Source organism: Bradyrhizobium sp. MV1.5, assembly GCF_055807615.1.
The window spans coordinates 55,850-113,520 of the sequence record NZ_JBVVPL010000017.1 but is presented as its reverse complement, the minus strand read 5'-3'; the positions used below and the strand labels follow the sequence as shown (position 1 = coordinate 113,520).

At 64.6% G+C, this 57,671-nt stretch carries 43 protein-coding genes (1 of these 43 cut by a window edge); 19 read left to right on the top strand and 24 right to left on the bottom strand.

Annotation, left to right across the window (positions count from 1 at the left end):
- Positions 1-136 carry the end of a gluconokinase gene (locus tag AC0L2J_RS18150; protein ID WP_473392696.1) on the top strand. 395 nt of this gene lie to the left of the window's left edge, so the window shows 136 of its 531 coding nt (coding positions 396-531); the start codon falls outside the window, past its left edge; it ends in the stop codon at positions 134-136.
- A 35-nt stretch (positions 137-171) separates the two neighbouring features.
- Complete coding sequence (locus AC0L2J_RS18145) at positions 172-984, top strand: HAD family hydrolase (protein WP_473392692.1); 813 nt, start codon at positions 172-174, stop codon at positions 982-984.
- Positions 985-1,203: 219 nt separating this feature from the next.
- Here AC0L2J_RS18145 and AC0L2J_RS18140 read toward each other — a convergent pair whose 3' ends face one another.
- Both AC0L2J_RS18140 and malQ read right to left on the bottom strand, forming a co-directional pair.
- Positions 1,204-3,006, bottom strand: coding sequence for a glycoside hydrolase family 15 protein (locus AC0L2J_RS18140; protein WP_473392689.1), 1,803 nt, complete (start codon positions 3,004-3,006; stop codon positions 1,204-1,206).
- Between the two features lie 42 nt (positions 3,007-3,048).
- A complete protein-coding gene (malQ, locus tag AC0L2J_RS18135) occupies positions 3,049-5,010 on the bottom strand; it encodes a 4-alpha-glucanotransferase (protein ID WP_007613808.1) in 1,962 nt (653 codons plus the stop codon).
- 204 nt (positions 5,011-5,214) lie between these two features.
- Between malQ and AC0L2J_RS18130 the strand changes: the two genes are divergently transcribed.
- From AC0L2J_RS18130 to treY, 6 genes are read left to right on the top strand one after another with little or no spacing between them, the layout of a single operon-like run.
- A complete protein-coding gene (locus AC0L2J_RS18130) occupies positions 5,215-7,161 on the top strand; it encodes a maltotransferase domain-containing protein (protein WP_473392682.1) in 1,947 nt (648 codons plus the stop codon).
- A gap of 11 nt (positions 7,162-7,172) precedes the next feature.
- Positions 7,173-10,466 carry a maltose alpha-D-glucosyltransferase gene (treS, locus tag AC0L2J_RS18125; protein WP_473392679.1) on the top strand — a complete coding sequence of 1,098 codons (3,294 nt, stop codon included), beginning with the start codon at positions 7,173-7,175 and terminating at the stop codon, positions 10,464-10,466.
- Positions 10,459-12,597: a 1,4-alpha-glucan branching protein GlgB gene (glgB, locus tag AC0L2J_RS18120; RefSeq protein WP_063995113.1), complete on the top strand. Its 2,139-nt coding sequence runs from the start codon at positions 10,459-10,461 to the stop codon at positions 12,595-12,597. Before treS ends, glgB begins: the two co-directional genes overlap by 8 nt.
- Before the next feature lie 3 nt (positions 12,598-12,600).
- On the top strand, positions 12,601-14,679 hold the full coding sequence (gene glgX / locus AC0L2J_RS18115; protein WP_473392677.1) for a glycogen debranching protein GlgX: 2,079 nt from the start codon (positions 12,601-12,603) through the stop codon (positions 14,677-14,679).
- Positions 14,676-16,430, top strand: coding sequence for a malto-oligosyltrehalose trehalohydrolase (treZ, locus tag AC0L2J_RS18110; RefSeq protein WP_473392674.1), 1,755 nt, complete (start codon positions 14,676-14,678; stop codon positions 16,428-16,430). The genes glgX and treZ overlap by 4 nt, the downstream gene beginning before the upstream one ends.
- A 1-nt stretch (position 16,431) precedes the next feature.
- A complete protein-coding gene (gene treY / locus AC0L2J_RS18105) occupies positions 16,432-19,218 on the top strand; it encodes a malto-oligosyltrehalose synthase (protein WP_473392670.1) in 2,787 nt (928 codons plus the stop codon).
- A gap of 3 nt (positions 19,219-19,221) precedes the next feature.
- Here the strand turns inward: treY and AC0L2J_RS18100 are convergent, their stop codons facing one another.
- Complete coding sequence (locus AC0L2J_RS18100) at positions 19,222-19,539, bottom strand: polyhydroxyalkanoic acid system family protein (RefSeq protein ID WP_473392666.1); 318 nt, start codon at positions 19,537-19,539, stop codon at positions 19,222-19,224.
- 185 nt (positions 19,540-19,724) lie between these two features.
- Here AC0L2J_RS18100 and AC0L2J_RS18095 point away from each other — a divergent pair, with 185 nt between their 5' ends.
- On the top strand, positions 19,725-19,889 hold the full coding sequence (locus AC0L2J_RS18095) for a DUF3309 family protein (protein WP_007595743.1): 165 nt from the start codon (positions 19,725-19,727) through the stop codon (positions 19,887-19,889).
- An 83-nt stretch (positions 19,890-19,972) separates the two neighbouring features.
- Here AC0L2J_RS18095 and ligD read toward each other — a convergent pair whose 3' ends face one another.
- Positions 19,973-22,666 (bottom strand): DNA ligase D, encoded by a 2,694-nt coding sequence (gene ligD / locus AC0L2J_RS18090; RefSeq protein WP_473392729.1) that lies wholly within the window; start codon positions 22,664-22,666, stop codon positions 19,973-19,975.
- A 118-nt stretch (positions 22,667-22,784) separates the two neighbouring features.
- On the opposite strand from ligD, the gene ku reads away from it, so the two are divergent.
- Positions 22,785-23,669 (top strand): non-homologous end joining protein Ku, encoded by an 885-nt coding sequence (gene ku, locus AC0L2J_RS18085; RefSeq protein WP_473392662.1) that lies wholly within the window; start codon positions 22,785-22,787, stop codon positions 23,667-23,669.
- 141 nt (positions 23,670-23,810) lie between these two features.
- On the opposite strand, the gene AC0L2J_RS18080 is transcribed toward ku, so the two are convergent.
- From AC0L2J_RS18080 to AC0L2J_RS18055, 6 genes are all read right to left on the bottom strand, one after another.
- On the bottom strand, positions 23,811-24,500 hold the full coding sequence (locus AC0L2J_RS18080) for a response regulator (RefSeq protein ID WP_473392659.1): 690 nt from the start codon (positions 24,498-24,500) through the stop codon (positions 23,811-23,813).
- On the bottom strand, positions 24,497-27,220 hold the full coding sequence (locus tag AC0L2J_RS18075) for a DUF4118 domain-containing protein (RefSeq protein WP_473392654.1): 2,724 nt from the start codon (positions 27,218-27,220) through the stop codon (positions 24,497-24,499). Before AC0L2J_RS18075 ends, AC0L2J_RS18080 begins: the two co-directional genes overlap by 4 nt.
- A 37-nt stretch (positions 27,221-27,257) precedes the next feature.
- Positions 27,258-27,860, bottom strand: a complete 603-nt coding sequence (locus tag AC0L2J_RS18070; RefSeq protein WP_473392651.1) for a K(+)-transporting ATPase subunit C — start codon at positions 27,858-27,860, stop codon at positions 27,258-27,260.
- A 110-nt stretch (positions 27,861-27,970) separates the two neighbouring features.
- The gene (gene kdpB / locus AC0L2J_RS18065) at positions 27,971-30,085 is read right to left on the bottom strand and encodes a potassium-transporting ATPase subunit KdpB (RefSeq protein WP_473392648.1); all 2,115 of its coding nucleotides are present in this window, start codon (positions 30,083-30,085) and stop codon (positions 27,971-27,973) included.
- Between the two features lie 65 nt (positions 30,086-30,150).
- Complete coding sequence (gene kdpA / locus AC0L2J_RS18060; RefSeq protein WP_473392644.1) at positions 30,151-31,854, bottom strand: potassium-transporting ATPase subunit KdpA; 1,704 nt, start codon at positions 31,852-31,854, stop codon at positions 30,151-30,153.
- A 111-nt stretch (positions 31,855-31,965) separates the two neighbouring features.
- The gene (locus AC0L2J_RS18055; protein ID WP_018454042.1) at positions 31,966-32,055 is read right to left on the bottom strand and encodes a K(+)-transporting ATPase subunit F; all 90 of its coding nucleotides are present in this window, start codon (positions 32,053-32,055) and stop codon (positions 31,966-31,968) included.
- 418 nt (positions 32,056-32,473) lie between these two features.
- On the opposite strand from AC0L2J_RS18055, the gene AC0L2J_RS18050 reads away from it, so the two are divergent.
- The 3 genes from AC0L2J_RS18050 to AC0L2J_RS18040 all read left to right on the top strand — a co-directional run bounded on the left by AC0L2J_RS18050 (position 32,474) and on the right by AC0L2J_RS18040 (position 35,424).
- Complete coding sequence (locus tag AC0L2J_RS18050; protein ID WP_063995101.1) at positions 32,474-32,941, top strand: hypothetical protein; 468 nt, start codon at positions 32,474-32,476, stop codon at positions 32,939-32,941.
- A gap of 227 nt (positions 32,942-33,168) precedes the next feature.
- Complete coding sequence (upp, locus tag AC0L2J_RS18045) at positions 33,169-33,804, top strand: uracil phosphoribosyltransferase (protein ID WP_018454040.1); 636 nt, start codon at positions 33,169-33,171, stop codon at positions 33,802-33,804.
- Between the two features lie 33 nt (positions 33,805-33,837).
- Positions 33,838-35,424, top strand: coding sequence for an AMP-binding protein (locus tag AC0L2J_RS18040; RefSeq protein ID WP_473392638.1), 1,587 nt, complete (start codon positions 33,838-33,840; stop codon positions 35,422-35,424).
- Positions 35,425-35,480: 56 nt separating this feature from the next.
- Here AC0L2J_RS18040 and AC0L2J_RS18035 read toward each other — a convergent pair whose 3' ends face one another.
- Complete coding sequence (locus AC0L2J_RS18035) at positions 35,481-36,647, bottom strand: acyl-CoA dehydrogenase family protein (RefSeq protein WP_063995098.1); 1,167 nt, start codon at positions 36,645-36,647, stop codon at positions 35,481-35,483.
- A gap of 178 nt (positions 36,648-36,825) precedes the next feature.
- On the opposite strand from AC0L2J_RS18035, the gene AC0L2J_RS18030 reads away from it, so the two are divergent.
- Both AC0L2J_RS18030 and AC0L2J_RS18025 read left to right on the top strand, forming a co-directional pair.
- Positions 36,826-37,329, top strand: a complete 504-nt coding sequence (locus AC0L2J_RS18030; RefSeq protein WP_473247834.1) for a MaoC family dehydratase — start codon at positions 36,826-36,828, stop codon at positions 37,327-37,329.
- Positions 37,329-38,180 (top strand): HpcH/HpaI aldolase/citrate lyase family protein, encoded by an 852-nt coding sequence (locus tag AC0L2J_RS18025; RefSeq protein WP_473392634.1) that lies wholly within the window; start codon positions 37,329-37,331, stop codon positions 38,178-38,180. The genes AC0L2J_RS18030 and AC0L2J_RS18025 overlap by 1 nt, the downstream gene beginning before the upstream one ends.
- Positions 38,181-38,294: 114 nt before the next feature.
- Here the strand turns inward: AC0L2J_RS18025 and AC0L2J_RS18020 are convergent, their stop codons facing one another.
- Positions 38,295-39,092, bottom strand: a complete 798-nt coding sequence (locus AC0L2J_RS18020; RefSeq protein ID WP_473392630.1) for a fumarylacetoacetate hydrolase family protein — start codon at positions 39,090-39,092, stop codon at positions 38,295-38,297.
- 201 nt (positions 39,093-39,293) lie between these two features.
- On the opposite strand from AC0L2J_RS18020, the gene AC0L2J_RS18015 reads away from it, so the two are divergent.
- The gene (locus AC0L2J_RS18015; RefSeq protein ID WP_007613849.1) at positions 39,294-40,193 is read left to right on the top strand and encodes a LysR substrate-binding domain-containing protein; all 900 of its coding nucleotides are present in this window, start codon (positions 39,294-39,296) and stop codon (positions 40,191-40,193) included.
- A 3-nt stretch (positions 40,194-40,196) separates the two neighbouring features.
- On the opposite strand, the gene AC0L2J_RS18010 is transcribed toward AC0L2J_RS18015, so the two are convergent.
- The 9 genes from AC0L2J_RS18010 to AC0L2J_RS17970 form a co-directional block, all read right to left on the bottom strand.
- The gene (locus AC0L2J_RS18010) at positions 40,197-41,684 is read right to left on the bottom strand and encodes an amidase (RefSeq protein WP_473392627.1); all 1,488 of its coding nucleotides are present in this window, start codon (positions 41,682-41,684) and stop codon (positions 40,197-40,199) included.
- A 17-nt stretch (positions 41,685-41,701) separates the two neighbouring features.
- A complete protein-coding gene (locus tag AC0L2J_RS18005; RefSeq protein WP_473392623.1) occupies positions 41,702-42,499 on the bottom strand; it encodes an FAD binding domain-containing protein in 798 nt (265 codons plus the stop codon).
- Positions 42,500-42,510: 11 nt separating this feature from the next.
- Positions 42,511-44,898, bottom strand: coding sequence for a xanthine dehydrogenase family protein molybdopterin-binding subunit (locus tag AC0L2J_RS18000; protein ID WP_473392619.1), 2,388 nt, complete (start codon positions 44,896-44,898; stop codon positions 42,511-42,513).
- Positions 44,899-44,900: 2 nt separating this feature from the next.
- A complete protein-coding gene (locus tag AC0L2J_RS17995) occupies positions 44,901-45,392 on the bottom strand; it encodes a (2Fe-2S)-binding protein (RefSeq protein ID WP_179950098.1) in 492 nt (163 codons plus the stop codon).
- 21 nt (positions 45,393-45,413) lie between these two features.
- Positions 45,414-46,520 (bottom strand): ABC transporter ATP-binding protein, encoded by a 1,107-nt coding sequence (locus tag AC0L2J_RS17990; RefSeq protein ID WP_473392615.1) that lies wholly within the window; start codon positions 46,518-46,520, stop codon positions 45,414-45,416.
- Positions 46,521-46,528: 8 nt separating this feature from the next.
- Positions 46,529-47,449, bottom strand: coding sequence for an ABC transporter permease (locus AC0L2J_RS17985; protein ID WP_473392612.1), 921 nt, complete (start codon positions 47,447-47,449; stop codon positions 46,529-46,531).
- Complete coding sequence (locus AC0L2J_RS17980) at positions 47,446-48,363, bottom strand: ABC transporter permease (protein ID WP_473247841.1); 918 nt, start codon at positions 48,361-48,363, stop codon at positions 47,446-47,448. The genes AC0L2J_RS17985 and AC0L2J_RS17980 overlap by 4 nt, the downstream gene beginning before the upstream one ends.
- 55 nt (positions 48,364-48,418) lie before the next feature.
- On the bottom strand, positions 48,419-49,768 hold the full coding sequence (locus AC0L2J_RS17975) for an ABC transporter substrate-binding protein (protein ID WP_007613860.1): 1,350 nt from the start codon (positions 49,766-49,768) through the stop codon (positions 48,419-48,421).
- 263 nt (positions 49,769-50,031) lie between these two features.
- Positions 50,032-51,333, bottom strand: a complete 1,302-nt coding sequence (locus AC0L2J_RS17970; RefSeq protein ID WP_007613862.1) for an MFS transporter — start codon at positions 51,331-51,333, stop codon at positions 50,032-50,034.
- A gap of 347 nt (positions 51,334-51,680) precedes the next feature.
- Between AC0L2J_RS17970 and AC0L2J_RS17965 the strand changes: the two genes are divergently transcribed.
- From AC0L2J_RS17965 to AC0L2J_RS17955, 3 genes are read left to right on the top strand one after another with little or no spacing between them, the layout of a single operon-like run.
- The gene (locus AC0L2J_RS17965) at positions 51,681-52,895 is read left to right on the top strand and encodes an ABC transporter substrate-binding protein (RefSeq protein WP_473392605.1); all 1,215 of its coding nucleotides are present in this window, start codon (positions 51,681-51,683) and stop codon (positions 52,893-52,895) included.
- Between the two features lie 7 nt (positions 52,896-52,902).
- Positions 52,903-54,636, top strand: a complete 1,734-nt coding sequence (locus tag AC0L2J_RS17960) for an FAD-dependent oxidoreductase (protein WP_473392602.1) — start codon at positions 52,903-52,905, stop codon at positions 54,634-54,636.
- Between the two features lie 18 nt (positions 54,637-54,654).
- On the top strand, positions 54,655-55,449 hold the full coding sequence (locus tag AC0L2J_RS17955; protein ID WP_473392598.1) for an IclR family transcriptional regulator: 795 nt from the start codon (positions 54,655-54,657) through the stop codon (positions 55,447-55,449).
- Positions 55,450-55,592: 143 nt separating this feature from the next.
- Here AC0L2J_RS17955 and AC0L2J_RS17950 read toward each other — a convergent pair whose 3' ends face one another.
- The 3 genes from AC0L2J_RS17950 to AC0L2J_RS17940 are packed head-to-tail and all read right to left on the bottom strand — an operon-like array spanning position 55,593 to position 57,563.
- Positions 55,593-56,375, bottom strand: coding sequence for an SDR family NAD(P)-dependent oxidoreductase (locus AC0L2J_RS17950; protein ID WP_007613873.1), 783 nt, complete (start codon positions 56,373-56,375; stop codon positions 55,593-55,595).
- Between the two features lie 58 nt (positions 56,376-56,433).
- Positions 56,434-57,024 carry a thiamine pyrophosphate-dependent enzyme gene (locus tag AC0L2J_RS17945; protein WP_473392593.1) on the bottom strand — a complete coding sequence of 197 codons (591 nt, stop codon included), beginning with the start codon at positions 57,022-57,024 and terminating at the stop codon, positions 56,434-56,436.
- Entirely contained in the window at positions 57,024-57,563 is a 540-nt protein-coding gene (locus tag AC0L2J_RS17940) for a thiamine pyrophosphate-binding protein (RefSeq protein ID WP_007613884.1), read from the bottom strand. The genes AC0L2J_RS17945 and AC0L2J_RS17940 overlap by 1 nt, the downstream gene beginning before the upstream one ends.
- Between the last annotated feature and the right edge of the window lie 108 nt (positions 57,564-57,671).

Genomic DNA, 57,671 nt, shown 5'->3' with positions numbered 1-57,671 from the left:
GCTGACGAGCCAGTTCAACACGCTGCAGCCGCCGGAGGCCGGCGAGCACGTGATCACCGTCTCGATCGACGAGTCCGTGGAAGCGATCGTGGACGGCGCGGTGCGGCAGTTGAAACTGGGCGGCGCGAAACGCTGAGGCCAAACACCCAAGAAACACCCAAGGGGGCCGTCATGACAAAAATCTCGCTCGTCGTCTCCGACGTCGACGGCACGCTGCTGACAAAGGACAAGACGCTGACCGACCGCGCGAGATCCGCGGTACAGCGTCTGCACCGGGCCGGCATCGGCTTCACGATTACGTCGAGCCGCCCCGCGATCGGCATGCGCTTCCTGATCGAGCCGCTGGCGCTCTGGCTGCCGGTCGGCCCGTTCAATGGCTCCTCGATCGTCGACCCCGAGATGAATCCGGTCGAACAGCATTTGATTCCGCCAGGCGCGGCCGAACGTAGCTTGCAAATCCTCCGCGAGTTCGGCGCCGACATCTGGCTGTTCACCGCCGACAAATGGCTGATCGACAAGCCTGATGGCCAATACGTGGCACATGAGCAGCACACGATCCGCTCCGATCCGACCATCGTCACGGACTTCTCGCCGTACCTTGCGAGCGCCTGCAAGATCGTCGGAGCCAGCGCCGATGCAGCCGGCCTCGAAGCTTGCGAGAAGGCGATGCAGAAAGCGCTCGGCACCGAGGCCACCGCAGTGCGTTCGCAAACCTATTACCTCGACATCACCCCGCCTGGCTTCGACAAGGGCACATTCGTGCAAGCCATGGCCAAGCGGGTCGGCATTTCCACCGACGCGGTCGCCACCATCGGCGACATGCAGAACGACCTCGCGATGTTTCGCGTCAGCGGCGTCTCGATCGCGATGGGCAATGCGGCCGACAACGTCAAGGACCAGGCCACCCACGTCACCGCGTCCAACGAGCAGGACGGTTTTGCCGAGGCGATGGAGATGATCTTGAAGCGGAACGGGAGTGGTTGAGGCCCGACGGGACGAGACTCGACTGGCGCCGCAATGGAAGTGCGTTCCCTCCCCCCTTGTGGGGGAGGGTTAGGGAGAGGGAGAGGGGTAGCCCAGGAAAAGGTGCCGTTGTTGGTGAAGCACCAGGGGCGGGGGCGCTACCGATAAAATACCCGTGTGACACCCCCCTCCCTGCCCCTCCCCACAAGGGGGGAGGGAACGGAGAGAGCGCCGCCAACCTCACTTCGACCGCTGCATCGCCGGCTTCTCGCTGCCCTGCCTTGCCGCCGAAAGATTATGCGCCGTGTTGACCAGCGCGATATGCGTCAGCGCCTGCGGGAAATTGCCGGTCTGACGCCTGGCGCCAGAATCATATTCCTCGGCCAGAAGCCCGACGTCATTCGCGATACCGACCACGCGATCGAACAAGATCTGCGCCTTGTCGAGATCGCCCGCCAGCACATGGGCATCGGCCAGCCACAGGCTGCAGGCGAGGAAGGCACCCTCGATCGGCTGCTTCTCCTCTGACACTTCGCGCGGATCGTGCCGGAGCACAAAGCCGTCAGGCATCATGTGCTTTTCCATCGCCGCGATGGTGCCGCGAATGCGGGGATCCGACGCGTCCAGGAAGCCGACCGCCGGCAGCAGCAGCACGCTGGCATCGAGCAGCTTCGAGCCGTAGGATTCGACGAAGGCGTTCTCCTCCGCGTCAAAGCCCCTGTTGCAGACGTCGCGATGAATGGCGTCGCGCAAGGTACGCCAGTGCAGCAGCGGGGCCTTGAAACCGAAGGTCTCGGCGCTCTTGATGCCGCGGTCGAAGGCGACCCAGGTCATCACCTTGGAGAAGACATAGTGCTTCGGCTGTCCGCGCCGCTCCCAGATGCCATGATCGGGCTGGTCCCAGACTTCGGCGAGATGCTTGAGCACGGCGCATTCCAGCGCCCAAGTCGTCTTGTCGTCGAGCTTGAGCTTGGCCATGCGCGACTGGTGGAAGGCGTCGATCAGCTCGCCGTAGACGTCGAGCTGGAGCTGCGCATGCGCGGCATTGCCGACGCGCACCGGCTGCGCGCCCTCGTAGCCGTCCAGCCAACCGGCTTCCCATTCCAGCAGCCGCCGCTGGCCCCAGATGCCGTACATGATCTGCATGTTCGCCGGTGAGCCTGCAGCCGCACGCAACAGCCAATTGTGCCAGGCCGAGGCTTCCTCGGTGTAACCCGAGTTCATCAGCGCCAGCAGCGTGAAGGTGGCATCGCGCAGCCAGCAGAAGCGGTAGTCCCAATTCCTGGCGCCGCCGAGCTTCTCCGGCAACGAGGTGGTCGGCGCCGCGACGATGCCGCCGGTCGGACCGAAGGTCAGCGCCTTGAGTGTGATCAGCGAACGCACGATCAGGTCGCGATAGTCGCCATCGCGATTGCAGTGGCTGCACCAGCCTTGCCAGAATTTTTCCGTCTCCTGAAGCGCGAGCTCCGGGTCGATCGGCGGGGGCGGCTCGAGATGCGAGGGGCCGTAGGTCAACACGAACGGCACGGTCTCGCCGGCCTTCACCTCGAAATCGGAAACCGTGGTCAGATCCTCCCCGCGGGTCTTCGCCGGCGTCCGCAGCACGGTCATGTCCTGCCCGGCGACCGCCAGCAGGGAATGGTCGATCCGCCGCACCCACGGAATGTCGACGCCGAAGCCGAAGCGGATGACGAGCTCCATCCGCATCTTCACCGTGCCGCTGACGCCGCGGACCAGCCGCACGATGTCCGAGGCCTTGCCGCGCGGCGGCATGAAGTCGATCAGCGCAACGGTGCCACTCTTCGTCTCGAAGCGCGTTTCGAGGATGAGGGTGTCGCCGAGATAGCGGCGCGACGTCGCGGTGACGTCCTCGCCCGGCGCGATCAGCCAGCGCCCGTTCTTGTGCGTGCCGAGGAGCGCGGCAAAGCAGGCGTCGGAATCGAAGGCCGGCCAGCACAGCCAGTCGATCGAGCCGTTGCGGCCGACCAGCGCCGCGGTCTCGCAGTCGCCGATCAGCGCATAGTCCTCGATTTTCTGAGACAATGTCGTGCGAGCCTCGAAAACGACGTCCAGTGACCCCGCCGATCAACGCCCGCCGGGCAACGAGCGTTCCCGCGTCGCGGCCTTCAAAGCCGCGAGATCGACCTTCGAGGCGATCTTGTCGAGCGTCACAGGCAGGCGCTGGCGCCAGTTCGGATGCTCGTCGATCGTGCCGGGAATGTTGGGCTGGTCGATCACGCCGAGCAGATCCTCCAGCGACACCGCAAGCAGCCGCGAGGGCGTGCGCGACAGGAAGGCGAGCACCGAATAGACATCATTGGCACGGATGCCGTTGGCACGCAGGATCTCGTCGAGCAGGCCGAGCGCATCCCAGCGGGCCTGATCGTTCTCGCCGGGATCGAGCCCGAGCGAGCGCTTCATCTTGAGATCGCTGAAGGAGCGCCAGCCGGCATAGGTCGACAAATCATGCGTGTTCAGCGTCACCAGCGCGTTGGGCCGGTAGTGATCGACGGGCCGGAAGTGACCGGCATCGTCGCGCTCGAACATCATGACGAGGTAGGACCAGATGCCGAAATCCTGCATGGTCTCGCGAAAGCCCTCGGGCACCGTGCCGAGGTCTTCGCCGATCACGATGCACTTATGGGCCGCGCTCTCGCGCGCCACGGTCGCCAGCAGCGCCTCGAACGGCATCTGCACATAGGCGCCGTTGTCGGGCTTGAAGCCGCGCGGCACCAGATACAGCCGCTTCAAGCCCAGCACGTGATCGAGACGGATGGCCCCGGAATGGCGCATCGAAGCCGCGAGCATGTCGGCGAACGGCACGAAGGACTGCGCCTCCAGGCCGCCGGCATTAAAGCCGGCAAGACCCCAATCCTGGCCGATGGTGTTGAGCACGTCCGGCGGCGCGCCAACGGCGAGATGGCGGGAGATCGCCCCCTGCTCGTTCCAGGCATCGAAGCCGTTCGACTGCACGCCGACGGCAACGTCGAGATAGAGTCCGACCCGCATGCCGAGCTGACTGGCCAGCTCCTTGGCCGCATGCAACTGGCTATCGGCCGTCCATTGCACGAATTCGACGAACTCGACCTCGTGCTTGTCCGGGCCATTGCGCAGCTCGGCGCATTTCGTCTCATCCGGCTTTTGCCATTCCATCGGCCATTCCCACCACGGCGCCGCGAAACGATGGCGTAGCACCTCGAAGCAGGCAAAACGGGACAACAGTGGCGCGCGAGCCGCGCGGAAGGCGTCGAACAGGTTGCGGCGGACGCCGCTCGCGCTTTTCACGAAGCTGTCGAAGGCAGCACGCAAGGCCAACCATTTCAAGGCCGCCATGTCGGGATAGGGCACACGATCGCCGTCGCGGAGCCGCGCGGCGGTCGCAGCCGCGTCGGAGACGAGGTCTGCGGAAAATTCCGGGATCGCCTCGACGTCGATATAGAGCGGATTGAGAAACAGCCGGCTGTTCGGCGAATAGGGGCTGCAATCGGCCGGATGGTCGTCGAACAACACATGCAGGGGATTGAGCCCGACGCCGTCGGCCCCCAGCTGCTTGGCGAGCCGGACGAGACCGGCGAGGTCGGTGAAATCGCCGATGCCCCAATTGCGGTCCGACCGGACGCTGTAGAGCTGCACGGCAAGCAGCCAGCCCCGATCGAAATCGCCGCCGAAGGCCCGCTCCGGCGCCACGATCATCGGCACCTCTTCGGTCACGCCTTCGGCATCGGTCAGCGTCAGGCGGTGATAGCCGAGCGGCAGGTCGGCCGGCCAGGCAATCACGGGCTCGCGCGTCTCGCCTTGCGCGATCAAATTGCCGTTGCCAGTCATTTTCCATTTGAGCGGCGGCGCACCGATTGTCGCCAATTCGGTGCGCGGATGTCCCAAGGCGCGCACCACCACGGGCCCGCTGACGAAGCGGTAAACCCGCTTCTCCGGCAGGGCGTCGAGGATGGATTTGAGGGCCACGGGATCGGTGACCCGCAGCTTTCCGAGGGCATCGACGAATTCAGATTGAACGCCCTTGATCCGGGCTTGAGCTAAAAGATCCATTCGGCACGCAGCTTGCAAGCCATTTTCTGGCCGGGGGAATTGATTTTAACGAGGTCGCTGAGGAGGTTAGTCAGGGTTAACTCGCAAGCCGCGCCTGCCGTTCCCCACGGAACCAATGACACACAAGCGGCTTTCTATAGTGGTATCAAGCGTAGGTTCCCGGCAAGGGAAACGGGCTCCTGCTTTCTTGTCAATGGCATCACCGTGAACAAGACAATTCAAACTGTCGAGAGTGCCGCAGCGGGCAGCACTTTCCTCATCGAAGACGTCTATCCCCTGATCGACGGCGGGCGCTTCCCCGTGAAGCGGATCGCGCGCGAACCGGTCGAGGTCTGGGCCGACATCTACCGCGACGGCGACGCCGTGATCGGCGCAGCGCTGATCTGGCGACAGGAGCAGGACCGCGAATGGCAGAGCGAGCCGATGATCCCGCACGGCAATGACCGCTGGTCAGGCGCGTTCACACCGGTCGAGCCCGGCAAATATGTCTATGCGATCGAAGCCTGGACCGACGAATTCGCTACCTGGTCGCACGCAGTCGCGCGCAAGCAGCGCTCCGGTGCCGACGTCACGCTCGATGCGATCGAAGGCGCCGGCCTCCTAACCAAGGCGCATGGCGCGCAGCAGGACGCCGCCGCCGTCATCGTCAGGCAATGCGAGGACTATCTTCAGACCGGCGACGTTGCCCCGCTGCTGGCGACCGAGCTCGGCGCAGCCATGGCCGAGAGCCAGTCGCGGCCTGATCTCACGCGCTCGGCGCTATTCCCGCTGCACGTCGACCGCGACAAGGCGCGCTTCGGCGCGTGGTATCAGATGATGCCGCGCAGCCAGAGCGTGGTGCCAGGACAGCACGGCACGCTCCGCGACTGCATCGCGCGCGTGCCCGACATCGCCGCAATGGGCTTCGGCGTGCTCTACTTCACGCCGATTCACCCCATTGGCCGCACCCGGCGCAAGGGCCGCAATAATGCGCCGGTAGCGGGCGACGGCGATCCCGGCTCGCCCTATGCGATCGGCGCCATCGAGGGCGGGCACGATGCGCTGCATCCCGAACTCGGCACGATCGAGGATTTTCGCGCGCTGGTCGCGACCTGCCTGGAATACGGCCTCGAACTCGCGCTCGACTTCGCCGTGCAATGCTCGCCGGACCACCCGTGGCTGACGCAGCATCCGGAATGGTTCAAATGGCGCCCGGATCGCTCGGTGCGGACGGCTGACGGGCCCTATTCCGATATCGTCATCCCCGATTTCGCGTCGGTCGACCGGGCTGGCTTGTGGAACGCGTTTCGCGACGCCATGCTGTTCTGGATCGACCACGGCGTCACCATCTTCGCCATCGACAATCACGACACAGCGCCGATCGCCTTCTGGGAGTGGCTGATCCGTGACATCCGCCGCCGGCATCCCGAGGTGATCCTGTTCTCCAAGACGTTCGCGCGCCCGAAGCTGATGAAGGGCCTCGCCAAGCTCGGCTTTGCACAATCGTTCAGCTATTTCCCCTGGCGCACGGCGAAGTGGGAGCTGGAGCAATATCTCGGCGAGCTGACGCGCTATCCCGAACGTGATTTCTATCGGCCGAACCTGTTCGTGAATACGCCCGATCTCTTGCCCTATCATCTCCAGGGCGGCGAGACATGGGCGTTCAAATCGCGCGTTGCGCTGGCCGCGACCTTGTCCGGCAATTATGGCGTCTATAGCGGGTTCGAGCTGCTGGAGCACGACGCGATCCCCGGCCGCGAGGAATATCTCGACTCAGAGAAATACCAGATCAAGCAGCGCGACTGGAACAAGCCCGGCCATATCAAGACCTACATCGCGGAGCTCAATCGCATCCGCAACGAGAATGCTGCGCTTCAGCAGACGGCGAACCTGCGCTTCCTCGGCATCGAAGACGGCGAGACGATCGCCTTCGTCAAGGAAGCGACCGATCCGGCCAACATCATCGTGATCGTGATTGCACTGTCGCGCGACGTGCGCGAATTCTGGTTGCCGCTCGGCGACGTCACGGTTGACGCCGGCGGGCAGCGACACCATGTGTCGGCGCTCGAAAACCTCCTCACCGGCGAACAGGCCCGCATCGAATGGGGCGGGATCAGGTTGCGTATCGATCCCGAGCGCGATCCGGCGCTGCTGTTCCGCTGCCTGGCGTAAAGGCGCACGCCATGAACGTATTGTCTTCCGTCGACACCAAGAAAGCCGAGGCTGCCGAGATCGTGGATGAACTCTGGTACAAGGACGCCATCATCTATCAGCTTCACGTCAAGGCGTTTGCCGATAGCAATCATGACGGCATCGGAGACTTCGCAGGGCTGACCGAGAAGTTGCCCTATCTGCAGGAGCTCGGCGTCACCGCGCTGTGGCTGCTGCCGTTCTATCCTTCGCCCGGCCGCGACGACGGCTACGACATCGCCGACTACGGTGCGGTCAATCCCGATTTCGGGACGATGAAGGATTTCAAGCGCTTCATCCAGGAAGCGCAGAAGCGCGGGCTGCGCGTCATCACCGAGCTCGTCGTCAACCACACCTCGGACCAGCACAATTGGTTCAAGCGCGCGCGCCGCAGCCCTCCGGGCTCGAGCGCCCGCAACTGGTATGTCTGGAGTGATACCGACCAGAAATACCAGGGCACCCGCATCATCTTCACCGACACCGAGAAGTCTAACTGGACCTGGGATCACGAGGCCGGCGCGTTCTATTGGCACCGCTTCTTCTCGCACCAGCCGGATCTCAATTTCGACAATCCGCGCGTCGTCAGCGCCCTGATCCAGGTGATGAAGCGCTGGCTGGACGCCGGTGTCGACGGCTTCCGTCTGGATGCCATTCCCTATCTCTGCGAGCGCGAAGGCACCTCGAACGAGAACCTCCCCGAGACGCATGCCATCATCAAGCGGCTCCGCCATGAGATGGATTCCTACTCCAAGGGCAAGTTGCTGCTGGCGGAAGCCAACCAATGGCCGGAGGACGTGCAGGAATATTTCGGCCGCGGCGACGAGTGCCACATGGCCTATCACTTCCCGCTGATGCCGCGCATCTACATGGCGATCGCGCAGGAGGACCGCTTCCCCATCACCGACATCCTGCGCCAGACGCCGGACATTCCCGCAAGCTGCCAATGGGCGCTGTTCCTGCGCAACCATGACGAGCTGACGCTGGAGATGGTGACCGACGTCGAGCGCGACTATCTGTGGACCACCTACGCCAACGATCCGCGCGCCCGCATCAATGTCGGCATCCGCCGGCGCCTTGCGCCGCTGATGGACAACGACCGGCGCAAGATCGAGCTGATGAACTCGCTGCTGCTGTCCTTCCCCGGCACGCCGATCATCTATTACGGCGACGAGATCGGGATGGGCGACAACATCTATCTCGGCGACCGCAACGGCGTGCGTACGCCGATGCAGTGGAGCCCGGACCGAAACGGCGGCTTCTCGCGCTGCGACCCGGCCCGCCTCTATGCGCCGCTGATCATGGATCCCGTCTACGGCTACGAATCGGTGAACGTGGAGGCGCAGTCGCGCAGCCTGTCCTCGCTGCTCAGCGCGACCAAGCGCCTGATCTCGGTGCGCAAATCCACGCTCGCCTTCGGCCGCGGCACCATGACCTTCATCCGCCCGGCCAACCGCGCCGTGCTCGCGTATGTCCGGCAGTACCGTGACGAGGTGATCCTCTGCGTCGCCAATCTGTCGCGCGCGGCCCAGGCCACCGAGCTCGATCTGTCGCCCTGGAAGGACCGCATCCCGCAGGAGATGCTCGGCCGCACGCGTTTTCCGGCGATCGGCGAACTGCCCTACATGGTCACGCTGGGGCCCTATGGCTTCTACTGGTTCCAGCTCACCGAGCGCGACAAGTCCGAGCCGGTGATGCCGCGCGCTGTCCCGGAATTCGAGACGCTGGTGGTGCCGGTGAACTCGACCTGGGTGTCGCTGGCGCGCGAGCGCGGCGTGTTCGAGCATGAGGTGCTGCCGGGATTCCTGTCGCGCACGCGCTGGTATCCGGAGCACAATCCCAAGCACATCAAGCCGACGCTGACCTCGGCGGTGCCGTTCTGCGACATCGGCGACAACAGGCCCTGGATCGCGTTCTTCGAGGCGGCGCAGGGCGACGTCACCACGCGCTACGTGCTGCCGATGCAGATCGAATGGGTGCGCTTCGACCGCGAACGCTTCAATCCCAGGGCGCTCGCCGCCGTGCGCCAGGGTGCCCGCGAAGGCACGCTGCTGGACGTCGCAACCGAGCAGATCTTCATTGGCCTGTTCCTGCGCAATCTGTCGCAGAACCTGGTGGTGGAAGAAAACAATCTGCGGCTGGAGTTCAAGGCGACCAGCCGGTTTGCCGAGTACACCATCAAGGAGCCCGAACGCATCCGCGCGATCGAGCAGTCGAACAGCACCGCGCTGGTCGACAACCAGTATGTCGCCAAGATCTATCGCCAGCTCGAAGCCGGCATCAATCCGGAGATCGAGATCGGCTCGTACCTCACCGAAATCGCCCGCTTTGCCAACACGCCGGCACTGCTCGGCAGCGTCGAGCTGGTCGAAGACGACCGTCGCAGCGCAGTCGGCGTGCTGCACGCCTATGTCGAGAACCAGGGCGACGGCTGGGGCGTCACCGCGGGCTATCTCGACCGCTATATCGACGAGCAGCGGGTGCTGCCGCCGGGCGAGATGCCCCGCGAGACCCAGGAGCAAGCGCCCTATCTGCACTTCATTACGCAGATCGGCCGGCGGCTTGCCGAGCTGCATGTGGCTCTGGCCGCCGCAAAGCCAGACGATCTCGTGCCGGAGCCGATTGGCTCCGCACAAATCAAGCGCTGGTCATCCGAGCTGAAGGCACGGGCCGAGCGGGTCTTCGAGCGGCTGGCCAGCAGCAGCGACGGCCTGCGAGAGGCAGATCGGCCGCTGATCAATCACCTCGCCGCGCAGCGGGCGTCCCTGTCCGGCCGGCTCAACGCGCTATTATCTTCCGAGATCGGCGGGTTGAACATCCGTCATCATGGCGACTTCCGCCTCGGGCAAACTCTGATCGTGAAGGACGATATCTTCATCATCGACTTCGACGGAGATCCGCGTTTGCCGCTGGCCGACAAGCGGCGCAAGCTGCCTGCGGCGCGCGACGTTGCCGGCCTGATCCGCTCGATTGATCTTTCGGTTAACGCGGCGCTCCACCGCGCGCTCACGGGTGCTTCCGACGAACAGGGCCGGCTTACGGCTGCCCTCGACGAATGGCGCGAGCGCACCACCGCGACGTTCCTCACCGCCTACCGCGAAGCCATGACCGATCGGCGGCTGTGGCCGGAAGATCCGCAATCCGCGGCAGGCCTGTTAAGGTTTTTCCTGCTTGATCAAGCGTTCGAGGAAGTAGAGTACGAGCTGTCCCACCGGCCTGAGGGGCTCCATGCGCCGCTGTCCGGACTGCTTCGCATTCTGTCCAGTATCGAGAGCGAAGCCCATGCCTAAACTCCCTGCCGAGGCCTATGCGATCATCGAGGGTCGCCACTCCGATCCCTTCCACTATCTCGGGCTGCACCCCGAGGGCGACAAGAGCGTGGTGCGCGCGTTTCTTCCCGACGCCTCCAATGTCGAAGCGGTGGGCGAGCACGGCGAGGTGGCGAAGCTCGATCGCGTCCATGATGCCGGCCTGTTCATCGGCGCTCTCCCGAACGGCGCGAAGCACTACCAGCTCCGCGCCAAGTTCGGCGACAACGTCATCGAATTCGAGGACACCTATCGCCTTCCGCCGATCCTGACCGATTTCGACCTCTATCTGCTCGGCGAAGGCACTCACCAGCGCCTTTACGACAAGCTCGGCGCGCATCCGATGCGGCTCGAAGGCATCGATGGCATCGGCTTCGTGGTGCTGGCGCCCAACGCCCGGCGTGTCTCCGTGGTCGGCGACTTCAACTTCTGGGACGGACGGCGCCATCCGATGCGGGTGCGGGGCGCGGGCTATTGGGAATTGTTCATCCCGCACGCCAAGGCCGGCGACCACTACAAGTTCGAAATTATTGGACCGCATGGCCATCTGCTTCCGCTGAAGTCCGATCCGATGGCGTTTGCGAGCGAGGTGCGGCCGAAGACCGCTTCCATCGTGTTCGACGAAGCGCATCTGCCACGGCCGCGACCGGCGCCCGATGGCATCAACGCGTTGTCCGCGCCGATGTCGATCTACGAGGTCCATCTCGGCTCGTGGCGGCGCAAGAACGGCAATGAATGGCTGACCTATCGCGAACTGGCCGAGCAGCTGCCGGCCTACGCCCGCGACATGGGCTTCACCCATCTCGAATTCCTCCCCGTCAGCGAGCATCCTTTCGACGGCTCATGGGGCTATCAGCCGACCGGCCTGTACGCGCCAACCAGCCGCTTCGGGACGCCGGAGGATTTTGCCGCGCTGGTCGATGCCTGCCACCGCGAGGGCGTCGGCGTGCTGCTCGACTGGGTGCCCGGCCACTTCCCGGACGATCCGCACGGGCTCGGTAGTTTCGACGGTACAGCGCTATACGAGCACGCCAATCCGCTCCAGGGCCGCCACCTCGATTGGGGCACGCTGATCTACAATTACGGCCGCACCGAAGTGACGAACTTCCTGGTCTCGAACGCGCTGTTCTGGCTCGAGCGCTACGCGATCGACGGACTGCGCGTCGATGCCGTCGCGTCCATGCTCTACCTCGACTACAGCCGTCCGCCCGGCGCGTGGATTCCGAACCAGCATGGCGGCCGGGAGAACATCGAGGCGATCGCGTTCCTGCGCCGCTTCAACACCGAGCTGTTCGCGCGTTTCCCGCAGGCGACCACGGCCGCCGAAGAGTCCACCGCCTGGCCGCAGGTCTCGCGCCCGGTCGAGTTCGGCGGGCTCGGCTTCGGCTACAAGTGGAACATGGGCTGGATGCACGACACGCTGAACTACATCAGCAAGGACCCGATCCACCGCAAGCATCATCACGGCGACATCCTGTTCGGCCTGCACTACGCCTTCTCGGAGAACTTCGTCCTGCCGCTGTCGCATGACGAGGTCGTGCACGGCAAGCGCTCGATCCTGGGGCGCATGCCCGGCGACGAATGGCAGCGCTTTGCGAACTTGCGTGCCTATTACAGCTTCATGTTCGGCCATCCCGGCAAGAAGCTGCTGTTCATGGGCGCCGAGATCGCGCAAAGCCGCGAGTGGAATCACGACCAGTCGCTCGACTGGCACCTGCTCGAGTACAAGCCCCATTCAGGCATCCAGGCGCTGATCCGCGATCTCAACCGGCTCTATCGCGCGGTACCCGCCCTGCACCAGATGGACTGCGAGCAGGCCGGCTTCGAATGGCTGATCACCGACGACGCCAACCGCAACGTGTTCGCCTGGCTGCGCAAGGGATTTGACGAGCACGCCCGGTGCATGGTGATCGTCAACTTCTCACCCAACGTCTATCGCAACTACCGCGTCCGCGCGTCCCTCGGTGGCAAGTGGAAGGAAGTGTTCAACTCGGACTCCGCCCATTACGGCGGCAGCAATGTCGGCAACATCGGCGAAGTCCATGCCGTCGATGGCGAGCTCCGCCTCACCATTCCGCCGCTCGCCGCGATCTTCCTCGTTCCGGAAAGCTGAACGATGCGCCTGACTGCTGGATCGCCCGCACGCCTCGGCGCAAGCTGGGACGGACGCGGCACCAATTTCGCGCTGTTCTCCGCTAACGCGCAGAAGGTCGAGCTGTGCCTGTTCGACATGCAAGGCCGCCGCGAACTCGAGCGCGTCGAGCTGCCGGAGCGCACCGAGGATGTCTGGCACGGCTATCTCAACGACGTCTCGCCCGGCCAGCTCTACGGCTACCGCGTGCATGGCCCCTACGAGCCGGAGCACGGCCACCGCTTCAACGCCAACAAGCTCCTGCTCGATCCCTATGCCAAGCGGCTTTCCGGGCGGCTGGTCTGGAGTGACGCGCATTTCGCCTACCGCACCGGAAGCCCGCGCGAGGATTTGTCGTTCGATCGGCGCGACAATGCGCGCGGCATGCCCAAGGCCGTCGTCGTCGACGAGACTTTCAACTGGGGCCGCCGCGAGATCCGGCCCAACATTCCCTGGGAAGACACCATCATCTACGAGGCCCACGTCAAGGGACTGACACAGAAGCGCGATGACGTGCCGCCTAATTTGCGCGGCACCTATGGCGGCCTGTCCTCGCCGGCGATGATCGAGCACCTGAAGAAACTCGGCGTCACGACGGTGGAGCTTCTGCCGGTGCACAGTTTCGTCGATGACCGCATCCTGGTGGAGAAGAAGCTCGCCAATTACTGGGGCTACAACACGCTGTCCTTCTTCGCGCCCGAGCAGCGCTACGCCCAGGACAACGCCCTCGATTCCTTTCGCACCACGGTCGCACGCCTGCACGATGCCGGCATCGAGGTGATGCTCGACGTCGTCTACAACCACACCGCCGAGGGCAATCACCTCGGCCCGACGCTGTGCTACCGCGGCATCGACAACGCCTCCTATTACTGGCTGAACCGCGAGAACCCGCGCTACTACGACGATTTTACCGGCTGCGGCTCGTCGGTGAACCTCACCCATCCGCGCGTGCTGCAGATGGTGATGGATTCCCTGCGCTACTGGGTCGAGGTCTGCCACGTCGACGGCTTCCGTTTCGACCTCGCCACCACGCTGGCGCGCGGGCCGAACGGTTATGATCGCGGCAGCTCGTTCCTGACCGCGATCCGCCAGGACCCGGTGCTGGCGAGCGTCAAGCTCGTCGCCGAACCCTGGGACCTCGGCCTCGGCGGCTATCAGGTCGGCGCATTTCCCTCGCAATGGTCGGAGTGGAACGACCGTTACCGCAGTGCCATGCGCCGCTACTGGAGCGGCGAAGGCAGCCTGATCGGCGACATCTCCAGCCGCATGACGGCGTCCTCCGACCTGTTCAACCACGACGGACGGCGGCCGCGCGCCAGCGTCAACCACATCACCGTGCATGACGGCTTCACCCTCGCCGATCTCTTCAGCTACAACGAGAAGCACAACGAGGCCAATGGCGAGGACAATCGCGACGGCTCCAACGACAACCACAGCAACAATTGCGGTGTCGAGGGCCCGACCGACGATCCGCAAATCGTCAGCTTGCGCCGTCAGCTTCGCAAGAACGTGCTGGCTTGCCTCATGCTGGCGCAGGGCATTCCGCTGATCCTCGCCGGCGACGAGGTTGGGAATTCGCAATCTGGCAACAACAACGCCTATTGCCAGGACAACGAGGTTGGCTGGGTCGGCTGGGACAATCTCGGCAAGGACGGCGACGACATGGTCGATTTCGTCGCCGAACTCGCCGATATCCGCCGCCGGTTCTCGCAGCTTCGCAGCCATCGCTGGCTCGACGGCCGCCCCAAGGACGGCATCTCCTATGGCGCGCTGTGGCTGACGCCGGCCGGCGACGAAATGACGGAAAATGACTGGAAATTCCCGGAAGGGCGGTTTCTCTCCTATGTGATGGGGCCGATGGAACCGGGCAGCGCCGCGATCTTTATCGTACTGAACGCAGCCCCCGAAGAGATCGCATTCAAATTGCCAAAATTGACCGAATACAAGAGCTGGCAGCAAATCCTCAACACGACCGACGCCAAGCTGAACACGGTCGACTTCCTGCCCGGAAGCGACAGCAAGGCGCCGCCGCGCTCCGTGCTCGCTTTCGCGGGGGCGCTATGAGGCCATCCTTCGGGGCGAGGCCGACAAAGGACGGCGTGTCGTTCCGGCTGTGGGCGCCTGCCGCGCGCCGTGTCGATCTCCTGCTCGACAGACGACACGCGATGCAGCGCCGGCAGGATGGCTGGTATGTCGCCGAGATTGCCAATCTGCCCGTCGGCAGCACCTACAAATTCAGGATCGACGACGAGATGGACGTGCCCGATCCGGCGTCTGCATTCCAACCCGACGACGTATTCGGCCCGAGCGAGGTGATCGATCATGACGCCTTCGCCTGGCGCGCATCCGATTGGCGCGGCCGCCCCTGGGAAGAGACGGTGCTGATCGAGACGCATGTCGGCACCTTCACCGCGGAAGGCACCTATCGTGCCATGATCGACAAGCTCGATCATCTCGTCGCGACCGGCATCACCGCGGTCGAGCTGATGCCGCTGGCCGACTTCGCCGGTCGTCGCGGCTGGGGTTATGACGGCGTGCTGTGGTACGCGCCCGACAGCGCCTATGGCCGTCCCGATGATTTGAAGACGCTGATCGACGAAGCACATCTGCGCGGGCTGATGATGTTCCTCGACGTCGTCTACAATCATTTCGGCCCCGAGGGAAATTACCTCGGCCGCTATGCGCCGGCCTTCTTCACCGACGCGCACACGCCGTGGGGCAGTGCGATCGATTATCGCGTGCCGCAGGTTCGCGCTTTTGCTGTCGAGAACGCGCTGTCGTGGCTCAGCGACTATCGCTTCGACGGCCTGAGGCTTGATGCCGCCAATCACATCATGGCGATCCCAGGCGAGCAATCGATGCTGCAAGATCTCAGCGTCGCCGCGGGCGAGCTTGCCAAGGCGACGGGGCGGCATATCCATCTCGTGCTGGAGAACGGCGACAATCGCGCGAGCCTGCTCGACGCCGCGCAGGAGCCTCCGAACGGCAAATATCGCGCCCAGTGGAACGACGACTACCACCACGTCTGGCACGTGATGCTGACGGGCGAGCTCGCTGGCTATTACGCGGACTATCAAACACCGCGCCTCGATCTCGCACGCGCGCTCGCCTCCGGCTTCGTCTATCAGGGCGAAATCTCTGAATTCTGGGGCAAGAAGCCGCGCGGCGAGGACAGCGGCGAGCTGCCGCCGGCAACCTTCGTCAACTTCCTGCAAAACCACGACCAGATCGGCAACCGGCCGCTCGGCGACCGGCTCGAAAGCCTGGCATCGCCCCAGCAGATCGAAGCAGCCCTCGCGGTGACCCTGCTCGCGCCGATGGTGCCGATGCTGTTCCAGGGCGAGGAGTGGGGCTCCACCGCGCCCTTCCCGTTCTTCTGCGACTTCCAGGGCGGACTGGCTGATGCCGTGCGCAAGGGACGCAGGCAGGAATACGCCTGGGCCTATGAGACGTACGGCGACGAGGTGCCCGACCCGCTCGATCCGGCAACGCCGCAATCGGCCGTGCTCGACTGGACCGGCCACACGCCGGAGCAGGACGCACGTCTCGCGCTGGTGCGGGAGCTGCTCGCACTCCGCCACAAGGAGATCGCGCCACGACTGAAAGGTGCGCGCTTCGGTGATTCCGCCGTGGCCGATAGCGGCCTGCTCACCGCACATTGGCACATGGGAGATGGCGCGACGTTGCGCCTCGTGGCCAATCTCTCCGACAAGGACATTGCGTATTCCGACGGCGGTGGGGGGACCCTGATCTGGGGCGGCGCGACCGGCGACCGGCTTGCGCCCTGGTCGGTGGTCTGGCTCCTCGGAGGTTGACATGCCTCCAGCCATTCCTCTCGCAACCTACCGGCTTCAGCTCACCGCGGATTTCGACTTCGACAAGGCCGCCGCGGTGGTGCCCTATCTGAAGGCGCTGGGAATCACGCATCTCTACACCTCGCCGGTAATGAAGGCCCGCAAGGGCTCGACCCACGGCTATGACACCGTCGACCACAGCCAGTTCAATCCGGAGCTCGGCGGCGAGGCCGGCTTCGCGCGGCTGAGCGAGGCACTGACGCGACATGACCTCGGCCTCATCATCGACTTCGTACCGAACCATGTCGGCGTGCACTTTGCCGACAATCCCTGGTGGCTGGACGTGCTGGAATGGGGCCAGGCCTCGCCGCACGCCGTCTCCTTCGATATCGACTGGGATCAACTGGCTTTCCGCGCCCGTGGCGGCGTGCTGCTGCCGATCCTCGGCGCGTCCTATGGCGAAGCGCTCGAGAGCGGCGATATCGAGCTGCGCTACGATCCCGACGAAGGTGGTTTCTCCGCCTGGTATTTCGAGCACCGCTTGCCCATCGCGCCGGAGCGCTATGGCGAGATGCTGCGGATGATCGTGAAGGAAGCCGACGCCGCCGAGACCGAGGCCGGCAAGCGCCTGCTGTCGCTTGCGGCGCGCTACACGGGACTGCGCCGCCCCAACCGCAAGGAAGCGCCCGGCTTCAAGGCGGAGCTCAAAGAGATCGCAGGCGGCGCCGATATCATCGCGCGCGGCCTTGGCGCCTATCGCGCCGCCAAGGACCGCGCCGCGCAGACGCTGGCGCTGCATCATCTGCTGGAGCGCCAGCACTACAAGCTCGGGCACTGGCGGCTTGCCTCGAGCGACATCAACTATCGCCGCTTCTTCGACGTCAACGGGCTCGCCGGCATGCGCGTCGAGGATCCCGGCACGTTCGCCGCCACGCACCGGCTGGTGAAGCAACTCATTGCCGACGGCAAACTGCAAGGCATCCGGCTCGATCATATCGACGGCCTGCGCGATCCCGCGCAATATTGCCAGCGGCTGCGCCGGCTGGTGCGCGACGCGCAGGGCACCACCAGGCCGTTCTATACGGTGATCGAGAAGATCCTGTGCGAGCACGAGCGCCTGCCGCATTTCGCCGGCGTCCAGGGCACCACCGGCTATGAGTGGATGAATGCCATCACCCACGTTCTGGTCGACCCCAAGGGACTGGAGGCGCTGGACGAGACCTGGCGGCAGATCAGCAACCGGCCGCCGCGGCTCGCGCCTTACGTCAAGGACGCCAAAAGGCGCGTGCTGGAGACACTACTGACCAGCGAATTCACAGTTCTGACGCGCCTGCTGGCGCGCATCGCCAACGGGCACTACTCGACCCGCGACTTTTCCGCCGACAGCCTGCGGCAGGCGCTCGAGCTCTACGTGCTTCATTTCCCGGTGTACCGCACCTATTTGACGACAGGCGCGCCGACCGCGAACGATCGCAAGCTGATCGACGACACCATCGAGGCCGCGCGCCGGGAATGGTTCGCCGCGGACGAAGGCATTTTCGACTTCCTGCGCGACGCGCTCACCATGGACTTGCTCAAGCCCGGCCGTCCCCCGCACAGCGCGCCGCGCGTGCGCCGCTTTGCGCTGAAGGTACAGCAATTCACCGGACCGATGATGGCGAAGTCGCTGGAGGACACCGCCTTCTATCAATTCCACCGGCTGCTCGCCCTGAACGAAGTCGGCGGCGATCCCGCGAGCAAGGGCCTCACCATTCCCGCTTTCCATGAGACCATGCAGGCCCGCGCCAGGGAATGGCCGCAAGGGATGACGGCGACCGCCACGCACGACACCAAACGTGGCGAGGACGCCCGCGCGCGGATCGCGGCCTTGAGTGAAATTCCCGGCGAATGGACCAGCGCCGTGGCGCGCTGGAAAGTCCTGAACGCGCCGCACCTCGCGCTCGACGGCAATCTGCGCGCTCCCTCGGCAACGTTCGAATACATGCTCTACCAGACGCTGCTCGGCGCCTGGTCCCTCCAGGAGCCGGCTGATGCCGGTTTCGTCGCGCGTATCCAGGCGTATGCGCTCAAGGCCGCCCGCGAGGGCAAGGAGGAGACCAGCTGGCTCAACCCGCACGAGGCCTACGAGAGCGGCGTCCATAGCTTCATCGCGAAGATCCTCGATCCCGCGCTGTCAGGCGAATTCCTGGAGGCGCTGAAAACCCTGGCTCGCCGCGTCGCGCTGCTCGGCGCGCTGAACGCGCTGAGCCAGCTCACGCTCAAGGCAACACTGCCGGGCGTGCCGGACTTCTATCAAGGCACCGAATTCTGGGACCTCTCGCTGGTCGATCCCGACAACCGCCGCCCGGTGGATTTTTCCGCGCGATACGCGATGCTGGGCGCGCTGGACAATCCGGATTGGAATCATCTGATCAAGAGCTGGCCGGACAGCCAGCTCAAGCTGGCTTGGACGCGGCACCTGCTCAAGCTGCGCAACGAGCTGCCCGACGTCTTCGCGCGAGGTGACTACCAGCCGCTTCAGGTGCGGGGCGCACATGCCGACCATGTCGTGGCGTTTGCCCGCCGCCACGGCCGCACTGCTGCGATCGTCGCGGTCGGGCGCCAGTTCGCACCTTCCACGCAGGCAGGACGCGAATGGCCAGCGTTCGATGGGTTCGACGCCACCATCGACGTCACGGGATACGACTTGCCGGGTTTCGCCGGCAACGATCTGCCGCTCGCGCAGGCGCTTCGCGGTTTTCCCGCTTCTGTCATCCCGGCGCGCCCAGCGGGTGCCGCGAAGCCGGGGCGACAGCGCACCCGCGCTTGAACGCTAGCTCTTCCCGTCTTTGCCCAACAGCAGCTGGCCGCGCTTGCGGATCGTGGCCTGCGCCATCTCGGCAAAGCGCTGCAATAGCCAGGGCAGCACCACCTGCACCTTGACATGGCCGTCGGCGACATCGACCTGCCCCGTCGCGATTTGCCCGAGTGCGCGGATGCGGAAATTCATGCTGTCGCCGTTCCAGCGCTCCTCCTCGACCTGCATCACGGGAATGCTGGCGGCAGCACGGCCGAGCCCGGTCTTGAGACGACGCACCGCCTCCTCGCGGCCGAGGCGGTGGGGAATAGAGACGACAAGCGGTGCTGACATGGCTCTGCCCGGTTAGTGATTGAACCTCACATAATCATGCCCCCCGACACCGCAAAGGTTCCATGCAAGTGGAGCGTGCAACCGGTGTTTCATTGGGGGAACTTTAAAACCTGCGGCAAGTTGCCCTCGCACCACGGGACAGGTTGCAAGAGACCCTTCCAACGAAGGGCTGGAGGAGATTTGGCATGTCTATCGGTACGATCATTCTGATCATTTTGGTCATCGCGCTGCTCGGCGGCTTCAGCGGCATCGGCGGCGGCCCGTTCTACGGCACCGGCTATTACGGCGGCGGCGGCCTCGGGCTCGTCATCGTCATCCTGCTAATCCTGCTGCTGCTGGGACGGATCTAGCCGGGTTCGGTAGGTGGGTTAGCCGCAAGGCGTAACCCACCTCTTTTCTTTCCGCGTCAACAGAAGTGGTGGGTTACGCTTCGCTAACCCACCCTACTCTTTTTCGCCGCGAGCTTCTTGATCGCCGCCTTGATCGACGCGGCTGCATCGTCGTAGCCATCCCACGCCTTCGATCGCGCCAGCAAGCCCGGCACCGTTCGTACCGTGTACCGCTTCGGATCAAGGTCGCTCTTCACCTGAGCCCACGTGACCGGCATCGACACAGTCGCACCATCGCGCGCGCGGGGGGACAGCGGGGCCACCGCCGTCGACATGCGATCGTTGCGCAAATAGTCCAGGAAGATCTTTCCCGTTCGCAGCTTCTTCGACATGTTGAGCAGATAGCGCTCGGGATCGTCGTCCGCCATCCACTGGCAAACGCCTTGCGCGAAGGCCTTCGCCTCTTTCCAGCTCACCTGATCGCGGGCGCCATGACGCAGCGGTACCACGACGTGCAGGCCCTTGCCGCCGGTGGTCTTGCAGAAGCTTTCCATGCCGATATCGGTCAGCCGCTGCCGCATCTCCTTGGCGGCCTCGACGACCTCGGCGAAGACGACGTCGGGCGCCGGATCGAGATCGAACACCAGCCGGCCCGGGGTATCGTAGGCGTAGGGCGCGCAATTCCAGGGATGCAGCTCGACGCCGCCAATCTGCGCCACGGCGGCGAGCCCTTCGATGCGGTCGATCTGCAAATAGGGCTTGCGGTCGCCGGAGACCCGCGCGAGCTCCAGAAGGTTCGAGATGCCCTGCATGGCGTGGCGCTGGAAGAAGCATTCGCCCTTGATACCGTCAGGGGCGCGGATCAGCGAGCATGGCCGGCCCTTGAGGTGCACGATCATCCATTCGCCGACGGCTTCGAGATAGCGCGCGAGATCCAGCTTGGTGACGGGATCGCCATTGCCGTCGTCCGGCCAGAGCTCCTTGTCCGGCTTGGAAATGACGACTCCCATCACTTCGGCACTGGCGGCTTGCGCCGTTCGTACGCCCGTCTTCGCTTGCGCGCGCGGCTTGGCGCGCCGCTTCGACGAGGGCTCGGCAAGCTCGGTATCGACCGGTGTCTCGGCCTCGACCTCCGCCGCCGGCTTGTCCTGCCGCAGACCCTTGAAGGCGGCCTGGCGGATATTGCCGTCGGCGGTGAAGCCGGCGAACTCGATCTCCGCCACAAGCTCCGGCTTCAGCCAGTGCACCTCGCGCGCCTTTTTCGGCGCGTTCTTGCCGCCGAAGGGGCTTTGCTTGGCCTCCATGGCCTTCAAGGACGGCATGATGCGCTTGACCTTGTCCGCGCCGAAGCCGGTGCCGACCATGCCGACGAAGGCGAGATGATCACCGCGGTGCACGCCGGCCATCAGCGAACGGAATTTGCCATTGGTGGTCTTATAGCCGCCGATCACGACCTCATGGCCGGCGCGGCATTTGGCCTTGGTCCAGCTTTCTGTCCGCCCCGAACGATAAGGCGCATCGAGCTTCTTCGACACCACGCCCTCGAGCTCGAGCTTGCAGGCCGATTGCAGCACCGCGTCGCCGCCGCTTTCGAAATGCTCGACATAGCGGATCTGGCTTGATTTTTTCTTGCGTGCCTCCAAGAGCTCCTTGAGACGGTCCTTGCGCTCCCCGAGCGGCAGCGGCCGCAAATCGAGGCCTTCGGCGAACAGGAGGTCGAAGGTGAAAAAGATGAGCTCGTCAGTCTTGCCGTCCGATAGCGCGGCCTGAAGCGACGAAAAGTTCGGTGCCCCGTTATGATCGAGCGCGACGATCTCGCCGTCGACCATCATATCCGGCAACGCGCCCGCTTCCTTCGCGATGCTTGCAAATTTTCCGGTCCAGTCGAGGCCTTTGCGCGTCTTCAACGTCGCCTTGCCGCCCTCGACCCGCAGCTGCACGCGGTAGCCGTCGAACTTGATTTCGTGGCACCAGCCATCGCCGCCCGGCGGGCGCTCGACCGAGGTGCAGAGCTGCGGCGCGACGAAATCCGGCATCTCCGCCTTCTTCGCGGTCGTCGCGGTCGTGGCTTTCCTCTTTGCCGTCTTGCCGGTCTTCAACGCCGCGCGGGGTGCCGGCTTGACCGTGCGCTCTTTCGCCTCGTCCGCCCGGTTGGACTGCCAGACCGCGTCGGCCTTGGCCTTGGTGCCCTTCGCCAGCATGAACGGTTTTGGTGCTCGCCCCTTGCCTTCGGCGATCTGATCCATCGCGCGGCCGGAGGCGACCGATTTGTCCTCCTCGAGAATGTCGTTGTCTGCGCCCTCGCGAACATATTCGTCGCGATGCTTGATCAAGAGCCAATTGGTCCGTTTGCCGCCCGTGCGGTCGTTGCGCATGCGCACCAGGACCCAGCTGCCGTGCAGCTTCTCGCCATGCAGGGTGAACTTCAGATCGCCCTTCTTGAAACCGCGTTCGGGATCTTCGGATTCCCAAGTGCCGCGATCCCAAAGCATGACCGTGCCGCCGCCGTACTGGCCTTCCGGAATCGTGCCCTCGAAGTCGCCATAGTCGAGCGGATGGTCCTCGACCTCGACGGCCAGCCGCTTGTCGTGCGGATCGAGCGAGGGTCCTTTCGTCACCGCCCAGGACTTGAAGACGCCGTCGAACTCGAGCCGCAGATCGTAGTGCAGCCGCGTGGCGTCATGTTTCTGGATCACGAAGCGCCGCTGCTTCGACGGCGCCACCGCGGTCTTGCCCGACGGCTCCGGCGTCTTCTCGAAATCACGTTTCTGTCGATACTTGGAGAGCTTTTGCAGCACGACTGGTCCCGGATTCTCTTTCGGCACGGAAGCCTATCACGGCCCGCATCCCACCCGGAACCAAAACCCCGCGGGACGGTTGGGGTTCCAAAATGACTCGCAGACGCTGGAGAACGGAATGGCACCGCGCGCCTATTGGAAGGGAACGTTGAAGCTCTCGCTGGTCAGTTGCCCCGTCGTGCTTTATCCGGCGACCACCGCGGCCGAGAAGACGCGGTTTCACATGATCAACCGCGAGACCGGCAACCGGTTGAAGCAGCAGATGATCGACGCCGAGACCGGCGACATCGTCGAGAGCGACCAGAAGGGACGCGGCTACGAGCTGCGCAAGGGCAAGTATGTCGAGATCGAGCCGGAGGAGCTCGAAGCGGTCCAGATCGAGAGCAACCACACCATCGACATCGAGAGCTTTGTGCCGAGCGACGAGATCGACCAGCGCTACCTCAACCATCCCTACTACATCGCGCCCGACGGCAAGGCCGCGGTCGATGCTTTTGCCGTGATCCGCGACGCCATGAAGGACCAGGATCGCGTCGCGCTGGCCAAGATCGTGCTCACCAATCGCGAGCACATCATCGCGATCGAGCCGCTGGGCAAGGGTCTGCTCGGCACCACGTTGCGCTTCCCCTACGAACTGCGCGACGAGGACCAGTTCTTCGACGACATCAAGAGCCCGAAGATCACCAAGGACATGGTTGAGCTCGCCGGCCATATCCTCCAGACCAAGGCCTCCCATTTCGACCCCAGCAAGTTCAAGGACGACTACGAGAACGCGCTGAAGGCCCTGGTGAAGCGCAAGGCCAGCGGCAAGACAATCGAACTGCCGGAGCTCCAGGAGAAGCCGAGCAATGTCGTCAGCCTGATGGATGCACTCAAGCAGAGCTTGAAGGGACGCGGCGGGAAGAAGACGGCGGCGAAGTCCCACGCGCGCCGGGCATCGGGGCGAACGCGCCCCGCGAAGAAGACGCACCGGTCGACCGCGAGGCAGAGGAAGGCGGGTTAGTTCTCCGCCGCGCACTTCACTTTCTCCCCTCATGGTGAGGAGGCACGAAGCGCCGCCTCGAACCATGAGCCCCCGCTGCGGCAGTCGGGCCTTCATCCTTCGAGACGCGCGTTCCGCGCTCCTCAGGATGAGGATCGAGAGCTAGTCCCCCGCCTTCAGCCGGTACCCGATCCCCGTCTCCGTCAGCACATATTGCGGCCGTTCCGGATCGGCTTCGATCTTCTGCCGGAGCTGGCGGACATAGACGCGCAGATATTGCGCGTCGGTCAACTCGTCCCAGAGCTCCCTCAGTAGAAAGCGGTGGGTGAGCACCTTGCCGGCGTGCTGCACCAGCACGCGCAGGAGGTCATATTCCTTCGGCGACAGTTTGATGTCGCGCTCGCCGACCTTGACGATCCGGCGCACCAGATCGACCGAGAGATCGCCGGCACGAAACACCGGGCGCTCGCCCTGGATCTGAAGCTGGTGCCGCAGCGCGGCGCGCAGGCGCGCCAGCAGCTCGTCCATGCCGAACGGCTTTGTCAGGTAATCGTCGGCCCCGAGATCGAGCGCCTGCACCTTGCCGGCCTCGTCGCCGCGGCTCGACAGCACCACGATCGGCACAGCTTCATTGCGAGCGCGGATGGTGCGCAGCAGCTCATGGCCCTGGATGTCGGGCAGGCCGAGATCGAGGATGATCAGCGCGGGATCCTCGCTGAGCTTCTCCAGCGCGGTCTTGCCGTTGGACGCCTCCAGGATCTCATAGCCTTGGGTCGAGAGCCCCATCCGCAGCAATTTGCGGATCGGCGGCTCGTCGTCGATGACCAGCACTTTGATCGCGGCGGCGCTCATGCGGCGGTATCCAATGCGTGGGTCCGGGCCGGAATGGGCAGGCGGATGGTCAGTACCGCGCCGCTCCGGTCGCTGCGATTCGCGGCCGAGATCGTGCCACGCATCGCCTCGACGAAGCCGCGGGAGATGGCGAGCCCGAGCCCGGTGCCGGGACGAACATGGTCACCCTTCTGCACGCGATAAAACTTGTCGAACACGCTCTCGAGCTCCTCGGACGGAATGCCGTCGCCCTCGTCCGCAATCTGGAGCACCACATGATCGCTGTCGCGCCGGCTGCGAATCGAGACCGTCGCGTGGGGGGGCGAATATTTAGCGGCGTTGTCGAGCAGGTTGAACAGCACCTGCTCGAACAGCACCGCATCGAGCTGGAGCATAGGAAGGTCTGCGGCCAACTCCAACTCCACCTTGTGGGCGGTGAGGATCTTGGCTGCACGGCGGAGCGCGCTGCCGACGATTTCTCCAAGATCGTGCAACGCAGCGTTGGGCACGATGGCGCCGGATTCGAGCTTGGTCATGTCGAGCAGATTGGCGATGAAGCGGTTGAGCCGTTCGGATTCGTCGATCACGGTGGCGAGCAGGTCGCGCTTCTCGGTGTCGGAGAGCGCGCTGGCGAGATCGCGCATGGTCGAGGCCGCACCCAGCACGGATGCGAGCGGCGTCTTCAGGTCGTGTGAAATCGAGGTCAGCAATGCGGATCGCAGCCGCTCGGATTCCACGGTGCGCTTGACGCGATCGACGTCCTCGACCAGCAGCACGCGCTCGATCGCCAGCGCGCCCTGGTCGACCAGCGCGTCGAGCAGGCGACGCTGGTCCGGAGTCAGCAGCGGACCGGTGCGGTCGTTGTCGATGCCGATGACGCCGATCGGGCCGCGCCCGGTGCGCATCGGCAGGAACAGCCGTTTTGCGCCCGGCAGCGTATCCGAGCCACGGCCTGCAGGGCGGTCATTGGTCCAGGCCCAGTTGGCGGCGGCAAGGTCGGCCTGATCGAGATCGTCCTCGGGGGGATAGCCCGACTTCACCGTCAACAGGCCGTCTTCCGGCAGCAAGAGCACGACGCGGACCTTGAGCATCAGCGCGGTCTGGTAAGCGGTCGCCCACAGCACGTCGTCGAGCGTGCCGGTCCCCGCAAGCTTGCGGCTGAACGCATACAGCTGCTCGGTGGTCCTGATGCGCCCGATCGCGGTGTCGGCCTGGGTGCGCACCCGCGCTGCGACATTCGAGACGATCATCGCAACCACCGTAAACAGGACGAAGGCGGCGACGTTGGTCGGATCGGTGATCGTGAAGGTGTAGATCGGCGGGATGAAGAAGAAATTGTAGGAGAGCGAGGCCGCGACGGTCGCGAGCAGCGACGGCCACAGTCCATACCGCACAGCGACCGCCACCACAGCCGTCAGCAGCACGAGGTCCACGTTCTCGATGCCGAATCTCGGCTGAATCAGCTCGGCGGCGCCGAGGCCGACCAGAACGATGCCGAGCGCCTTCAGATAGGGCAGCGGATTGAACGGTTCCGAGCGTGCAGCGGTCTGCACCGACGTCTTCGGCGCGGGCTCGCCGGACAACTCGTCGCCCGGAATGACGTGAATGCTGATATTGCCGGCGCGGCCCACCAGATCATGCACGACGGAGCCGCGCGTCATCTCGAACCAGCGCGAGCGCGTCGACTTGCCGATCACGATCTGGGTGACATTGTTGCCTTGCGCGAAGTTGATGACGTCGTCGGCGATGCGGCGGCCGACAGCCGGAATGGTCAGCGCCTCGCCGCCGAGCGCTTCGGCAAGCCGCAGCGTGTCGACGAGCTGGTCTCGCGCCTCGTCTGAGAGTTGGAGCGAGCGCCGCGTCTCGATCGAGATCGCAGTGAACGGCGCATGCAGCCGGTCGGCCAGGCGCTTGGTATAGCGCACGAGCCCGGCCGCTCGCGGATCTTCGCTGACGCAGACGAGGATGCGCTCGCCCGCTGCCCAGGGACCGGCGATCGCGTTCGCCTGCATGTGGGTGAGCAGCTGCTCGTCGACCCGTTCGGCGGTGCGCCGCAGGGCGAGTTCGCGCAGCGCGGTCAAGTTGCCCGGCGAGAAATAATGCTCCAGCGCCCGCTCGGCCTGCCTGGAGACATAGACCTTGCCCTCTTTCAGCCGCTGGATCAGGTCGTCGGGCGTGAGGTCGATCAGCTCGATGGCGTCTGCGCGGTCGAACACCGAATCCGGCACGGTCTCTCGCACCCGGACATGGGTGATCTGCGCGACGACGTCGTTCAGGCTCTCGATGTGCTGGATATTGACGGCGGTGTAGACGTCGATGCCGTGGGACAGCAGTTCTTCGACATCGAGATAGCGTTTTGGATGGCGGCTGCCGGCGGCATTGGTGTGGGCGAGCTCGTCGACCAGCGCGATTTTCGGCCGGCGCGCAATCACGGCGTCGAGGTCCATGTCCTCGACAATCTGGCCGCGGTAATCGAGCTTCTTGCGCGGGATCACTTCCAGCCCGCGCACCAGTGCCTCGGTCTCGGCGCGGCCATGGGTCTCGACGAAGCCGACCACGACGTCGATGCCGGCCTTGCGCTTGGCGTGGGCGCTTTGCAGCATCTCGTAGGTCTTGCCGACCCCGGGAGCGGCGCCGACGAAGATCTTCAGCTTGCCGCTCACGCCCTCCTCCCGGCGCGCGGCTTCCAGCAGCGCCTCGGGCGAAGGACGTTGTTCGGGATCGCGGCGCTCTCGGACCATCAAATCAATATAATCATCCGCGCGGACCTAGCCTAGACTACTTCGTGGCACGATCGAGTGCGAGATTCAGAGCCAGCACGTTGACCCGGGGCTCGCCGATCAGGCCAAGCAGGCGGCCCTGAATGTTGGAGGCCACCAGCTGCTTGACTTGATCCTCCGGCACGTTTCGCGCCTTCGCTATGCGCGGCACCTGGAATTGCGCCGCATCCGGCGAGATGTCCGGATCGAGGCCGCTGGCCGACGTCGTCACGAGGTCGACCGGCACGGCGGCATTCGGGTTCTCGCCCTTGAGCTTGTCCACATCTTCCTTCAGCCGGTCGGCCAGCGCCTTGCTGGTGGGACCGAGATTGGAGCCGCCCGAATTGGCCGCGTTGTAGGGTGCCGGCACCGTCTTGGTCGAATCGTTCGGGTCCGGCGCTACCGTCGCCGAGGGACGGCCGTGGAAATATTTGTCGTCCTTGAACTCCTGCCCGATCAGGGCGGAGCCGACCACCTTGCCGCCCTTCTCGATCAGGCTGCCCTGCGCCTGCGCCGGGAAGATCGCGCCGGCAATAGCGGTCATCGCCAGCGGATAGGCAAGTCCGGTGATGGCTGTGAGCATCAGCAGCAGGACGATGGCGGGACGGATTTCTCTGAGCATGTGTTTCTCCTATTTTTTTCGTCATTGCGAGGAGCGAAGCGACGAAGCAATCCAGTCTCTCAGCCGTGGCAAGAATTCCGGATTGCTTCGCTTCGCTCGCAATGACGGGGTTAAGCCAGGTGCAAGGCAACGACCACGAGGTCGATCGCCTTGATGCCGATGAAGGGAATGACGATGCCGCCGAGGCCGTAGATCAGCAGGTTGCGCCGGAGCAGTGCGCCGGCGCCGACCGCGCGATAGGCGACGCCCTTCAGCGCCAGCGGGATCAGCGCGATGATAACAAGCGCGTTGAAGATGATCGCGGACAGGATGGCGCTCCGCGGGCTCGACAGGTTCATGACGTTGAGCACATTGAGCTGGGGGTAGAACGCCAGGAACATCGCCGGGATGATCGCGAAATACTTCGCGACGTCGTTGGCGATCGAGAATGTGGTCAGCGCGCCGCGCGTCATCAGCAGCTGCTTGCCGATCTCGACCACCTCGATCAGCTTGGTCGGGTTGGAGTCGAGATCGACCATGTTGCCCGCCTCGCGGGCAGCCTGTGTGCCCGTGTTCATGGCGACACCGACGTCTGCCTGCGCCAGCGCTGGCGCGTCGTTGGTCCCGTCGCCGCACATGGCTACCAGCTTGCCCTTGGCCTGCTCGTCGCGGATCAGCTTGAGCTTGTCCTCGGGGGTTGCCTGCGCCAGGAAGTCGTCGACGCCGGCCTCCGCTGCGATCGCGGCGGCCGTCATCGGATTGTCGCCGGTAATCATGACGGTGCGGATGCCCATGCGCCGCAGCTCGGCAAAGCGCTCGCGGATGCCGCCCTTGACGATGTCCTTGAGCTGGATGACGCCGAGCAGCTTGCTGTCCCTAGCGACCGCCAGTGGCGTGCCGCCGGCCTTCGATATGTCGTCGGCAATGTTCTGAATCTCGCGGCCGATGTCCGAGAGCCCGGCGGGCTGAATGGAACGAGCCGTGTTGCCAGAGGCGACCACCAGCGGTGCACCGCCACCGACATAGTTGAGGATCGCATCGACCGCGCCCTTGCGAACCGACGAGCCGCCGGCATCGACGCCGCTCATGCGGGTCTGCGCCGTGAACGGGATGAAGGTGGCTCCCAACTCGGCCATGTCGCGGCCACGGATGCCGTATTTCTCCTTGGCCAGCACGACGATCGAACGGCCCTCCGGGGTCTCGTCGGCGAGCGAGGCGAGTTGGGCCGCGTCCGCGAGCTCCTGCTCAGTGACCCCGCGCACCGGGCGGAAGGAGGTCGCCTGGCGGTTGCCGAGCGTGATCGTTCCGGTCTTGTCGAGCAGCAGCGTGTCAACGTCACCGGCCGCCTCGACGGCGCGACCGGACATCGCCAGCACGTTGAACCGCACCAGACGGTCCATGCCGGCGATGCCGATCGCCGACAGCAGCGCGCCGATCGTGGTCGGGATCAACGTCACGAACAGCGCGACCAGCACGACCACCGAGATCGAGCCGCCGGCATAGGCCGCGTAGCTCGGGATGGTGACGGTGGCGAACACGAAGATGATGGTGAGGCCGGCCAGCAGAATGTTGAGCGCGATCTCGTTCGGGGTCTTGGCCCGCTCGGCGCCCTCGACCAGCTTGATCATGCGGTCGATGAAGGTCGAGCCCTGCGCTGCCGTGATCCGCACGCGAATCCAGTCGGACAGCACCTGGGTGCCCCCGGTCACCGCTGAGCGGTCACCGCCGGACTCACGGATCACGGGCGCGGACTCGCCGGTGATGGCGGCCTCGTTGACGGACGCGACGCCCTCGATCACCTCGCCATCGGAGGGAATGGTATCGCCGGCCTCGACCAGCACGATATCGCCGACCTTGAGGCTGGTGCCCGGCACGAGATTGAAGGCCAGGCCGGCGCCGGTCAGCAGCTTGGCCTGGCTCTCGGTGCGGGTCTTGCGCAGCGATTCCGCCTGCGCCTTGCCGCGGCCTTCGGCCACCGCTTCGGCAAGATTGGCAAACAGCACCGTGAACCAGAGCCAGACGATGATCTGGAAGGTGAAGCCGAGATTCCCGCCGCCCGTGAGGAGATCGCGCAGAAAGATCACAGTGGTGAGCGCGGCCACGACCTCGACCACAAACATCACGGGATTCTTGATCATCAAGCGCGGATCGAGCTTGGTGAAGGACGCGCGGATCGCAGGCACGACGATCTTGGGATCGAGCATCGCCGAGACGGACGCGCGTTTTTGCAGTTTCATGGTATCCATGGAGGTCACTCCAAACAATCAGAAGGCTGTCGATCAGAACACTTGCTGTTCAGAACACTTGCTATTCAGAACACTTGGCCGGCGTTCATCGCGAGATGCTCGACGATGGGGCCGAGGGCGAGGGCCGGGAAGAAGGTCAGGCCGCCGATGATCAGGATCACGCCGACGACCAGGCCGACAAACAGCCCGCCGGTGGTCGGGAGGGTGCCCGCGGACGGCGGGATCGATTTCTTGGCGGCCAGCGAACCCGCAATGGCCATCGCCGGGATGATCATGAAGAAGCGGCCGACGAACATCGCGCTTGCAAGCGTAAGGTTGTAGAAGAAGGTATTGCCCGTGAGGCCCGCGAAGGCCGAGCCGTTGTTGCCGGTCGCCGAGGTGAAGGCGTAGAGCACCTCGGTGAAGCCATGCGGCCCGGCATTCGCCATCGAGGCAACCGCCGCCGGATAGACCACACCGACCGCCGTCCAGCCGAGGATCATCAGCGGCAGCACCAGGATGGCCAGCATTGCCATCTTGACCTCGCGCGCTTCGATCTTCTTGCCGACATATTCCGGCGTGCGACCGACCATCAGGCCCGCCACGAAGATCGCGAGGATGACGAACAGCAGCATGCCGTACATGCCGGCGCCGACGCCGCCGACAATGATTTCGCCGAGCTCGATGTTGATCAGCGGAATCATGCCGCCGAGCGCGGTGAAGCTGTCATGCATGGCGTTGACGGCGCCGCAGGAGGCGGCCGTCGTGATCACGGCGAACAGGGAGGACGCGACGATGCCGAAGCGAACCTCCTTGCCTTCCATGTTGCCGCCGGTCAGGCCGAGCGCATGCAGGGTCGAAGTACCGTTGGCCTCCGCCCAATAGGTGATGGCGACACCAGCGAGGAACAGCACGCCCATCACGGACAGGATTGCCCAGCCCTGGCGCTGGTTGCCGACCATACGACCGAACACGTTTGTGAGCGCGGCGCCAAGCGTGAAGATCGACAGCATCTGCACGAAGTTCGACAGCGCAGTCGGGTTCTCGAAGGGGTGCGCGGCGTTAGCATTGAAGAAGCCGCCGCCATTGGTGCCGAGCATCTTGATCGCGACCTGCGAGGCGACCGGGCCGACCGCGATGGTCTGCTTGGCACCCTCGAGCGTGGTGGCCTCGACATAGTCACCGAGCGTCTGTGGCATGCCCTGCGATACCAGGAACAGCGTGTAGACGATACAGATGGGCAGCAGCACGTAGAGCGTACAGCGCGTGACGTCGACCCAGAAATTTCCGACCGTGCGCATCGAGGCGCGCGAGAAGCCGCGGATCAGCGCCACCGCGAGCGCGATGCCGGTCGCCGCCGACAGGAAGTTCTGGTGCGTCAGGCCGAGCATCTGCACGAGATAGGAGATCGTGCTCTCACCGCCGTAGTTCTGCCAGTTGGTGTTGGTGATGAAGGAGATCGCGGTGTTAAAGGACAAATCCGCGGCGACCGCCGACTGCCCGGCCGGATTGAACGGCAGTACATCCTGCAGCCGCATCACGCCGTAGATGATGAGGAAGCCACCGACATGGAACAGCAGCATGGCGACCGTATAAGTGAGCCAATGCTGCTCGCGCTTCTCGTCGACGCCGGAGAACCAATAGATGCCGGCCTCGATCGGACGTAGCACCGGCGACAGGAAGGTTCGCTCGCCGTTGAACACGCGCGTCATGTACCAGCCGAGCGGCTTTGTCAGCGCAACGATGATGACGCAGTATAGGATGATCTGGAGCCAACCGATCATGGTCATGGATTTAACCCTTTAGGACTTGTGTCCTGCGCAGGAGCGGCAGGAGCAGTGCAAGCAGGCAGGCGACGAGCGCGGCGTCCGCCAGCAGGAGTTTGAGAAGCAGGAGCACGGTCAGAATCGCTCGGGCCGCAGCAGCGCGTAAGTGAGGTAGAACAGGAGGCCGAGCGAAACGGCACCGGCGAGCGAATAATCGAAGATCATGGTCCGTTCCCTCAGAGCCGTTCGCAGGCGTAGGTGTAACCGATCGCAAGGGCGAAGAAGCCGAAGCCCAGCGCCAGCATCAGAATGTCCATCATGGGATTGCTCCTCGTTGCGCCCTTGATTTCGGCGCAACCGTTTCTCGGGAGACCCGGTCGGCGCGCGAAAGGAAATGCCGATGCATTTCCACGGCGCCTACCGGGACTTTTGACCGGGCTGAAGTGCCACCGCGGGCATAGGTTTTCGAGACGAGGGTTGTGGCGAAGTTATAGGAATCTCATAAAAGGCCGGCGGCGGCCCGGTGCCCACACTTATGAAATCCCTATATCTCCCGCCCCGTCCCCATCTCGTTTTCAAATGCCGTTTTGGCCATCCTGGAGAGGCCGGCCGACTGACCGACGCCAATTCCAGGAGGCCTGACATGACCGCCGCACGCCGACACCACGAACCGCCGTCACTCAATGACCGCTTGCGCAACACTCAGGCGATGACCCGACCGTTGATGCTGGACATCATCGCGCACGCCTGCCGCCGCTTCCCTACGCTCGGCCAGAACAACCGCACCACGCGCATCACGCGCCTGATCGATGTCGAGGCATGGACCGATGCGGCGCTGGCGCTGATAGAGCTGGAGCTGCCGCTATGGCAAGTCCGGCGCATCGCCTATGACGAGGGCGAATGGCACTGCGCGCTGTCGCGCGAGCGCGAATTGCCGGACTGGCTCGACGCCGCTGTCGAGGCGCGCCACGCCGATCTTGCGCTCGCGCTGCTGTCGGCCTTCATCGAGGTCGAGACATTGGCCCTTGCCGTTTCGCGTCCGAGCGTTCCCACTGTTCGTCCCGCGCCTGACTCGCTCTATGAGCCGGTCGGCTGCGAGAACTGCGGCTAGTGGAGCGCGGTCCTGACGCTCGTCATTACGCTCGTGGCGCGAGGGCTCGGAGCGTAGCCCTCAGGCCCGTCGATCGCGAATTGATCATGGCTGCCTAGGAGGCGAGCAACCGGCTCCGCAGCGCGGTCACGATGCCCGGTTGAGGCCGCGTATCCCCTCGGAGAGGGCGTGGCCAAAAAAACGCGGCCGATCTGGCGCAATTTCACGGAACCGTGTAGATCGGTTTCATGAGCATCAGCAACGTCAACGTGGTCGCCCATCCCCTGGTCCAGCACAAGCTCTCCCTGATGCGGGAGAAGGACCGCTCGACCAAGAGCTTTCGCGAGATCCTGAACGAGATCGGGATGCTGCTCGGCTACGAGGTGACGCGCGACCTGCCGCTGGAGCTGGTCGAGATCGAGACGCCGATTGCGCCGATGCGGGCGCCCAAGATCGCCGGCAAGAAGCTCACGCTGGCGCCGATCCTGCGCGCCGGCGTCGGCTTCCTCGACGGCATGCTGGCGCTGATGCCCTCGGCGCGCATTGCCCATATCGGGCTCTACCGCGATCCTGATACGTTGCAGGCCGTGGAATATTACTTCAAGGCGCCGCAGGACCTGTCGGACCGCACCGTGATCCTGATGGACCCGATGCTGGCGACCGGCAACTCGGCCTGCGCCGGCGCCTCGCTGCTGAAGGCGCGCGGCGCCCGCGATATTCGCTTCGTCTGCCTTCTAGCCGCGCCTGAAGGCATCGCACAGTTCCAGAGCGAGCATCCGGACGTGCCGGTCTGGACCGCCGCGATCGACGAGCGGCTGAACGACCACGGCTACATCGTGCCGGGCCTGGGCGACGCCGGCGACCGGATGTTCGGCACCAAGTAGACAGGTTCGCGCGATCGGGTTAGTCCGGTTGCCATGAGCGCCAATGAATTTTCGCTGCAATCGCTGATCCGGACCGAGGCCGCCGCCGATCCGGCCTTCGTGTTCGACGGCACGCCGGTCTCGCGCGCGGAATTCTCGGAAAAGATCGAGCAGACCGCCGCCTGGCTTGCCGCGCGCGGTATCGGCAAGGGCGACGTCGTCGCGGTCTGGCTGGTCAACCGGATCGAATGGATCGCGCTGCTGTTCGCCGCCGCCCGGCTTGGGGCAATCGTCGCCGCCGTCAATACGCGCTACCGCAGCGCGGAGGTCGCGCATCTCCTGAAGCTGTCCGGCGCCAGGCTGATGGTGATTGAAGCCGCGTTCCGCTCGATCGACTTTGCCGCTATTCTCGCCGACGTCGCCAAGAACGAGGTGCCTGCGCTGCGAGAGCTCGCGGTGGTCGGCGCGGATGAGATTCCCGCCCAATGGCCATGTGTGCGCTTCTACGCCCTCGACAAACCCTATCCGCCGGCTTCGCCGGTGGAGGAGGACGTCGATCTGCCTTTGTTGCTCTACACGACCTCGGGCACCACCAAGGGACCGAAGCTTGTCGCGCATTCGCAGCGAACGCTGGCGAGCCATGCCGTCTCCGTTGCCAAGGCGCTAAAACTCTCGCCGCAGCGCCATTCGCTGCTGGCCATGCTGCCGTTCTGCGGCACCTTTGGCATGACGAGCCTGCTCGGCTTCGTCGCAGCGGGCGCGACTGTCCATGCGCTCGACGGCTTCGAGGCCGCGCCGGCGCTGAAGATTCTCGGCGAGTACGGGATCACGCACGCCTTTGGCTCGGATGAAATGTTCCGCCGCATCCTCGCCCTCACCGACGCGCCGCATCCGTTTCCGCTCCTCGAAATCTGCGGCTTTGCCGCGTTCCAGCCCGGCTGGCGCGAGCTCGCCGCGGAGGCCGAGACGCGCGGCATGCCGTTGCACGGCCTCTACGGTTCGAGCGAGGTGCAGGCGCTGTTCTCGGTCGCACGCTCGAGTGACGCCTTCACCGATCGCATCGAGGGCGGCGGCTGGCCGATGTCGCCGGAGGCCAAGGTCCGTGTGCGCGACACCGAGACCGGCGAACTCGCCGCTCGCGGCGTCTCCGGCGAGATCGAGATCCATGCGCCGTCACGCTTCCTCGGCTACTACAACAATCCCGACGCGACGCGCGACGCCATCACCGCGGACGGCTTCTTCCGCACCGGCGATATCGGCCGGCTGCGCGGCGACGGCTCCTTCGTCTACGAGACCCGCGCGGGCGACGCCATGCGGCTCGGCGGCTTCCTGGTTGCGCCCGGCGAGATCGAGGACGAACTGAAATCGTGCGCTGGTGTGGCCGACGCCCAGGTCGTCGCGGTCGATCTGAAGGGAAACGCCCGCTGCGTTGCCTTCGTGATCCCCGCCCAGGAATCCCCCCACGAGCCGCCGCGGCAGGAAACATTGATCACGCGCCTGCGCGAGCGGCTCGCCGGCTACAAGGTCCCGGCGCGGATCTATGTCGTGGAAGCCTTCCCCGTCACCGACAGCGCCAACGGGGTCAAGATCCAGCGCGCCCGGCTTCGGGCCATGGCGATGGACCGGATCGCTGCGGAATAGGCACGGGCACTGGGATAGCGCGCGAATTCGTCTCGGCCAAATGATGGCGCTCGAGCCTAGTATGACTTGGCCAGCCCAAGCACCTTTTCCGCAATGAAGCTGAGCGCAAGCTGCGGGCTGACCGGCGCGATGCGCGGGATCAGAACTTCGCGCAAGTAACGCTCGACGTGGAACTCCTTGGCATAGCCGAAGCCGCCATGGGTCATCACCGCCTGCTCGCAGGCATGATATCCGGCCTCACCCGCAATGTATTTCGCGGCATTGGCGGCGCCGCCGCAAGGCATGCCCCTGTCGTATTGCCAGGCCGCCGACATCACCATCAACCAGGCCGCCTCGAGCTCAACCCAGTTTACGGCCAGCGGATGCTGAATGCCCTGGTTCTTGCCGATGGGCCGGTTGAACACCACGCGCGTCTTGGCGTATTCGGTCGCGCGCGACAACGCGAGCTTGCCCAGGCCGACGGCTTCCGCGGCGATCAGGATGCGCTCCGGGTTCATGCCTTCGAGGATATACTGGAAGCCTTTGCCTTCTTCGCCGATCCGGTCTTCCATGGGGATCTCGAAATCCTCGAAGAACAGCTCGTTGGAATCTACGACTTTGCGGCCCATCTTCTCGATCTCGTGGACCTTGATCCTGTTGCGATCGAAGTCCGTATAGAACAGGCTCAACCCATGCGTCGGCGAGCGCACCTCCTCCAGCGGCGTGGTGCGCGCCAGCAGCAGGATCTTGTGCGCGACCTGCGCGGTCGAGATCCACACCTTCTGGCCGTTGACGATGTAGCGGTCGTTCTTGGCCACCGCACGGGTCTTGAGCTGGGTGGTGTTGAGGCCGGTGTTGGGCTCGGTAACGGCAAAGCACGCCTTCTCGCGGCCCTCGACCATCGGCGGCAGCATGCGCTTGCGCTGTTCCTCGGTGCCGAACACGACCACGGGATTGAGACCGAACACGTTGATGTGCACCGCGGAGGCGCCCGACATGCCGGCGCCGGATTCGGCGATGGCGCGCATCATGATCGCGGCCTCGGTGATGCCGAGGCCGGAGCCGCCATATTCCTCCGGCACGCAGATGCCGAGCCAGCCGGCGTCCGCCATGGCCTTGTGAAAGTCGTGCGGGAAGCCGCCGTCGTGGTCCTTCTTCAGCCAATAGGCGTCGGGAAAATCTTCGCAAACCTTTGCGACGGCGTCGCGAATGGCTTCCTGCTGAGCGGTGAGCGCGAAATCCATATTCTTGATCTCCTTCTTGGGAGAAGCGACCGCGCAATCTCCCCCTCGTCGCGTTCCCACTCGAAGGCGGCGGCAGATTGGCGCGCCCGAACGTGCCTTCGCTTGCGTTCTTTAACTTGAAAAACAGGGTACAGATACGTGAATTTCCTCATCAACTGTGTGTAGCATGCATAGGGTCATGCGGCGCGAGGATGCGGGCGCGCCGTTATTTCGCAGGGAGGAAACCGCGATGGCCGGACTTTATTTCGAGGAGTTTTCGGTGGGCCAGGAATTCAGGCATCCGCTGACCCGGACCGTCACGGAGATGGACAATACCCTGTTCAGCCTGCTGACGCTCAATCCGCAGCCGCTGCACATCGACGCACATTTTTCGGCCCAGACCGAGTTCGGCCAGCGCATTTTCAACAGCCTTTACACTCTTGGGATCATGATCGGCATGACGGTCTATGATACGACCATGGGCACCACCGTCGCCAATCTCGGCATGACCGACGTCACTTTTCCGAAACCGGTCTTCCATGGCGACACGCTGCGGGCGACGACGAAGGTGCTTTCGTTGCGGGAATCCAAATCGCGCCCCAAGGCGGGCATCGTCGAGTTCGAGCACCACGCTCTCAACCAGAACGACGAGATCGTCGGCAAATGCCGCCGCATGGCGATGATGCACAAGAGGCCGGTCTGATGCGTTCGATGCTGTTCGTGCCGGGCGACTCCCCGCGCAAATTCGAGAAGGCCAGCGAAGGCAACGCCGACGCGCTGATCATCGATCTCGAAGATTCCGTCGTCGCCGACAAGAAGCCGGAGGCGCGCGGATTGACGCTGGCGATGCTGAAAGGCCGCAACAAGCCCCATCAGCTCTATGTCCGCGTCAACGCGCTCGACACCGGCATGACGCTCGCTGACCTCGCCGCGGTGATTCCAGGCAAGCCCGACGGCATCGTGCTGCCGAAATCGCAGGGCGGCGACGACGTGCGGCAGGTCGCGACCTGGCTCGAAGCTTTGGAAGCTGCGGCTGGCGTCGCCATCGGCTCAACGCGCATCGTCTGCGTCGCGACGGAAACCGCAGGATCGATCTTCGGGCTCGGCAGCTACAAGGGCTGCTCCCCTCGCCTCGCGGGCCTGATGTGGGGCGCGGAGGATCTCTCGGCCTCGCTCGGCGCTACTGAAAAGGCGTCGGGCGGCGTGTTCCACAGCCCTTATCGCCTGGCGCGCGATCTCTGCCTGATGGCGGCGGCCGCGGCCGAGGTCGCGCCGATCGACACGGTCTATACCGACATCGACAATCTGGCGGGGCTCGAACAGGAAACGCGCGCGGCGCGGCGCGACGGTTTTTCGGCGAAAGCACTGATCCATCCCAAGCACGTCGACGTGGTCAACGCGGCGTTCGAGCCGACCGAGGCGGAGCGCAATTGGGCGGAGAAGGTGATCGCGGCGTTCGCGCGCAATCCGAACTCCGGCACGCTGCGCCTCGACGGCCAGATGATCGACAAGCCACATCTTCGCGCCGCGAAGAAGATCCTCGGCCAGAGCTAGATCAGGACGCCGCGCTGTGACAGATGGGATCGAAGCCACTCTCGGCATCGTCGTGGCGAAGCGAAAACGTCCCGCCCCTCACTTTCCGCAGGCGGTGAGAGGCAAAGACTGCCGCTAGACGATCTTGATCGACATGTCCGGCAAGCCGTCGAGCTTGCACAAGAGCACGTCGCCCTTCACGACCGGGCCGACATTCTCCGGCGTGCCGGAATAGATGATGTCGCCGGCCTTCAGCTCGAACGCTTCCGACAGTTTTGCGATCTGCTCGGCCACGTTCCAGATCATCTTGCTGAGATCCGAACTCTGCTTGACGGTGCCATTGATCGCCAGCGAAATGGCGCCCTTGTCGAAATGACCGGTCTTGCTGGCCGGGTGGATCGGCCCGATTACCGCGGCGTGGTCAAAGCTCTTGCCGATCTCCCAAGGCTTCTTCTCCGCAGCCATCCCGTTCTGGAGATCGCGCCGGGTCATGTCGAGGCCGAGCGCGTAACCATAGACATGGTCGAGCGCCTTCTCGGCCGGAATGTTGGAGCCGCCGGACTTCAGCGCGGCGACCAGCTCGACCTCATGGTGATAGTTCTTGGTCAGCGACGGATAAGGATGATCGGCGACCTCGCCCACGGCGACGTTCTGGATTGCATCCGTCGGCTTTTGGAAGAAGAACGGCGGCTCGCGGTTCGGGTCCGAACCGCGCTCGATCGCGTGCGCCGCGTAGTTGCGTCCAATGCAGTAGATGCGGCGGACCTGGAACACCTGGGTTTCACCGACGATCGGGATGGTGACCATCGGCACTGGAAAGATCGGCTTCGGCCCGGCCTGCGCCGCGGCCGGCGCAACTTCCGCGATCGAGGCAGCACTTGCCGCCGCGGCAATTGCGAGCAGCTCTCGTCGCGTTGGTGAGATCTCTTTCATGTTTTGTGCTCCCTTTTTATGTTCGTTGGGCGCATCATGCGCGCCGACCCGCCTGATAATCAATATTCAGTATGCCAGCAATGCCGGACCGGCACGTCCTCTAACCGACGAGAACAGGCCGCCTGCAGCCGCGCCTTCCAAATCGGCTTTCTTTAGCCCTAGCATGGAACTTGCATAAATTCTGGGCGACATGGACGCCGCATGAACCTCATCAGCCTCGATATCCGCATGCTCCGGTCGCTGATCTCCGTGGTCGAGACCGGCAGCATCACCGAGACCGCGCGGCGGCTGGGCCGCACCCAGCCGGCCATCACCCTGCAATTGCAGCGGCTGGAGGAGCTGACCGGGAAGCAATTGTTCGAGCATGCCGGCCGCCGGCTGACGCTGAGCGAGGACGGCACCACGGTTCTCACCTACGCCAAATCCATCCTGCGGTTGCATGACGAATTGATTTCGCAGTTGGCGTCGCAGGAGATCGAGGGTCAGGTCGTGCTCGGCACGCCCGACCTCTATGCCGCCTTCATGCTGCCGCAGATCCTCAGCGTGTTCCGAAAATCCTTCCCCCGCGTCCAGGTCGAGCTCAATTGCGCGCTTTCGACGCCGCTGGTGGGCCTGGTCAAGCGCGGCGATGTCGACATCGCGCTCGTCACCCGCATGAACGATTTTACGGGCGGCCAGGTGGTGCGACGCGAGCAACTGGTCTGGATGACCGGCGAGCAGTCCGCCGCGCACCAGGAACGGCCCATTCCGCTGGCGCTGCTGCCGCCGGGCAACATCTATCGCGACTACGCGATCGACACACTGGAACGTGCGAATTTGCGCTGGCGCATCGCCTGCGTCAGCGAAAGCGTCGGCGGCCTTCAGGCCGCGGCCTTCGCCGGCATGGCCGTGACCGTACTCGGCCGCAGCGCGCTGGTGCCGGCGATGCGCGAGATCGGCCCGAACGAGGGCCTGCCGCCGCTGCCGAAGATCGAGCTGCTGCTCTACAAGTCGAGCGGCGCGACCTCGAAGGCGGCGACCGCCTTGCACGACTATCTCGCGCACTATCTGCGCCTCGACGAAGAGCTCAGCGGCCGCGGCGAGCCGATCGAGCTGTCCTGAGCTTCATGCCTTCGCGCGCGCGGGACTTTCGCGGAGCGCCAGTGACGGCCAGAAGTTTGCCCAGGGCTGGGCCGCTTCGAACGCAGCGGCGATGCGGAAGATCGTGGGCTCGTCGAGCCAGGGAGCGACGATCTGCAAGCCGATCGGCATTCCCTCGCGATCGAAGCCGCAGGGCAGCGTCGCCGCAGGAAGGCCGGCGAGATTCATCGGCCAGGTGAAGGGCGACCAGCCGAGATGTGGATCGACCTTGCCGCCGTCAATCGTTTCGACGCCGAGGCGGCCGGCCTCGAACGCGGTCACCGCGACGGTCGGCGTCACCAGCGCATCGACACGCTCGAAAAGCTTCAGGAAGCCGCTGCGAGCCTGGCCCCGGCGATACCCCGCTTCGATATAGTCCGTGCCGCTGTAGCGCCGACCGGCACTGATGACGTCAAGATAATCTGCTTCGGAGCCGGCGAGATCGGCCGTGGTCTTGGTCGCGACCGCGGCCGCCTGTTCGGTAAAGGCGATCGGCTTCAGCGTGTGCTCCAGGATGCCGGGATCAAGGTCCGGGCCATCCATCGTGACCTGCGCGCCGCAGGCATCGAGAATGGCCAGCGCCTTGCCGAACGCCGCGCGCACCTCGGGGCTGACGGCGGCGTAGCCGAGATCGACGCTGGCGCCGATACGAATGCCGTTCAATGGCTCGGCCTTCGTATCGAACCGCCGCGCCGCCACCGGCAGGCTCGCGGGATCGCGCAGATCGTAACCGGCGATGATCTCCAGCGTCAGCGCGGCATCCGCGACGGTGCGCGTAATCGGCCCGGTATGCGCGAGCGAGCCCCAGGACGGCGGCGAGAAGCCGGGCGAACGCGGCACCAGGCCAAAGGTCGGCTTCAGGCCGAACACACCGCAGAAGGACGAGGGCACGCGGATCGAGCCGACGCCATCGGTTCCGATCGCGATCGGGCCGCAGCCGGCGGCAACGCCCGCCGCCGCGCCGCCGCTCGACCCACCACTGGTGCGACCGGGGTTCCACGGATTGCGCGTGGTGCCGGTGACCGGGCTATCCGCCGTCAACTTGTAACCGGACTCGCAGGTCGTGGTCTTGCAGGTGACGATTGCACCCGCCTCCTTCAGCGCCGAGACAACCGCCGCGTCGACATCGGGCACGAACGCCTTGTTCATCGGCGAACCGCCATAGGCCGGCACGCCTGCGACAAAGACCAGGTCCTTGATCGTGACGGGTACACCGGCGAGCGGCCCCTTGGCCTCGCCGGCACGCATCTCCCTGGTGAGACGATCGGCCTCCGCCCTCGCCTGCTCGTACATCGGCGTCACCACCGCGTTGCAGGCCTCGTTCGTCGCCTCCAGCGCGGCAATGGTGTCATCGACGACATCGCGCGGAGTGAAGGCCTTGCGCCTGTAACCGGCCAGGATCTCGATTGCGGAAAGCGAGCCAAGGCCAGTCGGCGCCGGCGGAAAGGCCGTTCGGCCGGAACCATCAGTCATCATCAACCCTAAACGAGTTAGCTGAGCGCCGCGTCGACGGCGCGCCTGGCCATCACCGTGACGAGATGCGCACGGTAGTCGGCTTCGGCATGGATGTCGGAAGTGAGGCCGTCGGTGTCGATCCTGATCGCCGCGATCGCGGACGGGTCGAAATTTCGCGACAGCGCTTCTTCCATCGGAGGAACGCGGAATACGCCGGAGCCCGCTCCGGTCACGGCTACGCGAACGCCATCGGCGAATTTCGCGACGAACACGCCGACCAGCGCATAGCGCGACGCCGGCGCCTTGAACTTGGCGTAGCCCGCCCTGAGCGGCACCGGAAAGCGGATCGCCGTGATGATCTCGCCAGGTTCAAGCGCGGTCTCGAACAGGCCGCGGAAGAACCCGTCGGCCGCGATCTCGCGCGTGCTGGTGACGACGGTCACGCCCAGCCCGAGCACACCTGCCGGATAATCGGCCGCCGGATCGTTGTTCGCGACGGAGCCACCGATGGTGCCGCGGATGCGCACGGCGGGATCGCCGATCATCGAGGCCAGCGCGGCGAGTCCGGGAATCTTCGCCTGCACCAGCTTGGAGGCTGCCACCACGGCATGTGGCGTCATTGCACCGATGGTGACGGTGGCGCCGTCGTCGGTGATGCCCTTGAGATGTCCGAGCCTCGACAGGTCGACCAGGGCAGGCGGACTGGCGAGCCGCTGCTTCAACGTCGGGATCAGCGTCATGCCGCCGGCGACGAGCTTGCTGTCCTCGATCGAGGTCAGCAGTTTGGCAGCGTCGGGAATTTCGCTCGGCTGGTGATAGGCAAACGGCTTCATTGTCATCCTCCCTATTCCGCAGCGACCGGCAGCGACGCGTTCTGCAGCACGCGCCAGATCCGGTTCGGCGTCGCCGGCATGTCGACATGGGTGACGCCGAGATGCGACAGCGCATCGACCACCGCGTTGATGACCGCGGCCGGCGAACCGATGGTGCCGACCTCGCCGCAGCCCTTCACGCCCATCGGCGTGTGCGTGCACAGCGTCGAATGGGTCGCGATGTTCATCATCGGCATGTGGTCGGCGCGCGGCATGCAATAGTCCATCAGCGAGCCCGACAGCAGCTGGCCCGAGCCCTCGTCATAGACTGCGTTCTCGTACAACGCCTGACCGACGCCCTGCACGATGCCGCCGTGCAACTGGCCCTCCACGATCATCGGGTTGATGACCGTGCCGACGTCGTCCACCGCGGTGTAGTTGACCAGCGTCACCGTGCCGGTTTCCGGGTCGATCTCGACCTCTGCAATGTGGCAGCCGCCGGGATAGGTGAAGTTGACGGGATCGTAGTAAGCCTGCTCCTCGAGCCCCGGCTCCAGCACTTCGAGCGGATAGTCGTGCGGCACGTAGGCGGCGCCCGCGATCTCCTCGAACGTCTTCGTGCGGTCGGTCCCCGCGACCGAGAATTTTCCGGCCTCGAACTGGATATCCACTTCGGCCGCTTCAAGCAGATGCGCCGCGATCTTCCTGCCTTTCGCGACCACCTTGTCCGTCGCCTTCGACAGCGCCGCGCCGCCGACCACCAGCGAACGCGAGCCATAGGTGCCCATGCCGAACTGCACGCGATCGGTATCGCCGAACACGATGTCGACATTGTCAAACGCGACGCCGAGCTTTTCCGAGACGATCTGGGCGAACGTCGTCTCGTGGCCCTGGCCGTGATTATGCGTGCCGATCATGACCGTGACCTGGCCGGTCGGATGCACCCGCACCGTGGCACTCTCATAGAGCCCGCCGCGCGCGCCCAGCCGTCCTGCGAAGCGCGACGGCGCAAGGCCGCAGGCCTCGACATAGGTCGAGTAGCCGAGCCCGCGGAATTTGCCCCTACGCGCCGAGTCCGCCTTGCGGATACCGAAGTTCTTGACGTCGGCCGCGACAAGAGCGCCGTCGAGACACCCCATCGGATCGCCGGAATCGTACTGCACCAGCACTGGCGTCTGATACGGATAGGCCTCCTTCGGGATCATGTTGCGTCGGCGGATCTCGACGCGGTCGATGCCCATCTCGCTGGCTGCGACGTCGACGATGCGCTCCAGCACGAAGGTCGCCTCGGGCCGGCCCGCGCCGCGATAGGCGTCGACCGGAACGGTGTTGGTGAACACCACCTTCACGTTGCAGTAGATTGCCGGCGTCGTGTAGACGCCGCCGAGCAGCGGTCCGTAGAGATTGGTCGGGATGTTCGGTCCGAAGGTCGAGAGATAGCCGCCCATATTGGCAAGCGTGTTGACACGGAAGGCCAGAAACTTCCCGGTCTCGTCGAGAGCGAGTTCGGCCTCGGTGACGTGATCGCGGCCGTGGCGATCAGAGACATAACCCTCCGACCGGCTCGCAACCCATTTGATAGGCCGCATCACGCGCTTGGCGGCCCAGGTGATCACGGCCTCCTCGCCATAGTGGAACTGCTTGACGCCAAAGCCGCCGCCGACATCCGGCGCGACCACGCGCAGCTTGTGCTGCGGAATGTTCAGCACCAGCGCGCCCATCAGGAAGCGCACGACATGCGGGAACTGGCTGGTGGTCCACAGCGTGAAGCGATCGGTGCCGGGCTCATATTCGGCGATCGCCGCGCGCGGCTCCATCGGGTTGCCGATCAGCCTGTTGTTGACGAGACTGAGCTTTGCGACATGCGCCGCTTTCCGGAAGGCGGTCTCGACCGCGGCCTTGTCGCCGAGCTCCCAATCGCAACAGATGTTGTTCGGAACGTCGTCGAACAGTTGCGGCGCGCCCGGCCGCACGGCTTCGAGCACGCCGACCACCGAGGGCAGCACCTCGTAATCGACCGTCAGCAGCTCGGCTGCCGCGCTGGCCTGCGCCGGCGTTTCCGCGACGACGAAGGCCACCATGTCGCCGACGAAGCGCACCTTGCCCTGCGCCAGCATCGGGAACGGCGGCTCCTTCATCGGCACGCCTTTGGCGTCCGTGATACCCCAGCCGCAGGGCAGCGAGCCCAGCTTGTCCGCGGCGGCATCTTCGCCGGTCAGGACCGCGATGACGCCGGGCGATGCGAGCGCCGCATTCTTGTCGATACCGCGCAGGATCGCGTGTCCGTGCGGCGAGCGCACGAACACACCCGCCGTCATGCCCGGACGCTTGATGTCGGAGACGTAATTGCCGCGGCCGGTGAGGAAGCGCTGGTCCTCTTTCCGTTTGGGTGAAGCGCCGATCCCGATCACGTTGCCCATGGTCACTCTCCCTTGGCGGCGTTCATAGCGGCAGCGCCAGCCATGACCGAGACGACGATGTTCTGATAGCCGGTGCAGCGGCAGATATTGCCTTCAAGTCCGTGGCGGACGTCGGCTTCCGACAGGTCCGGCTTCTCGGTCGCGAGCGCCACCGCCGTCATCAACATGCCGGGCGTGCAAAAGCCGCATTGCAGACCGTGATGCTCGCGAAACGCTTCCTGCATCGGATGCATTTGGTTCGAACCGGGAGCTCCGTGAAGCCCCTCGATAGTGAGCAGCGTCGCACCGTCGAGCGCAGGCGCCAGCAGCGTGCAGCTCTTCACCGGCAGGCCGTCGAGATGCACCACGCAGGCGCCGCACTGGCTGGTGTCGCAGCCGATATGGGTGCCGGTGAGGTTGAGCCGCTCGCGCAGCAGCTCGGCGACGAGCGTCGCCGGCTCGACATCGACAGTGGTCGGCCGTCCGTTGAGTGTGAAGGATATCTGCACGATCATACTCCTGTGCGCGACGGGTCTTTAGGCGAGTGGAAGCGCGCTGCCGGTGGCCCATGTGGCCATCACGACGTCGCCGACGGTGAAGGGGTCCGCGAAGAAGGTCTTTTCCGGCACGTAGGCGACGAACGCGTCGTCCGGCACGGTGTCCAGCATGACCTTGACGAAATAGCCCTGGTATTCGATCGCAAGCACGCGGCTCGGCAGCGACGTGGTGCAGCCCGGCGGCAGTTCCCTGCCCGGCCGTACCAGCGCGACATCGTCGCGGCGCACGGCGATATCGATCTTGTCACCGACGCTGACCGTGGACCGCGCCTGAAGCGGGACCTCGATGCCATCAGGCGCGGCCTGCGCGAGCGTAAACGTCGAACCGTTGACCTTCTCGACCCGCCCCGACAGCACGTTCTGCCCGCCCATGAACTCGGCGACGTAACGATCGTGCGGATGGGCATAGACGTCGCGCGCCGCTCCCGCCTGTTTGATTCTGCCCTGCTCCATCACCACGACCAGATCGGCGAGCGCAATCGCCTCGAGCTGGGTGTGGGTGACGTGGATGAAAGTGATGCCGAGCTCCTGCTGCATCCGCCTGAGTTCCTGGCGCATCTGCACGCGGAGCTGCTCGTCGAGGGCTGACAGCGGCTCATCGAGCAGCAGCACCCTCGGCTCGGTGATCGCCGCGCGCGCCAGCGCCACGCGCTGCTGCTGGCCGCCGGAGAGCTGCCCCGGCAGGCGGTCGGCGAATTGCGTCAGCCGCACCTTCTCGATCATGGCATCCGCCGCGCGCAGGCGATCGGCCTTCGACATGCCGCGCACGCGAAGCGCAAAGGCGATGTTCTCGCGCACGGTGAGATGCGGGAACAACGCGTAGGACTGGAACATCATCGCGGTGCGCCGCTGCACCGGCGCAAGCCCGACGACGTTCTGCCCGCCGATCACGATCTCGCCGGCGGTCGGGTCCTCGTGGCCGGCGATCATGCGCAGAATCGTGGTCTTGCCGCAGCCGGACGGACCGATGAAGCAGCAATAGGCGCCGTCGGCGATCTTGAGGTTGACTCCGTCGACCACATTGGTGACGCCGTCAAAGCTCTTGCAGAGGCCCGCCAGTTCGATATCGCCGCGATCGCTCTTCATTTCCGAGCTCAACCCTTTGTGCTGCTGCCGCGCTTCTTCTGGATCAGCACGATGCTGCCCAGGCTCGCGCCGATGACGATGAAGGACACGATCGTCGTCACCGTGCCGAGCGCGTAAAGCGAGGGGGACGTGACGTTCAGGGTCATGCTCCAGATCTCCAGCGGCAGCGTGTTCAGCGAGCCCGCGGTCTGGAGGCTGCGCGCAAACTCGTCGTAAGAGAGTGTGAAGCCGAACAGCGCGACCGCGACCAGGCCGGGCGCCAGCACCGGGATCATCACCAGCCGGATCGATTGCCAGCGGCTGGCGCCGAGGTCATAGGCCGCCTCCTCCCAGACATTGTTGAAGCGAGACATCACCGCAAACATCACGAGCACGCCGAACGGCAACGTCCAGGACAGTTGCGCGCCGAGGGCCGAGGTGTACCAGCTCGCATTGAGCCCGAGCGCCTGGAACAACAGACCGGTGCCGAGGCCGAGCACAAGACCCGGCGCGACCAGGCTGCCGATCATCATGTAGAACACGACGGTGTCGCCGCGAAAGCGTTTGCGAAAGCCGAGCCCCGCGAGGAACGAGACCACCACCGTGATGACAGTGACGATGATCGCGAGCTTGATCGAACGATCGAACGAGCCCTTGACGTCACCGGTCCGCACCTGGGTGAAGAGATCGACGAACCAGTGCAGCGAAGTGCCCTTCATCGGGAACACGAGGCCACCACGGATGTCCTGGAACGACAGGACATAGATACAGAACATCGGGCCGTACAGCGCGATCACATAGAACCCGAACAGCGTCGCCAGAACATAAAACGTCCACGGCCGGCCGCCCTTGCTCGGTGCAATCGCCTTGGTCGTCGCCGGCGGGACCGTCTTTGACATGTCAGCCTTTGACATCTCGGTCTTGGGCATATCGGCGAGAACCGCGCTCATCGCGTGATCTCCTGCCGGATGTCGACGGTGCGCAGGATCAGCGAGACGATGGCGACCAGCACCAGCGTCAGCAACACCGCGCTTGCCGCCGCCGTCGGATATTGCAGCACGCCGACGTCCTCGTAGAACGCGCTGACCACCGAGGCCGAGCCGCCGCCGGACATCACCTTGACCACGAAGAAATCGCCCATCACGATCGAGACGACGAAGATGGTTCCGAGGGCGATGCCGCTCTTGGACATCGGCACCACGATCAGGCGCATGATGTCGAAACGGCTGGCGCCGGCATCGATCGCGGCCTCGATCAGCTTCTTGTCGATCCGTGCCATGGAATTGAAGATCGGCACGATCATGAAAATGGTGAGCTGGTGGACATAGGCGATGACCACCGCCAGGTCCGAGAACAGCAGCACTTCCAGCGGCTGGCGGATCACGCCGAGCGCCAGCAGCGCCTGGTTGATCAGGCCTTCCTTGCCAAGCAGCGGAATCCAGGAAATCATCCGGATGATGTTCGAGGTCCAGAACGGCACCGTGCAGAGCAGGAACAGACCAATCGCCAGCAGTTGGTTGCGGACGTGGAAAACCAGGAAGTATGCGACGAAGAAGCCGATGATCAACGTGAAGATCCAGGTCAGCACCGTGAACTTGATCGTCGCCAGATACAGCTTCAGCGTCAGGGCCGAATGCAACACCTCGACATAGCTTGCGAGCGTGAAGCCCGGCGTCAGCCCGCCAAAGCCGTCGGTGGCGAAGAAGCTCGCGGCCAGCACGACCAGGATCGGCGCCACGAAGAACGGTACGAGCACCAGCACGAGCGGCGACACGTAGAGCCAGCCGGCGAGATTTGCGCGTGGTGAGGTTTGAGCTGGACTAAGACTTGGCTGCATGTCGGCAAACGCCTCGACGTCGGTCATTTGGCACCGGCGCATCGCCGCGCCGGCGCTTCGTTCACGTCAGGGAAAGCAGGTTTCAGGCCACCTTGAAGTCGTTCCAGCGCTTGTTCATGTAGGCGGCTTCGTCCATCAGCGTGTTCCAGCAGGAGATGTTCTTGACGCGGTCGAGGAACGAGCCGCCGTCGCGCTTGGTACCGGTCTTCTCCATCGGCACGCCATAGGGGTCGTTGACGACCTCGGGCGCGGGCTGGCCCTCATACCAGAACGCCCATTCGGCCGGCGTGAGGAATTTCTTCGCGGTCGAAGGGACCGGGCTGTAATAGCCGTAGCGCGCGACGAAGCCGCCCTGCCAGCCCGACAGATACCAGTTGAGATACTCGTAGGCTGCGTCCAGCTTCTTGCCGGAGAGATGCTTCATCAGGCCCATGCCGTTGCACCAGCCGCGATAGCCTTCCTTGCCGTTCTTGATATTGACCGGCGCATAGACACAGGGGATTTCCTTCACGCGCACCGCGGCAACGGCCGGCGACCACATCGACTGGATCACCACTTCGCCCGCCGCCATCAGCTGCACCGACTGGTCGAAGGTGGTCCAGGTCGCGCGGAACTGGCCCTGCTTCTTGAGCTCGATCAGCTTGTTGCAGGTGAAGTCGATCTCCTCCTTGGTCATGTTGCCCTTGTTGCCGTACTTGATCAGCCCGGCGCTTTCGAAGCAGAGCGCGGCGTCCATGATGCCGATCGCGGGCACGTCGAGGATCGCGGCCTTGCCTTTGAATTTCGGATCGATCAGGTCCTTCCATTCCGTGACTTCATGGCCGACGAGGTCGGGGCGGTAACCGATGGAATCGGCATTGTAGACCTGCGGCAGGAAGGTCGCCCATTCGGTGACGCCGTCATGCAGATCGGTGGAGTCAGGCTTGGAAATGTACATGGCCTCATAGGGCGAGATGCCCTGGCGCGGGATCTTGTGACCGTCGATCTCGCCCTTGGTAAAGATCGGCAGGATGTTGTCGAACTCCTTGACCTTCTTGACCTCGATGCCCTGGATGACGCCGCGCTTGGCAGCGAGCTTGGCCTGCCAGCCCTCGAGATCGGCGATGTCGACCGTATTAGGCTGGCTTATGAAGCGGTTGATGGCGGCAGAGGTGTCGAGGTTCTGCATCGTCACCTTGAAGCCGAGATCCTTGGCCGCCTGGTCACCGATCGCCTTCACCACCGAATAGGACACGCCGACATGGCGCAGCTCGATGTCCTTGATCTCCTGCGCCCAGATGGTCGGGAATCCGCGGATCGCGTCCGATCCTGCAGCCGCGCCGGCCACGGCCGCGGCGCCCTTCAACAGCGTGCGCCTGCTCAGCTTTTTCGCAGACTTGTCGCTCGTCCCCGCCGGATTGGCAGTGGATGTCCCCTTGTCCCTGTCAAGCATGGCAACCCTCGTTGGCTACGATGAACGCTGCGCACCGGTCGCCATTGACCGGCTGCGGATGTGATCAATTGCGAGGGAGGCTATGGGCGGGATGTTGTGAAGTAAAATTGGAAGTAAAAATTCGCCGCATAAACGCGGCTAATGGTTCGCCCCGCTGCATCGGCTTTTGGCAGCGCGCATAAGAAGGCGTCAGGGCCTGCGTACAAAACGATGGCTTCGAACGTGCGGGCCCGTTCGCGCGGCAGACGTGACGGAGGCGGTCCTCAGGACCTGAGCTGGTCCCGCGCCGTCTCCGGCGCCATCAGCGTTGCGATGATGGTGATGACCGACAGCGCGATGATGTAAACCGACACGGCCCAATAAGAACCGGCCCAGGCCAGCAGTGCCGTTGCAATCAGCGGCGAGAAGCCGCCGCTCAGCGCGGCGGCAACGTTGGCTCCCAGCGATGCGCCACTGTAGCGCACCTGGGTGCGGAACAGCTCCGGCATGAAGGCCGCCTTCGGCCCGAACAGCAGCGCATGCGTCAGTGTCATCGTCACGACGAGCGCGAGCGTGATCAGCGCCGGCTCCCTGGTGTCGAGGAACCAGAACAACGGAAACGCCAGCGCCACCGAGAACACGCCACCGGCGAGATACAGCGCTTTGCGGCCGAAGATGTCGGACAGCCAGCCTGCGAGGGGCAGCGTCGCGAGCTCGACTAGCGCGGCATAGACCACCGCGTTCAGGATCACCTGCCGGGGAAGGCCGAGTTGCGTCGTGGCATAGACCACGGTGAAAACAGTGAGGAGATAAGCGAGCCCGACTTCGGACACCGTGATGCCGATCGCGAGCAGGAAGCTGCGCCAGTCGCGGCGCAGGACTTCCAGCGCCGGCTGCGCCAGCACCTCCTTGCGCTCGAGCACCTCCTTGAAGTGCGGCGTCTCCGCGAGTTTCAGCCTTACGATGAAGCCGACGCCGACGAGCAGGATGCTGATCAGAAACGGCACGCGCCAGCCCCAGCTCAGGAAGTCCGCTTCGGGCAGCTGCGTCATCAGACCGAAAATGCCGGTGGACGCGGCGACGCCGACGGGGAAACCGATCTGCACCAGGCTGCCGTAAAAGCCGCGGCGGTTGCCGGCGTGCTCGGCCACCATGACCACCGCCCCGCTCCACTCGCCACCGAGCCCGATGCCCTGGACGAAGCGCAAAATGACGAGGAAGATCGGCGCCCAGACGCCGATCTGACTGTAGGTCGGCAGGCAACCGATCAGGAACGTGCCCAGTCCCATCGCGATCATGGTCGCGACCAGCATCTTCTTGCGGCCGAGCCGGTCACCATAATGCCCGATGATCGCGCCGCCGATCGGGCGCGCGACGAAGCCGACCGCATAGGTCGAGAACGCCGCCAGCGTGCCGACGTAGGGATCGAAGCTCGGGAAGAACAGCTTGTTCAGCACCAGCGCCGCCGCCGTGCCGTAGATCAGGAAGTCGTACCACTCGATCGCGGTGCCGAGCGCGCTCGCCCAAACCACATGCGCCGTCGTCGATTTCTCCGCCGCCGTCGCGACCCTCGCTGCTGCCGTCATTGCCATCCGCCCCAAGATTCCTGGGGGCATCATGGCCAAACGTTGTGGCGGTTGCAACTTGGGGGAGTGTTGGTTCTCCCCAGATCACGATGCGAGATTTTCACGCCACTGCCTCCGCACCGTCGTCCCGGCGGAGGCCGCGACCCATAACGACAGGGAGGAGTTTGGCGAAGACCCGTGCTCCGGTACTGCGACCGCCCGGCATCGAAAGATCACGCAGTGTGGGTCCAGGCCTTCGCCGGGACGACGTGGAACCGCTATTCGCCATTGACAAACTTATTCGCCATTATCTAACTTACCGCCATAACCAACCGCGCCAAGCGGCCCATAAACGAGAGGGAACGACGATGAGAGGGTTTTTGGCCTGCGCCATGCTCGCGGCCATGACTTCGGCTGCCATGACCAATGTTGCGAACGCGCAAGTCTCCGACGACGCCGTGCGGATCGGCGTGCTGACGGATCTGTCGAGCTGGGGCCGCGACAACAGCGGGCCGGGCTCCGTGGAGGCCGCGAAAATGGCGGTAGAGGAATTCGGGCCCACAGTGCTCGGCAAGCCGATCGAGATCATCAGCGCCGATCACCAGATGAAGACCGACGTCGGCGTACAGATCGTGCGCGGCTGGTTCGACAACGGCAAGGTCGATGCCGTCGTCGACATCCCCAATTCCGGCATCGCGATCGCCGTCCACAACATGGTGCGCGAGCGCAACAAGATCGCGCTGCTCTCCGGCCCCGGCGCGAGTTCGCTGACCGACGAGCTTTGCAGCCCGAACACCGTGCACTTCACCTACGACACCTACGCGCTGTCCAAAGTCACCGCTTCCGCCGTGATCAAGGAAGGCGGAAAATCCTGGTACTTCATCACCGCCGACTACGCCTTCGGCCAGCAGCTCGAGAAGGACGCCACGCGCTTCATCAACGAGATGGGCGGGAAGGTTTTGGGTGGCGTGAAGCACCCGACCAACACGGCCGATTTCTCGTCCTTTGCACTCCAGGCGCAAAGCTCGAAATCGGACGTCGTCGCCTTCGCCAATGCCGGCCAGGACACCGACAATGCGATCAAGCAGTCGGGCGAGTTCGGCCTGGTCCAGGGCGGCCAGAAGCTGGTCGGCCTCCTGATGTTCGACACCGACGTGCACGCGATCGGGCTCAAATCCGCGCAGGGCACCTACATGACCACGGCGTCGTACTGGAATATGGACGAAGCGACCCGCGCATGGTCGCGGAAATTCTACGAGCGCACCAAGGTGATGCCGACCATGATCCAGACCGGCGTCTACGGCTCGGTGCTGCATTATCTGAAGGCCATCAAGGCCGCCGGCACCGATGATCCCGCCAAGGCGATGGCCAAGATGCGCGAGCTGCCAATCGAGGATACATTCGTCCATGGCGGCAAGTTGCGCGAGGACGGCCGCGTCATTCGCGACATGTATCTCGCCAAGGTGAAATCGCCCGAGCAGTCCAAGGAACCGTGGGATTATTTGGAGATCATCAAGACGGTGAAGGGCGAGGACGCCTTCCGCCCGGTCTCCGAGTCGAAATGTCCGTTGCTCAAGAAGTGAGGCCTGCATGACCGGCAACGAGCGCAACGCAGGCGAAACCTACGAGTGCGATGTGCTCGTGGCTGGATCGGGCTGCTCCGGCATGTCGGCCGCGATCACGGCACGCTATCGCGGCCTCGACGTCCTGATCGTCGAGAAGGAGCCGCGCTTCGGCGGCACCACCGCCCGCTCCGGCGGTTGGTTGTGGATACCCGGCACGTCGCTGGCGAAGGCATACGGCATCGAGGAGACTCCAGAGCAGGCGCGCACTTACCTGCGGCACGAAGCCGGCAACAACTTTGACGCCGCGCGGGTCGATGCATTCCTGAGCGCCGGCCCCGAGGCGGTCGATTTTTTCACCAGCAAGACCGCGCTCCGCTTCGACATGCCGCTGGTGTTCCCGGATTACCACGCCGAGGCGCCCGGCGGCAGCCAGGGTGGTCGTTCGATGGTGGCGCGCCCGTTCGACGGCCGCGAGCTCGGCGACCAGATCAAGGCCCTCGGCATGCCCCTGCCGGAGCTGACCGTATTCGGCATGATGCTCGGATCCGGCAAGGACATCGTCCATTTCATGCGCGCAACGAAGTCGCTGAATTCGGCGGCCTATGTCGCGAAGCGTCTGTCGCGGCATCTGATGGACGTGCTGCGCTATGGCCGCGGCATGACGCTGACCAACGGCAATGCGCTCGCAGGGCGCCTGGCAAAATCCGCGCGGGATCTGAAGATTCCGATGTGGCTGTCCGCGCCGGTGCGCGAGCTGACGGTCGAGAACGGCACTGTCACCGGCGCCATTGTCGCCCGCGAGGGACGCGACGTCCGCATTCGTGCAAAACAAGGCGTCGTGCTCGCCTGCGGCGGTTTCCCGCATGATGTCGAACGGCGCAAGAAGATGTTCCCACACGCGCCGACCGGCAACGAGCATTTTTCGCCGGGACCGACCGGCAACACCGGCGACGGCCTGCGGCTTGCCGAGAACGCCGGCGGACATGTCGAGGACCGGCTGCCGAACGCGGCGGCCTGGGTCCCGGTCTCGGTCACCAAGCGCAAGGACGGCTCACACGGCGTGATGCCGCATTTCATCGACCGCGCCAAACCCGGCGTAATCGCGGTGATGCGCGACGGCAAGCGCTTTGCCAACGAGGGCAATTCCTATCACGACTTCGTCCAGGCCATGGTCAAGGCGGCGAAACCCGGCGAGGAAATCGCGGCCTACCTAGTCTGCGATCACCAGACCTTGCGCAAATATGGTCTCGGCTGCGTACCGCCATTTCCGATGCCGCTGGGTCATCACCTCAATACTGGCTATCTCATGCGCGGCGAGACGCTGGAGGCACTCGCGGCAAAGGCGGGCATCGACAGCATGGCGTTCGTCGAGACCGTCAAGCAGTTCAATGCGACCGCACCACAGGGACACGACGCCGCCTTCGGCAAGGGATCAAAAGCCTATAACCGCTACCAGGGCGATGCCCTGCACGGCCCGAACCCCTGCGTCGCGCCGATCGAGAACGGCCCATTCTACGCCATCAAGATGGTGGTCGGCGATCTCGGCACCTATGCCGGCATCGTCACCGACGAGAACGCGCGGGCGCTCGATGCGGAGGGACGGGTGATTCCCGGGCTCTATGCGGCCGGCAACGACATGGCGAGCATCATGGGCGGCAATTATCCCGGCGCCGGCATCACGCTTGGGCCGGCGCTGACGTTCGGCTACATTGCCGGCCGTCATCTCGCCGATAGCGCGGCCAAGCGCAGCGCGGCGTAAGCCACGCCAGGGAGGCGCATGAAGAGAGAAAGCCGCGGCATTCAGTCGATCGAGGTCGGTGGAGAATTGCTCCGCGCCCTCGCCCGCAGCGGCGAGCCGATGATGCTGCGCGATCTCGCACGCGAGGCCGGCATGACGCCGGCCAAGGCGCATCCCTATCTCGCCAGCTTCTCGCGCATCGGCCTGATCGAGCAGGACGAGACCACCGGCCGCTACGAGATCGGCGCACTCGCGCTGGAGCTTGGCTTGATCAGCCTGCGCCGCCTCTCCGGCGTGCGTATCGCCGGACCGAAGATCGCGGCGCTCGCGAGCCAGATCGGGCACGCGGTCTCGCTGGCCGTCTGGGGCACGCATGGCCCGACCGTGGTGCAGCTCGAAGAACCCGGCCAGCCCGTGCACATCGTGATGCGGGCCGGCTCGGTGATGGCACTGCTGGAGACCGCGACCGGCCGCGCCTTTGCCGCCTTCCTGCCGGAGAAGACCATCGACGCCGCGCTCGAAAGCGGCCTCGATCGCCACGGCGTCGGCTATAATCCGAAGCGCACAGTGAAAGGCGCGAAGGTCGCGGACATGCTCACCGAGGTCCGCAAGCACGGCCTCGCCCGCGCGCTCGGCGACCCCCTGCCCGGCGTCAACGCATTCGCTGCACCGGTGTTCGACCATTCCGGCCATGTCGCGCTGGTGATCACCGCGATGGGGCCGGAAGGCACTTTTGACGCGCGCTGGGACAGCCCGATCGCCCATGCCCTGCGCGACTGCGCGGGCGGGATCTCGAAGCGGCTAGGTCACGGGATGACCGCCGCGGCGGAGTGAGGGGCTGGCTGCCTCATCCGACATCCGCTGTCATGCCCGCGAAAGCGGGGCATCCAGTACGCCGCGACGCCTCGGTTCACCGCGGGCGTCTCGGCGTACTGGATCGCCCGGTCAAGCCGGCGATGACAGAGAATGGGTCCGCCCTACTTCTCCTTCACCGGCACCGTGTAATTCAGAATCAGCCGGCCGCCGTCGGGATAGATCGTCTGCCCCGTGATGTAGGACGCATCGTCGCTCGCAAGAAACGCCACGACCGAGGCAACCTCGCTCGGTTCGCCGCCGCGACCGGCCGGCGTGCGTGACATCACGGTCTTGCGGGCATCCTCCGAGGTGTAGATGGACGATGCCACCATGTCGGTCAGGATCGTGCCCGGTCCGACGGCCACCACGCGAATATTGTGCGGAGCCAGCGCGACGGCGGCGACCGAGGTGAGCTGCTTCATGCCGCCCTTGGACATGGCGTAGGTCGCAAGCGCCGGGATCGCCAGGAGTGCATTCACCGACGACATGTTGATGATGACCCCGCCGCCGCTACCTTGCGCGATCATCTGCTTCGCCGCCGCCTGCACGCCGAAGAACGCGCCCTTCAGATTGATGCCGATGATTTCGTCGAATTCTTCTTCGGAAATCTCCAGGAGGTCCCGGTTGCGAGCGACGCCGGCATTGTTGACCATGATGTCGAGCCGGCCGAACTCCTTTGCGGCGGTTGCGACCAGCTGGTCGACATCGGCGCGCTTCGCGACATTGCCGACGACGGTACGCAAGGCATCCGGCCGCGCGAGTTCGGCAGCCGTCGCGGCCAAGCCATCGGCATCGACATCCGAGATGACGACCTTGACGCCATCGTCCAGGAATCGTTTCGCGCAAGCCTTGCCGATACCGCGCGCCGCGCCGGTGATGGCGGCGACCTTGCCGGATAGTTTCATGGTCTCACTCCAGAGTAGCTGTTTCGACAGCAGACTGTCGCCGGGTGAGAAACCCGGCTCAGGCCGCCGCGAAGCCGAGATGAGCACGGAACCGGTTCTTGATAAAGACAGCATCGCGCGAGGGCAGTGAGCGCGGCGGATTTTCGGCCAGGACCTTGATGACAAACAGCCGCGGGCCATCGGCCGGCCCGGCGATTTCGGTTGCGAGGCGCTGCACCTCCTCGATCGTCCGCACGGTTCCGGCAGCGGCAAAACCGCAAGCCACGGCGATTGCGGTGAGATCGACGCCGCGCCCGGTGTGGCTGGCCTGCATCCCGGTCTCGCCAAAATGCTGATTGTCGATCACGACGATGTCGAGATTGCGCGGCCGCGCGACCCCGATGGTGGCGATGCCGCCGAGGCCCATCAATTGCTCGCCATCCCCCGTCAAAGCGAGGACGCGCTTTCCCGGCTGGGCTTGCGCGAGGCCAAGCCCGATCAGCGCGGCGCCGCCCATGGCGCCCCAGAGATAGAAATTGCCGTCATGGTCGCCGACCGAATGAAGGTCATAGGTCGGCGAGCCGAGGCCGGACACGACCAGCGTGTCCTTGCGATTCTTCAAGAGCGCGGCAACGGCGGCGCGGCGGTCGAGTTGGGCTTGCATTGACATCACCACTTCTTCTTGCCGATCAGGCGTTGCCCGATCAGCACCGCGATCTGCTGATCGGAATCGTAGGCGAGCGCTGCGGCCGATTCGACCGTCTCGATCAGATCCTCTCCTGTCTCCGCCCGCATCACCTTCAGGCCGATCGCCTCCAGCGAGGGCTGCGTCGCCCGGCTCATCGGCACCTGCCAGGGATTGAACTCGGCCCATTCGCCGCGCATCGTCACCAGCATCAGCAGTGGAAATCGTCCGATCGCCGACAGCGACAGCATGTTGATGCAATTGCCGACCCCGCTCGACTGCATCAAGAGCACGCTGCGCTGGCCGCCGAGCCAAGCGCCGGCGGCAATGGCGACGCCCTCCTCTTCCGTCGTCAGCACGTTGGTGGTGACGTCGCGGTCGGCCGAGAACAGTCGGATGAGCTGGCTGTGACCGGCATCGGGAACGTAGGACATCTGCCTAACGTCGGCGGCTTTCAGGATGCGGTAGAGCTCTGACGGCCAATCGTCTGCGCGCGTGTCGGGATTGGATTGAAGGCTGTGCACCGCTCGTCTCCATGGATTGCGAGCGGCACTCTAGCGATGTTCAGGCGCGAAAGCTCTGACCGTCTGACGCGATCAGGTATCGAGGGATTGTATAGCTGCCTCCTCCAC

Excerpts from the sequence above, each read along its gene's own strand:
- AC0L2J_RS18145 (WP_473392692.1), top strand. The coding sequence starts at position 172 with ATGACAAAAATCTCGCTCGTCGTCTCCGACGTCGACGGCACGCTGCTG.
- malQ (WP_007613808.1), bottom strand. The coding sequence starts at position 5,010 with ATGGATCTTTTAGCTCAAGCCCGGATCAAGGGCGTTCAATCTGAATTC.
- treS (WP_473392679.1), top strand. The coding sequence starts at position 7,173 with ATGAACGTATTGTCTTCCGTCGACACCAAGAAAGCCGAGGCTGCCGAG.
- glgB (WP_063995113.1), top strand. The coding sequence starts at position 10,459 with ATGCCTAAACTCCCTGCCGAGGCCTATGCGATCATCGAGGGTCGCCAC.
- glgX (WP_473392677.1), top strand. The coding sequence starts at position 12,601 with ATGCGCCTGACTGCTGGATCGCCCGCACGCCTCGGCGCAAGCTGGGAC.
- treZ (WP_473392674.1), top strand. The coding sequence starts at position 14,676 with ATGAGGCCATCCTTCGGGGCGAGGCCGACAAAGGACGGCGTGTCGTTC.
- treY (WP_473392670.1), top strand. The coding sequence starts at position 16,432 with ATGCCTCCAGCCATTCCTCTCGCAACCTACCGGCTTCAGCTCACCGCG.
- AC0L2J_RS18100 (WP_473392666.1), bottom strand. The coding sequence starts at position 19,539 with ATGTCAGCACCGCTTGTCGTCTCTATTCCCCACCGCCTCGGCCGCGAG.
- AC0L2J_RS18095 (WP_007595743.1), top strand. The coding sequence starts at position 19,725 with ATGTCTATCGGTACGATCATTCTGATCATTTTGGTCATCGCGCTGCTC.
- ku (WP_473392662.1), top strand. The coding sequence starts at position 22,785 with ATGGCACCGCGCGCCTATTGGAAGGGAACGTTGAAGCTCTCGCTGGTC.
- AC0L2J_RS18080 (WP_473392659.1), bottom strand. The coding sequence starts at position 24,500 with ATGAGCGCCGCCGCGATCAAAGTGCTGGTCATCGACGACGAGCCGCCG.
- AC0L2J_RS18075 (WP_473392654.1), bottom strand. The coding sequence starts at position 27,220 with ATGGTCCGAGAGCGCCGCGATCCCGAACAACGTCCTTCGCCCGAGGCG.
- AC0L2J_RS18070 (WP_473392651.1), bottom strand. The coding sequence starts at position 27,860 with ATGCTCAGAGAAATCCGTCCCGCCATCGTCCTGCTGCTGATGCTCACA.
- kdpB (WP_473392648.1), bottom strand. The coding sequence starts at position 30,085 with ATGGATACCATGAAACTGCAAAAACGCGCGTCCGTCTCGGCGATGCTC.
- kdpA (WP_473392644.1), bottom strand. The coding sequence starts at position 31,854 with ATGACCATGATCGGTTGGCTCCAGATCATCCTATACTGCGTCATCATC.
- AC0L2J_RS18055 (WP_018454042.1), bottom strand. The coding sequence starts at position 32,055 with ATGATCTTCGATTATTCGCTCGCCGGTGCCGTTTCGCTCGGCCTCCTG.
- AC0L2J_RS18050 (WP_063995101.1), top strand. The coding sequence starts at position 32,474 with ATGACCGCCGCACGCCGACACCACGAACCGCCGTCACTCAATGACCGC.
- upp (WP_018454040.1), top strand. The coding sequence starts at position 33,169 with ATGAGCATCAGCAACGTCAACGTGGTCGCCCATCCCCTGGTCCAGCAC.
- AC0L2J_RS18040 (WP_473392638.1), top strand. The coding sequence starts at position 33,838 with ATGAGCGCCAATGAATTTTCGCTGCAATCGCTGATCCGGACCGAGGCC.
- AC0L2J_RS18035 (WP_063995098.1), bottom strand. The coding sequence starts at position 36,647 with ATGGATTTCGCGCTCACCGCTCAGCAGGAAGCCATTCGCGACGCCGTC.
- AC0L2J_RS18030 (WP_473247834.1), top strand. The coding sequence starts at position 36,826 with ATGCGGCGCGAGGATGCGGGCGCGCCGTTATTTCGCAGGGAGGAAACC.
- AC0L2J_RS18025 (WP_473392634.1), top strand. The coding sequence starts at position 37,329 with ATGCGTTCGATGCTGTTCGTGCCGGGCGACTCCCCGCGCAAATTCGAG.
- AC0L2J_RS18020 (WP_473392630.1), bottom strand. The coding sequence starts at position 39,092 with ATGAAAGAGATCTCACCAACGCGACGAGAGCTGCTCGCAATTGCCGCG.
- AC0L2J_RS18015 (WP_007613849.1), top strand. The coding sequence starts at position 39,294 with ATGAACCTCATCAGCCTCGATATCCGCATGCTCCGGTCGCTGATCTCC.
- AC0L2J_RS18010 (WP_473392627.1), bottom strand. The coding sequence starts at position 41,684 with ATGACTGATGGTTCCGGCCGAACGGCCTTTCCGCCGGCGCCGACTGGC.
- AC0L2J_RS18005 (WP_473392623.1), bottom strand. The coding sequence starts at position 42,499 with ATGAAGCCGTTTGCCTATCACCAGCCGAGCGAAATTCCCGACGCTGCC.
- AC0L2J_RS18000 (WP_473392619.1), bottom strand. The coding sequence starts at position 44,898 with ATGGGCAACGTGATCGGGATCGGCGCTTCACCCAAACGGAAAGAGGAC.
- AC0L2J_RS17995 (WP_179950098.1), bottom strand. The coding sequence starts at position 45,392 with ATGATCGTGCAGATATCCTTCACACTCAACGGACGGCCGACCACTGTC.
- AC0L2J_RS17990 (WP_473392615.1), bottom strand. The coding sequence starts at position 46,520 with ATGAAGAGCGATCGCGGCGATATCGAACTGGCGGGCCTCTGCAAGAGC.
- AC0L2J_RS17985 (WP_473392612.1), bottom strand. The coding sequence starts at position 47,449 with ATGAGCGCGGTTCTCGCCGATATGCCCAAGACCGAGATGTCAAAGGCT.
- AC0L2J_RS17980 (WP_473247841.1), bottom strand. The coding sequence starts at position 48,363 with ATGACCGACGTCGAGGCGTTTGCCGACATGCAGCCAAGTCTTAGTCCA.
- AC0L2J_RS17975 (WP_007613860.1), bottom strand. The coding sequence starts at position 49,768 with ATGCTTGACAGGGACAAGGGGACATCCACTGCCAATCCGGCGGGGACG.
- AC0L2J_RS17970 (WP_007613862.1), bottom strand. The coding sequence starts at position 51,333 with ATGACGGCAGCAGCGAGGGTCGCGACGGCGGCGGAGAAATCGACGACG.
- AC0L2J_RS17965 (WP_473392605.1), top strand. The coding sequence starts at position 51,681 with ATGAGAGGGTTTTTGGCCTGCGCCATGCTCGCGGCCATGACTTCGGCT.
- AC0L2J_RS17960 (WP_473392602.1), top strand. The coding sequence starts at position 52,903 with ATGACCGGCAACGAGCGCAACGCAGGCGAAACCTACGAGTGCGATGTG.
- AC0L2J_RS17955 (WP_473392598.1), top strand. The coding sequence starts at position 54,655 with ATGAAGAGAGAAAGCCGCGGCATTCAGTCGATCGAGGTCGGTGGAGAA.
- AC0L2J_RS17950 (WP_007613873.1), bottom strand. The coding sequence starts at position 56,375 with ATGAAACTATCCGGCAAGGTCGCCGCCATCACCGGCGCGGCGCGCGGT.
- AC0L2J_RS17945 (WP_473392593.1), bottom strand. The coding sequence starts at position 57,024 with ATGTCAATGCAAGCCCAACTCGACCGCCGCGCCGCCGTTGCCGCGCTC.